This is a genomic window from Njordella calcicola, from assembly GCF_056494125.1.
In genome coordinates, this window is record NZ_CM151396.1 from 6,862,906 (window position 1) to 6,920,576 (window position 57,671).

Genomic DNA, 57,671 nt, shown 5'->3' on the forward strand with positions numbered 1-57,671 from the left:
CCACCAGTTCAGGCACCAACATCAAATCGCCTCGTGTATCAACATTGGCTGGCAAGCCAAAGCCGCTGACAGTATCGATGTATTCGCCGTCGAGATTGAAACGTTGCAGCGTATTGTGAGCTCGATCGGTAACGACGACTACTGGCAAATGAGCATTGCGTCGATCGATCCAAATACCATGTGGCGTATTAAAAGTGCCACCGCCGTCGCCTGGCCCACCGAACTTGCTGACCCACTTTCCATCGGCGTCAAAGCGGTGGATATAGTAAGATCCATAACCATCTGCCAGCAAGAAACCGCCGTCATCCAAGAACGCAAAATTAGTGGGCATGAATCGATCTCGTCCCCATAGCCGCTTGGGGTTTTGGTTTTCGCCCTCTGCGTAAACCGTGCTTTCCATCGGCGCGAAATTCTGCCAAACGGTCTCCCCGTTGAGCGTCAGCTTGGCGAACGACTTCACTTGCTGATATCCACTAACATAGAGAAACTCTTCATTGCCTTCTTTGCGAATCTCCAGTCCGTGGCCGCCGCCTTGAAACTGTTCTCCAAAGGAACGGACCAGGACGCCCTGCTCATCAAAAACGAAGATTGCGGGATGGTCCTTCAGTTCTTCGCGACCTTCATGGATCACGTACAGTTGGTTGGAGGCGTCGACAGCCACGTTGTGAGTTGTCTGCCATTTGAAGTCGGCTGGCAATTGAGGCCAATGGTGCTTGACGCGGTACTTGTAGTCGCCTTGACCGATGATAATTTCGCTAGCAGCGCGTGCTGGTGTGTGAATGGCAGGCGCCAACGAAACTGCTGCTGCTGTCAGAGCGGTAGACTTCAGGAAGCGACGGCGATCGAAACTGGTTTGCGACGATGGAACTGAATCGCTGGGAGAGGATTTGTGTAGGGCCATAATCAAGGTCTCGGCGAGGGGAACTGGGGTCAGGGGAAGGGAGGATTTCGTAACCGACTCCATTCTATAGGAACGAAAAACGCATGAAATGACCCATGGAACCAACGGCTGCATCAAATTGTCGACAGCGACTGCATCGTTTCGAGCACAATGCGTCAGCAACACATCAGCAGGGGCTTCTGGGATCAAATTTTATTAGACACGCAGTTGGCCCTTAAAATCAATGAAATAGCTTGGTTTTTTTTGAAAAACAGGGTGAAGTGTCAAAGAAATTTTGGGCTGTGGTTCTGGATTGCAAATATTTTCGGGAATGGCATCCGGTTTGTGTATGAAAGAGTTGGTTGCGAACCGCGGAATGGTTCGCATAGTTCTCTTTGGATTCTAACTTGATGAGGAAAACGATGAAACGTTTTACTACGCTTTGCTTAGGTGGATTGCTGGTTGCGGTTTCAGGTTCGGCTGCTTTGGCTCATGGTCCCCGTGGTGGCGGACGAGCTTTTTATCAGCCTCAAGTTGTGCGTGTGGTGCCAGCACCGCCCGTTGCATACTACCCGCGCAGCGTGTATCGCCCCGTACAGCCAGTGTACCCCTACAGCTTTTATGGCTCACGACCAGTGGGCATTGGAGTTGGAGGCTTTGGTGGGTCGCCATTTTACCCCTATGGCGGTTATGGATTTGGCTCGCCGCTGTATCGCAACCAACCGGGCTTTTCGCTCTACATTGGGCGCTAAATACGCCGCGTAGGCCGGAACAAGCAAAGCCATCCTGCGCCGGAACATCGGTCGCTTGAAGGTGAGTAACGTGAACGGACTCATCGATGTGTTGCTGATTGGCTTTGCGCAGTTCCGGCATTGGTTGTAGGCCGGTAACAAGCAAAGCTATCCTGAACTGGAACATCGGTCGCTTGAAGGCGAGTAACGTGAACGGACTCATCGATGTGTTGCCGATGGACTTTGCGCAGTTCCGGCAAGGGGCAAATGCGACCTTGTTGCCGGCCTACCACCAAAAGTGTAACGAAGAACGCGTACGCCTACGGCTGACGGTTAAACGAAGCACCGTTCGTAGTCCCGGCTTTAGCCGGAATGGAGTGCAAAGAAGACCGGCTAAAGCCGGGACTACAAACAAATCGCCGACCCTCCCGTTGCGGGAGGGTGAAGAAACCGCGTAGGCCAATATCCGGTTCCACCTCATTTTAACTTGCCGACAAAATCCGCTTCGGGCAACTTCTTGTAATACTCATCCAAGGGATAGCAACCACTGACCAAGCCATGACGCGGAGCGGTGGTGCACTCGCTGAACGTGCGGCAAATCAATTTGCGCTGATAAGTGCTTAGGTTCAAATTGTCTTTGGGCAGCGTCGGATACGAAAGCACCATCCGACCCAAGCCCACTGCGTCAATCATGCCAGCGGCCACGACGGCTTGAGCTACGGGGGGGAGGAAGTCTTGCAGATAGGTATATCCCGAACCAACCATGGGTAGTCCAGGTACCGCTCTTTTGCACTGGTCCGCGACCATGATTTGTCGCGATACACCGACCAGCGGATCTTCCGGAGGTTGATAGCCATCGCTGGGCGGAAATATTGCGGGACGCTGAATGTGCGGATTGTAGTAAGGCGAACCGCACGTAAGATTGACAGCCGCAACACCTAACGACTGCAGTCGTTTCAGCAACCAGATCGGTTCGCTAAGATCGATCTCCAAAGGATTCTTCTCGCTGGCACCAAAAGCGAGCTCATAAGGCATCAACTGGTCATAAGGCATCGGCTGGCCCACTTCGTCGCCCTTTTCATAAGGAGGGCGATCAAAAATGCTGATGCGAACGCCGATCTCCAGCTTGGGTGCAGCCTTTTGTACTGCTTGAATAATCGAGCATAAAAGTCGCGAGCGACCTTCGATATCTCCTCCGTATCGACCAGGGCGCGAGCGAGCCGAAAGGAACTCGTGCAGCAGATAACCGTGGCAAGCTTTGACATCCACGAACTGATAGCCTGCTTCCGCTGCTGCCTTGGCACCATTCACATAGTCCTCGATCAAATCATCTAACTGGTCGTCGGTCCAAACAACGGCTTGATCTGTCGGTTCAATGCCGAATTTCTTATCAAGCAGCGGATGGTGGTAAGCGATGCGTGGTTCCAGCCTCTTGGAGTTTGGTCGCGAGAATCGTCCGCTGTGGGTTAATTGCAAACCGACCACCAAGCCATCGCTGGAGCCCATCGATTCGCGATGAGCGTGCTCTAACGTTTCTCGCAGTTTGGCTAGCGACGCTACATGAGCCAGTGTGGCCATCGTCTGTCGAGGATTGGCACGTCCATCAGCGCGCACTGCCGCTGCTTCACCACCCCAAATCAACTTCGCGCCGCTTTGGCCAAAACGTTCCCAGCGACGCAGCGTCAGAGGCGAGTGCGTGCCATCGGGCTGAGCGTCCCAACCCTCCATCGGATGAATACACCATCGATTGCCGACAGTTAGCCGACCAAATTGCCACGCAGATGCCATAGGGTTATCCGTCGTTTGCAACGGATCGGCAGTCGCGATCGGGATCGTGATGCCTAATTCCTGGCATCGAGCTTGGAATCGTTCGATGGTTTTTAATTGAGCAACTTTGGGATATTGTGCCATGGCGACAGGTGCTGTCCTATAGTTTTGCTGGTTCGGCGGTGACGGTGGCTCCACTGCGGTCCGTTTTCAGAATTAGAATTCTAGGGCAGGGCACGTCGATGCAAAGTAGAGAAACCCTGGCACTTCGGGTAAAAGCGTATGGCATTTCGGGCGTGCTACCGGAGCGATGCATCGGCAGTCGCGGTAGAATGTGGCCTCTTGCCCTGCCGTACGAGTCTATCTGGGATCGCTTCGAATTTTGATTACAATGAAGCGATCCTACCTGCCTCTCCCCCCATGGAAAGTACAATGAAAAGCACTTCTGTATTAAAGCTTTTATGTGGCTTAATGTTTGTTACCGCTTTGTGTTCAATCTCCTATGCTCAGCGGCCAGGCACCGACGAATTCTATAAGCTTGGTCCCGATTCCTTGAAGCAAGAAGGGGTTCCGCAAGGCACAGTCGAAGGCCCATTCACGCTGCCCAGCAAGGTCTTTGAAGGAACTCAGCATACCTATTGGATCTATGTGCCCGCCCAGTACGATCCCGAGAAACCATGCAGCTTGATGATTTTTCAAGATGGCCATGCCTTCTTAAACGAGAATGGAAGTGCTCGTACAACTAATGTCATTGACAACTTGACGTTCCGTCGTGAAATCCCTGTCATGATTACCGTGTTCATCAATCCCGGTCGGCGTCCCGATCAACCAGAGCCCAACGCACGGCAATGGGGCGATGGCACAACCAACCGTGGTGAAGAGTACAATTCATTAGATGATCGCTATGCTCGCGTTATCATCGATGAATTGATGCCAGAGCTGTACGCCAAATACAACATCTCCAAGGAAGCGAAAGATCATGGGATCGGCGGATGCAGTTCCGGTGCTATCGCTGCGTTCACTGTCGCTTGGGAACGTCCAGACCAATTCAGTAAAGTATTGAGCACCGTCGGCAGCTTTACCAATATCCGTGGTGGTCATAAATATCCCGACATTATTCGCGCTAGTGAGAAAAAACCGATTCGTGTCTTTTTTCAAGACGGACGCAATGACAACCGAGGCGAACGTCGTGGCGGCCGTTATGATGAAGAATGGGACTGGTTCAAACAGAACGTCCGCATGGTCGATGCGATGACTGAAAAGGGTTATGATGTAAATTACACTTGGAGCATCGGCAAACATGGTTTGACGCACGGCGGCGCGATCTTACCTGAGATGATGCGCTGGTTATGGCGCGATCATCCGGTGTCTACCGATGTCAACGATAAAGTAGAACGCGCTTTCAACGAGCCTGTTACCAAGTGATCGATTCTCGCAGATCAAATCTATGAAATCCCTTTGGTCCAACAGGTTTCGACCGCTGGACCAAGACCCGTTCAAACTTCCCTCCCACAACTCCCACCCACCATTGCTATATTCTTTATGATCCAATCCAGATTTTTTGCATGCTTTGCTACGTTCTGTATGCTGCTGACTCCTTGGGCGGCTGCGCAGCAAATTCAATTCGGCAATGAAGACACTGTTGTGTTGCTAGGCGACGGCTTGATTGAACAAGAGCAGTACTTTGGCTGGATCGAAGTCGCAATGACCACGGCGATGCCTGACAAGCAACTGCGATTCCGCAATTTGGGGTGGAGTGGCGACACGCCGGCCGGTCAATCGCGTTTCGGATTAAGCCTGCTGCAAGCCGGGCGCGAAGGCGCCGATGAAGGCTGGAAGCAGTTAGTCGCTCAACTGGAATTGACGCAGCCGTCCATAGTCGTCTTTGGCTACGGCATGGCTAGCTCGCTGGAGTTTGGGCAAGGAGGCGTGGATCAGTTCAAAGCAGAGTTTGAACGATTGATTGCAGAAGTGCGACGTATCGATCCTACCGCCAAGTTGATATTCTTGTCGCCCATCTCGCGGGCCGACGATTCGGCGCACACGGAAACTTTGGCCAGCTACCGAGCGGTCATTCAATCGCTGGCACAGCAAAGCGCTGCACCTTACGTTGACTTAAGCCAGATCCCCAGCGAAGGCCAATACCATCAAGACCCCATTCGGCTCAACAACCAAGGCTATCGCAAAGCCGCCAGCCTCATTGCTGAATCGCTCCAATTGCCTAAATCCGATTGGGAAACAAGCTCTAACACCGAATCGCTGCGTAACGTGATCTTGCGCAAAAACCAGTGGTGGTTCCATCGCACTCGACCAGCCAACATGGCCTACGTGTTTGGCTTTCGCAAACATGAACAGGGGCAAAACGCCGTAGAGATTCCTCAGTTCGATGAACTCGTGGCTCAGGAAGAAGCTCGTATTGCGAAACTGGCTGGCTTGACCGCAACTGTCGACGTAGGAGATCCATCGCGTATCGAATCGAAGTATGCCAAGTTCACGCCTCAGCCCACGCCAGAATTTACAGTGGCCGATGGATTTGAAGTGACGTTGTGGGCCGAGAATCCGCAGCTCAATAAACCGATTCACATGAACTTCGATGCAGAAGGTCGTCTCTGGGTCGTAAGTTCGGAAGCTTATCCCATGATCGAAGTAGGCCAAGCAGCGCCCGACAAGGTCGTTGTGCTGGAAGATACCACCGGCAGTGGCAAAGCGGACAAAGCAACGGTCTTTGCCGATGGTTTGCTTATTCCAACTGGTGTTCTGCCTGGCAACGGAGGTGTGTATGTTGCGCAAAGCACCGACCTATTGTTTCTGAAAGATAACGATGGCGACGGCAAAGCGGACCAGCGAACACGAGTGCTGAGCGGTTTCGGTACCGAAGATACGCATCACAACTTACACACTTTGTTGTGGGGACCTGACGGCAGAATGTATCTGAATCAATCTGTCTATACACGGACTGATGCGGAAACTCCACAAGGCGTGACGCGATTAAAGGCTGGTGGCGGCTTCCGTATGAATGCCGCGAACCTGAGAATGGATGTGTTCTTTCGCGGGTTGTGGAATTCATGGGGCCATCAGTTTGATCGCTTCGGCAATTCATTCTTGACCGATGGAGCGGGCTTTGAAGGCATCGCTTACACCTTTCCTGGAGCGATGTTCAATCCGACGCCTAATGCACGTCGGCAATTGGAACTGATCAGCCCAGGACGCTGGCCGAAGTTCGCTTCGGAAGAGATTGTTTACGGCGATTCGTTTCCGCAAAGCTGGCAAGGCTCCATTATTACGTGTGACTTTCGCGCCAATCGTGTGACTCGCTTTAGCGTCAGCGATCGAGGAGCAGGCTTTGTCACACAACAGGAAGAAGACTTGCTGCGGACGGCCGCGACGTCGTTCCGTCCCATCGATGTTAAGCAAGGTCCAGACGGCGCGCTTTACATTGCGGATTGGTCCAATCCCATCATCAATCACGGCGAAGTCGACTTCCGCGATCCACGTCGCGACCGTTGGCACGGTCGTATTTGGCGCGTGGCATATAAAGGCGACGCCGCGACGACTGCAGAAACTCGACGTGTTCGCCAAAGCAAATCTCTTGTGTCGCTGTCCATTCAAGAGCTTTACGCCAACCTTCTGCAGAACGATCGCTATGTTCGCGAACAATCGCGACGGGGCTTGATCGAACGTGGCAGCGAAGCGATACGTGAACTACCCAACTGGATTGCAGCGCAGACCGATGAGTTCGCTTTGCTGCAGGGCTTGTGGATGCACCAAGCGTTTAATATCGCCAATCGAGAATTACTGAGCCAACTGCTCGCAGCCAAGGATCCAAATATTCGGACTGCCAGTGTCCGCGTGCTGAGCGATTGGTCGAGCGCAAGCACCGACGTCGATCAACGCATCAATCCCGACGAGTCGCTGCCGCTATTCTCCGCAGCGATTCAAGACCCGTTTCCGCGAGTTCGTTTGGAAGCTGTCCGCGGGCTGGGCCAGTTGGCTTCCTTTGATGCTGCCAGATTATCGTTGAAGGTTCTGGATCAAGAGATGGACAACTTCTTGGACTACGCTTTATGGTTGACCGTGAATGAATCAGCCGACGATCTTTTGGCGAAACTGGATACCGATGAAGCGATCAACAGCTTTGACGCCAAGCATTTGGAATATGTGATGACGGCCATCGAACCATCGTTGTCGGCCAAGGTACTCAGCGACTATTTGAATACGCACCAGCTAACATCCAGCGGCCAAGGGCCATGGATCGAATTGATTGGGAAAGCAGGGGATGCCAACCAATTGGATCGTTTGTTTGAACAAGCGGTAAGTGGTAAGTTCGATCAAGCCGCTACGGCTCGCGCATTGAACGCAGTCCAGGAAGCGCATCGTGCTCGCAATTTAACAGCACCTCAGCCCCAGCGCGTGCTGGCGCTGCTCAGGTCCGAGAAGCCCATGATCCAGCAAGCGGCCGCCAAACTCGTCGGTCAATGGAAGCTGGCGAGTGCCACCACGACGCTCAGCGAACTTGCCGCCAGCGACAATCAAACTCGACCGGTGCGAACGGCCGCCATTGTCGCTCTTCGTCAAATTCAATCGCCCGCTTCAATCGATGAACTATCCAAGCTGGTGGATCTTATACCCGCAGGAGAGTTGCAAGTGGATCTCATGGCGGCGCTGGCTGCGACCGATTTGGATCGAGCTGCGCCAGCGATTTTCAAAGCAATCTCGCAAACGAGCGACCAACAGCAAGCACAACAGCTATGGCGAGCGGTGCTGAACGCCGGGGATGCCGGCAAACGATTGGCTCCCAAGCTTGCAGACAGCTCACTGACCGAACTAGCAGCGCAAGCAGGCTTGCGAGTGGCGACGGAAGGTCGCCAAGAACAAGAGTTGGTTGCGGCACTGATACCCTTGTCAGGACAGATGATGACCGCAGAGCAATTAACGCCAGACCGCTTGGCAGAATATGCAAGACTAGCAGCAGAGCAGGGCGATCCGCATCGAGGTGAAGATGTTTACCGTCGACATGAGTTAGCTTGTGCAACTTGCCATGCGATCGGTGGCGTGGGTGGCAAAGTCGGTCCCGACATGACCAGCTTGGGTGCCAGCGCTCCGGTAGACTACATCATCGAGTCGCTGTTTATCCCCAACGCGAAGATTAAGGAAGGCTACCATTCGACGATTGTTGCTACGGAAGATGGGCAGGTGATAACCGGCATCGAATTGTCTAGTGATGAAGCGGAAACGGTCCTTCGTACTGCTGCGAATGAAGTGGTACGCATTCCCACTCCAGACATTGTCGGCAAACGCAACGGAATTTCATTGATGCCAAGTGGCATTGTGGATCGACTGCCGATGCAAGATCAGGTTGACTTGATTCGCTTCATTACCGAGCTTGGCAAGCAAGGGGATTTTGATGCGAGCCGAGGCGGTGTCGCTCGCGTCTATGAAGTGTTGGCTGGTACCCATCGCTTGGAACAAGATGGGACAGAGCGGATTATCGACGGCACATTGACCGAAGGTTGGAAGCCCTTTCAAGCTCGCGTCAATGGGCGAGTGGATAAAGCTGCGCTCGAAGCGCTAACGCAAACTCAACTGCATATCTCGCTGGTACACGTTTACTTGCGAACCAAGATTGAAGTTGCCACGGACCGGACGGCGAACTTTCAGTTAAGCAATACCAAAAACGCAGCGGTGTGGATAGACGGCCAGCAGGTGCAAGTACATGCCGATGTGCCCAGCGGCGGACAGGCCTTCCAAGCCAACTTATCTGCCGGAACGCACAGCGTGCTGTTGCGGCTAGACGCTCGCGATCTACCCAACGACTTCGTTTTGCGATCGTCCGATATCGCATTTGTCGAATAATCGCAAGGTTTGTGGAGAAAGATATCGCTGATGCTGCGAAGTGACCTTCCAGCATTCCAAGGAGACTTGTTCTCTTTATGATAAGCTCTAGCCTCCCAACATCAGCCTCTCCTACCCACCTCGATCGTTCCTACCTGACCACTCCCTCAAATGCCCACCCATCGCCCACCCCTCGTGTTGCTCCTTTTGTGCTTGATCGGCCAAATCGCAGCGGCGCAAACAGAACCGTTTTTTTCGGTTGGAGGCCATGACACGCAGCAAGTCAAAGCGTTTAATGCTTTGCAAACAGAGTTTGGCAATTCCTTTACCAACTGCGCTTTGTGGGACGCATGGATTCCCTATTCGACCCTGTGGACTAGCCGCCAGCAGCAGCAGCGTTATCGCGATGTTTACTTGCAGCGACCCATCGATGCAGAAGGCTATGTATCGATGCAGCAACATCGCGGGATGGCTCACAGCGAAGGCTGGCCCTTTCCCGCTTGGCAACAAAGCACCGGACAAGGCTGGCACTTCTCTACCGCTGGCGAAGCTTGGGCGATTCAGAACTTTAATTTGCAGCCCTTGTCTACAACCAAAGGGTGGGCCATCGAAGGCGCTGAAGTTGTGGCCATCGACCCACAGCAGGGATTGCAGTTGAAAGCAACCGCTACCGAAGTCTCTCTCACGACACCGCAGTTTCAATGCGGGACGATTGTGGCGCCCTTCATTCGACTGGAATGGTCCGCAGCGCGTACTGACCGCAGCAAACCATGCACGCTCCGGTGGCTGCTGGATAACGAAGAACAATTTTCGCAAGACAGGTCCGTAGCATTCTCGCCAACCGGTGACGCATCGGTCATGCACTATGATAATGTGCCCGTGTACCGTCATCCGGAGTATGCGGGACTGCTGCGTCGCATCAAGCTGACCATTCCAACGGAGGTAGGAGCGGAGATCTCGCTGAAATCTTTGATTACTGCGATCGATACTCGCCACCCGATTACCAACACTATGTTTGTGACCGGGTCGACAGAGTATTTTATGTGGACAGGTGATGTTGATTTTTTGAAGGCGAACATTCATCGGATGCGCGCCGCAATGCAGTTCGCGGTTCGCGAGTTCCAGGTAGATCAACAGCATCACGTTTTTGTCCCCTGGGTTGGCCACGATGGCCGTAGTGGGCTGGAGGTGGACGCGAGTGGCAAAACGACGATGCGGCCGGGGCTAGGAGTAGGGAACAATTACTGGGACTTATTGCCCTTTGGCGGCCACGATGCTTTGGCAACGATCTATCTGTACGCTGCCATGCTTCAATTAGCTCAGATCGAAGAAGCAATTGATGCGCATCCCGGTTGGCTGATCGATCCCCAGCGGGATTTCGATTCGCACCGCTTAAGGCACCTGGCAAACGATGTTAAAGACAATTTCCAAAGATACTTTTGGAATACCGACGCTCAGCGATTTGTAGGCTGGGTCGATAGCGAGGGTGTTGCTTGGGATTATGGGTTTACGTTCGTCAATTTAGAAGCGATCCATTACGGTTTGGCTAGTGCGGAACAATCTCAAGCAATCTACCAGTGGCTGAACGGGCATCGTATCGTCGCGCAAGATACTTCCACGGGCCCTGACATCTATCATTGGCGCTTTGGTCCGCGAGCGACAACTCGTCGAAATGTGGAGACTTATGTTTGGGCGTGGAACAGTCCCGCTTCCATCGATTGGGGAGGCCAAGTGCAAGATGGCGGAGCAGTGCTCGGCTTCTCCTACTTCGATTTATCATCGCGTCTCAAAGTGTTTGGACCTGATGATGCATGGCAGCGATTACAAACGATCGTGGACTGGAAAGCGGACATCGATAATGCCGGCGGTTACCGGGCTTATTATGCGAGCCACCCCGGCGTTACGTTGCAAGGCTGTGGTACCGCCGGTGGCTTGGGGATCGACTGCGAATTTTTTGAAAGCGTGCTAGTGCCACAGATTATGTTGCGTGGATTCTTAGGGCTGCGTCCAACCGCCAGTGGTTGTGAGATTACGCCGCAACTACCGACGGATTGGCCATCGTTAACGATTTCAAAGATTCACTTGCAGGGGTACGTGCTGAACTGTGAGTCTCGAGCCGATGGAACGGTAATACTGCAAGTGCTGGAACCTGGGGAAGAAGATATAATGGTGAGCGTTCACGGCGTGGAGCAACGGTTGCGTCCTAGCGATAAGCAGCTTAATTTTTCGGCAAGGCCTCGCTAAAGAAGCGTAGCCAATTGCCGTGCATGATCAATTGGATGTCGTCTGCAGGATAACCTCGTTGCGCCTAGAGTTCTGGAATAAGCTGCCGAACAACTTTACTGTTATCGACAACATCGCGCACGCTGCCCAAGTGATCTGTCAGCGGCCAGAGCGTCGTGCCAGCAGTGCTGCTGGCTGATGTGGCACTCAACAGCGGACCATTGTTGGTCAAGAACTGCTCGTCCGCCAATAGCATGTCGACGATATCCGCATACAAATAACGATTCGATAACCTGAGATTTTGCGCACTGCCGACGCCATCAGTATCTCTGAATTGCAGCAGCGCATGACTTTCACTGTAAACCCAAGCCGTCTCCGAATCAATCGTCCCGTTGCCATCCGCATCCAAAAGCTTGCCTGTAGCGTTTGCTCACAACAAGCCTTAGAGTCGCATCCCAGCACGTGCTCTTGCTCCCCTCGCCCCGTTTCGGGGAGAGGGGTTGGGGGTGAGGGGCTTACACTACAGATGCCAGATATGAAACGCAGTCATGCTCGTTCTGAAGAATTGATTCAATTCGCGAAATCTCAGAGGCAAACAGCTAACGAGTTTGCGGATCATGTCTGGCAATGGATTCGCAATCGCCAGTGCTGTAAAGCCAAATTTCGTCGCGAGGTGCCCATACCTCCATACACAGTCGACTTCTGTTGCATAGATTAGAAATTGGTGATCGAGAGAATCCGTGCGATTGTGCATGTCGCGATTGAAAGCAAGAGCACGGCCCCTCAACCCCAGCCCTTCTCCCCTGAAGACAGGGGCGAAGGGAGCTAGGGTCATGGGTGATCGCGCCGCCATCTTATTCGAGGTCTCCCTCGATTCGTTGTACAATCAATCTGAATATCGAATGTCGCCTCGGCAACGTTTCTTCAGGTTCAGTTTAGGAAGTCCAGCTTGACAGCCTTCAGCCACCAGCAAAGCAACCTGCGGCAGATCGCTGACCACGCGACCAAGCTCGACCGCTGCGCTCTGCCTCAGACTTTAGCTGTCTAGAACACCAAAGCGGTGTCCGTCGGGGACAAGCCCCGAACGCACATGCTCGCACGTCATGCTTTAGCGCACCAATCCAATTGCAAAGTCTGGGCAAGAGAATGAGGGCAGGAGAATGGTCATGGAATCTATTCTACTGCCCTGATTCTCCTGCCAAAAGAAATTCGGTCGCTCTTCGCGCACCAATCCTATTGCGAAGACTGGGCACAAGGCACAGATGCGCATCGATGCTTGCAGCGCAGCGCGATCCAAATCCCACTGGCTTGCCCAGTGGATGGTTGGGTTTCTTGCTACACCAAAGAGCCCGCCAGAACGGGAATCCCACCGGCTCGTCCGGTGGATCGTTCGGTTCCTCGCTAGTCAACATCGCTCTTTAGCAAGAAACGGAAACCTCTCCCGGACAAGCCGGGAGCATTAGCTTTAGGATCCAGGGGGGCCGACCCGTGTAGCGAGAAGCGGAAGTATCCCCCGGACAAGCCGGGAGCATTTGAAAGACAGAAGACCAAGGCACATTGTTCTGAGATCGCGCGCTCTGAGCGACCGTTGGGCTTGCCCCAACGTGTCGCAATAGGATTGGTGTGCTAAACATGCTGCCGAACAACTTTACTGTTATCGACAACATCGCGCACGCTTCCTAAGTGGTCTGTCAGCGGCCAAAGCGTCGTGCTAGTAGTACCGCTTGCCGACGTGGCACTCAACAGCGGACCATTGTTGGTCAAGAACTGCTCGTCCGCCAATAGCATGTCAACGATATCCGCATACAAGTAACGATTCGAAAACCTGAGATTTTGCGCACTGCCGGCTCCATCGGTATGTCTGAATTGCAGCAGCGCATGGCCTTCACTGTAAACCCAAACCGTCTCCGAATCAATCGTACGAACACACTTCGAACGCGAGTTCCTAGATGCCGGTGCGATTGGGAGTTGACATGGATATTCAGGATGCAGAGGATTGGAGTGATTTATCCTGATCATCCTGTCTATCGATGTTCATATTCAGCATGCTACCGTTGCAACCGCAAGCAAGAGCACGGCCCCTCATACCCAGCCCTTCTCCCCTGAAGACAGGGGAGAAGGGAGCCAGAGTCATGGGTGATCCGGCCCGCCCATGCTCACTCGATCAGTTACCGACACCAGGCGATTGCGATGATCCCAAGCCATCTCACGGACACTACCATCGGAGATCTTGGTTCGACGAATCGTGTTCCCTTCGTTGTCGGAGATAGTCATAAGTCCCATCGGTGCTCAGCAACCGTCCTTTGTGCCTTAGCGTCTTTGAGTGAGACAAAAGCAAAATTTCACACCAAGGCGCAAAGCTCGTGGAGGAAGACGTCACTGCGTCCATTACTCTAACGACGCGCCCAGTAGCCATTGCGACACCAATTCGGCCCGCCTGAAGCTACGACATCAATTTGACCTATCGCACTTTGAAACTTCAAACTTCTGTTGGTTCTCTAGGCTTCGTGACAATTCGGCCAAAGAAGTCTTTCAAACTTTGAACTTCACAATTCAAACTTCTAATATTCTCTACCGTCTCAATTAGGCCAAAACTTCGATCACAATTCGGCCCGTAACATCTAGTCCCGTCGAAGGCTTACGCGGCTATTGAACTCAAGCGAAACCTAATCAATCAGCTTCTTGATTGCGTCGACAACGGTTATCACCGAGAGATAGCCTCGATTCTCGGTCGTGTAGGTATTACCCAGAATCATTCCGCTGAGCTGAAGTCTACCTTCATGTAAAAAGAAAACGGGAGAGCCACTGCACCCACTCACAACGCCGGGATAACCTAAAAACACCTGATCCATAGAATTGGGCATCGAATGTGATATAGTTTCGGTGGCTTGAGATATTTTGAAAGTATAAAAACTACCATCAAGCATGGAACTAACAAATTGCTCCGAGCAGACTTTGGTAGTCGCACTGTCAATTCCGAAAGATGCGCGCTTTACTAATTCCTTATCTTCGTCTCTGACAAATTGATCAATTTGTAATGTTGCAACATCTGATACATCTGTCTGCCAGTCAGCATTCAATATATCCAATACGCAATCATCAAATATCGAGCCCCCAGATGAATTAAAGCATAACTCAAAACCCGATCCTAGTTGCTTTATAAGATGCTTCGTTGTGACTAAGTAAAGTAACTTGTTTTCGGATTCCACAACGAATGCATTTGCCGTTCTACCAGTAGAGTCTCTGACAAATGATCGCACTTTGGGTGCTGGACTTAATTGACTGGTATCGCCAGTATAGGCACCTGCCGGATGACTAACAATCGCGTTAATGCTTATGCAATTAGAATAAGATGATACAACTGCATGTTGCAATGTTAATGACCCTGGACTTCGCAAGGCCTCTGGCTTATTAAAAACGATTGATTCTAGGCATTTGCGACCTCTTTCGTCGATAGTAAAAATCGGTTGGCCAAAGTAAAGAGGATTCACAGGAGCAGTTACCGTAAACATTTGATAAAACGGATTTCCCAGGGAGTCGTCTAGCGAGCACTCGATGGCAGACCATCCTGTGTTTGCATCGGCACCAATACGTTGACCTAAGTAAAGACTCGAATCCTTTTTCTGATCAAGGTTGACAGATTTTAAAACCATCGCATTCGAAGAAATCATGCCACTAACTCTTGCTGGCAGCTTTCGTGTATCCAAGTGCCCCAACGAGAAGCCAAACTCTGTATGCGTCCAAGAGACTTGATCTATTGCAGCACGCAACTCCGCCTCAGCTTCAAAACTCACAACCGGCAATGCAAACTGCATTTTGCGATTCATGGCAAGACTATCCGTCGGAGCAATAACAGCCATAAATCGATCATCAAGTTGGACGAGGTTGATGAAGCAGCAATCATCATGTGCGAAGTAGTCAGATGTCGATGGCGTTTCAATCGAAGTCTCGTTTGGTACCTGCTGCAGCGTCAGAAGTTTAAATAGCAACTCCTTAGTGGCAACAATTCCGATACGCTTGTTTTGCGCGGATACCAATAATCCCGCAAACGATCGCGAGTTGGACAGCGATGATATTAAGAAAACTGGCGAGCCAATATGCAGCCTTGTTTCAATAACATCCAGTTGGAAAAAAGAAGAGTTGTGACGACCGATATTAAGCGTCTTCACGCACTTGATTGTCAAAGGAATACAAGAATTGCCCATTGGCAAATATGAATGTAGGCTTAACTCACCATCAGTCGTACTATTCTCAAGGTCTGAGGCGGTAAGTAATACAGATTCGTCCTTCAATTCATCGAGCAAGGACTGAGGAAGTAAACTGCTTAAAGTTAACCAATAAACCCCGCTGGCATGTTGCCAATTATCGGCACTCACATGCAATCTGAAAGTTTTTTCCTCGATTGTTGGGATTGTCACAGGAAAGCGAAGTTCCATATTCCCAATAAACGCTTTGCTCCGTGAATCACCAGACATGTAAAAATAGTCATTGTCAGTTGTTCGAACAACTACGCCAGAAATCTGATGCACCCGCTGATCGATATTGTTGTAGGACGCCAATAGAGCACAAACCGGCATCTTCACATCTGCAAACAACAGAATCGGAACGTTGCCAAATACAAATAGCGACAAACATAACAGTGTTCGACGGGTAAAGAAAATCAATACCATGTCTATCTTTCAACACCTCCCATGTGGAGCGTGATAAGCTCATCACCTCTTTGTATTTCTACTCTAAGTGGGTTGTCTCGAATGCACAGAACAGCATGAAGGAAGTTCGTCAAGGCCACGTAGGTCAGCGGTTTTAGTGAAATATTATTAGCAGAAAGTATTTGATCATCTACTTGAAAGCCGCTGTGGTAAGCTACTGAGTCAGGTGCGACTTTAGTAATTTGCAGTGTCGCATTATTAATGTGCGGTTTAGTTATAAACGCAAGTCCGTCGAAGTGGGAGTGGTCAATGTAAGTTTCGATGTTTCTGGGTACCAGAGTTACTTCCCCGGAGGAAAAGTTGATTGTCGATATGAATCGATTAAGAGTTAACACCCCAATTTTGTCTTCTGCACCCGATACTTTGGTGTAAAGGGAATTAAAAACGATGCCGCCAATAGACACGTTCTTCAAAAGAAACGGACGGCGATTTGGATTATCTGACCAAGAGTCACCATACTGAGAGACTAGCACGGATTTATCGATCTCGGATAATAGTGTAGCGGTTTTCAAGGAAAGATTTATTGCTACATCCAGCGACAGGTCGACATTCAGATTAAACGCTTTTCCTGAGACGTTGACAGGAATAGTTGGAGGGTTGTTTATGCTTGCTGAATCGCTGTCACTTGGTTCATGCGAAACCTTCAATTGTTTAGCTGAAGGGTTTAGCTCGACCTTGCAATGGCGTAAGCAATCGCGGTTCAGTGTTGCTGCAAACCTAGACCTTATAAGGTCAAACTCGGGAAGAACAGCAACGCTTGCGGCGTCAATCTTTATAAAAGGAATGTTTGTTCGGATTGGTGCCCTTAAGTGGTTCAAACCTAAAAGCCCTCGACCTAGAAACAATGATTGCGTATCGTGTCCAAGTGATTCAAGTGTTGTTAATTCGACTTCTGAAATTGCGCGACAATTAATCAACGCGTCTACGTTCCGGGGTTTTTCATTGCTATTCGCAGTTATGCGGAGGTGGGGAAATGGAGAATCGACGCAATAGGGCATTATAAAGCTTGTGTCCGGGTTGCTAGACGCAGTTGGATCACCAAGAAGGGCTTCTTCGCCAGCATAAGCTAGAATGCATAATAAAATCCCAACCTGCGACATTAAATAAAGTTTCAAGAAATGCATAGTGAACTAAGACGCCTTTGTATCACGCTCTAAATGAAAAGATTCATGTCGAGGCACTTTTATTGCCGTATCTTCCCAGCTAAACCCATACGAACCAATATGGAAAAGTCGCATGCGGGTGTCTGCGAAAATCGGTATTCCCGAATCTCTCACTCTTTCACAAAATGCATAATCTTCGCACAGATAAACTCCTTGACCAGTTTCTTCAATGACGACCATCGGCAGGTAGTAAGGTATTACTCTAACTTTGGTGTTTGCACCGCAAAGAGGAAGGTGCTGCCTTTCGGCAACTAGTCTATAAACCCAGTTACGAACTAACATCATGCCAGCTCCGGCATTCTTAATCAGCAAAGGCTTACCCAACAATCCAAATTCGATTTCGCTTGTTGATCTGCAAAAATTTGCAGCCAAGTCTGTGGCAGACTTTTTTACATATATACCGCAAAGTACGCCTGGTTTTTCAAACTCTGCTGAAAGAGCAGAAATTGCTTTGAAAGATTGTGGTGTATTCTTTGCCTGGGCAAGACACTCCCATGTTATTTTTCGCAATTCGTCTATTTGATTTGGAAGAAATTCGACGTCACTGTCAATCCAAACAATTTCCTTAAATTGCTTATCCATAGCCCTCGTTGCAAGTAAACTACGAGCGTAGTCAATCGCAGAAATCCCATATTCCCGCCAAACAACATAGCCACGTTTTTCCATTTCCCGCAAACCTCGCTCGACACTTGGTTCTATCCGGTGAGAATACGGTGTAATTATCACACAATCTGAGTTTGCGTCCAAAGATAACCCCTATTTTCAAGCTTTTAATTTAAATGTAAGTCGACACTAGAAGCTAAGCTCGAGCACTCCGCCCACCACTGGGGGACTACCTTCTTTCTTTTCTATGTAACCCTTAAGCACGGTGCCGTAGCCATCAGGTGGCTTGAAACTCCAATCAAATTTTCCATAAGCATCTGACATACGCCAAGTATTTCCATATTCCACGCCAAATTTAACCTCGGGAGTAGGATTATATTCTGACCGATAGACATATTTTCCTTTGCCATAAGGGACATTTGTGTAAGCTGAGGTAGCTCCACTGTAGTTGCCCATTGACCATTTATGCGTTATCTCCAGATCTACACTCGCGTTGTCTTTTCCAGGCGTTGGTGTTACTGTAATATCTGAACTTGTAGAATCCTCAGATGATTGCAGCCCGAGGGGATCAATTCGTTTTAGAATGTTGTTGTGTACGTACCTTCTTACATTCTCATCACCAGCTTCGAAGCTAAGGGGGTCTTCTGAGAGCCATTGGCCGAGGGCGGCGTCGTACCAGCGGTAAAGGTTGTGCTGTAAATGTGTGACTTCATCTAACTGCTTGCCGGTGAAGCCGTAAATCAGATCTAATGCAGCGTTCGTCTCGCTGATCAAGGCGCCAAAGGCGTTGTACTTGCGATGATTGGCAATGGCGGTAATACCGGTGGATTCATCGAAGTCTGCAATGTCGCGGATTGTGCCAAGATGATCGGACAACGCCCATAACACGTTGCCGCCACTGCCAAGACTGGTGACTTGCTCGTCGGCAAGCAATTGGTCCACGCGGTTGCTCCACAAATATCGATGCGCAAGATCGCTGGCCGCACTACCATCAAACTGCAACACGGCATTGATGCCTTCATCGTAAACCCAGTACTGGCTGGTCGGCGAGCCACCGCCAGCGCCGTCGGCATCATACGTTCGCTTGACCAAGCGATTGTAAGCGTCATATTCATAATCCACTTGTTTGGTGATTGAGCCACCGACGGAATTACGGAATTTGACCGATGTCAATCGATTGCGATGATCCCATTCGTAATCCTGCACGTGACCGTTGGAAGTCTGCGTCTTGCGTGTACGATTGCCTTCATCATCGTACGCAAAAGTAAACCCTGGCATCGCCGTCGTGCGATTGTTACTGCTGGTGGTGTAACCAGTCATCGAACGAGAGCCGTTGGCATTGTATGAATAAGTCTCATCGGTCTGCGACGCATGATCGGCGCTTGTCAATTGCCCTTTGGCATCGTAAACGAACTCCGAAAGACCCTCGATTGATGAATCAATACTGGTGAAGCGTGAAAGGCCATCGTAAGTATAACCGTATTCGGCCAGAATGGTACTACCTTGCTTATGCTCCAGATTGCTTAAGCGATTGATCGTATCAAAGGTAAACGTTGTAGTTGCCACGGGATTGGAGGTGCCTGTACTTTGGTAACGCTGGATCGAAGTCTGCTGGCCGAGTCCATTATAGCCGATCGTGACATGTTTTGCCGTCACAGCGTTACCGCCCGACTGGGATTGTTGCACAATATCTACAAGTCGGTTTACTGCATCGAACTGGTAGGTGTTCTTAAAGTCCGCCGTGCTGCCAATCGTCGCGCTCAGTTGCGTGCGATTGTTGGCCGCGTCAAAGACTTGAGCCAACGTCACCACGGGTGATAAACCGGCGATGACATTTTCTATACTGGTCGCGCGGCCGAGGGCATCTCGCGTGTACTCAATCGTGCTGCTAGGATCACTGACACTGACCAGTTCACTGGCAGCGTTGTATTCTTTGGTAATCGTTCGGTTCAGAGTGCCGTTGGAGGCATTGGCAGCATCGCCGAAGATCTGCTCCATCGGTTGGTTGGTGTGCGAGCCCGCGAAGGTGACAGTAAAATTGCCACTGGAACCGGTGACGGTCACCTGATCGATCCCGCTGAGCGATTCTAGGGCCGATTCGACGGCCGCTGCATTGGCATTGTGTGCCAGTGGTGCGGTCACTTCGCCTAGATATACCAATCGCCACGTTCCGCCGCTGGCGTTGCTGAGTGTCAGTTGCTGGACTTCACTAAAGACACCACCGGTCACATCGGTCGCTTGGACTGCTGTGGGCGAAGAATAGTAGCCACCCGTGATGTTGCTGACGTCGATCGTCATCTGGCTGACATTGGTGGCCGCTAAAGCACCTTGAAAAGTAACGCGATAGATGCGATCGCCTGTTCCATAGTCGGCTGGCAACAGTTCTACGGCGACATCGCCGCTGCCGATATTGGAGAGGGCTTCTAAAGCAGTCACCACCTGAGCGGCAGTTGCCGTGGCAGAGATCGCAGACGTTGTTTGGCCGCTGTAGGTCAGCGTAAACGTACCGCTCATCGAATCGCTGGCAGTCGAGCCAACGCGCTGGACTTCATTGAGGCTGCCACCTTGCGTGGTGGTGCTGACAGTCAAGGTCGCATTGGCCGAATTGGTATACCACTTGTCCTCCGGTAGCCGCATAGTGGAAGTTCCGAGTGGGAGAGGTGGATCGGTAACACGCACGTGTGATAGCATTGCGGCGAACTCGATCCCTTAATCGGCATGACGAAGTGAAACGAAGCGTCGTTGACGTTTGGTTCTAAAGGTCGCAAAACCGCGTGTCAACAAAATTCTAGAAAGTTTTCGGTAAATGCACCGGAACTTTCGTAACTGCGTCAACAGTTCATGAAGGGTGAGACTCAAAACTCGCGGTAAGGAAAGCTGGTTACGCACCAGCGATGCGCAGCTTATTTTTCCGGTAACGCCTCGCTGAAGAAGCGTAGCCAGTTGCCGTGCATGATTGATTGTATGTCGTCTGCAGGATAACCTCGTTGTGCCAACAGTTCTGGAATACGGACTTGCAAGTCAGATATGCGATCCAGATCATGCGGCGTTTGTTCATTGCCAAACGCGCCATCTAAATCGCTGCCAATGCCAACATGTTTGGCGTTGCCTGCCATCTGACAGATGATGTCGATGTTCTCGACCGCGCGTTCGATACCGACATCACGCGTGGACTGCCGGCGCACATAACCAGGCTGCAGCATGATAATATCAAACGCAATCCCAATCACTCCATCGCGGTCGATGATCGCTTGATATTGTTCGTCGCTGAATTGTCGCTGCCAATTACAGATGCGGCGCGAGTTCTGATGGCTGGCATGGATACGACCTTGAAACTTTTTTTCTACTTGCCAAAACGCGACATCCGACAGATGGGTCATGTCTACGGTCATCGCCAACCGTTCGATATGTTCAAGCAGTTCGATTGCGTCCAAGGCCAAGCCGACTTCGCTGCGAGTTCCACCGCCATAGCGGTTTGCGCCGTAGTGCGTTAAACCAATCGCTCGTAAGCCATGCTCGTGGAATTCTTCGATGGTGTTGGGGGTAAGAATTGGGTCGGCACCCTCCATCGTGAGAATGAAGCCCAGCGGCGTAGACTGCGGTGATTTTTTATAAGCGTTAACGTGGTCAAGCAGTTGTTCTTTGGTCTTTAGCATTCGCATCCAACCACTTCGCTCCATTGCTCGATAGTAGGCAAGATGAGCGTGCGCCATGGCGTAACAAGCTTCCGGTGTTGTCCAACCAAAATCGTGATTGATTTCGGGCTCTTGGCGAGCCAGCAGTGTCGCCAAACAGACGCCGATCTGTGCCTTACGAAGCTCTGGCAAGCTGACGGTGCAGTTGCCGCGCCCCGGGGAAGTCAATCCGAGGGCCTGTTCTTGAGCGCGCAGATCTTCGATATCCAAACGCAAGTCGCGATTCCAGTCGACCGCGTTGAGAGCGAGATCCAAGTGAGCGTCGAATAACAGCATGATAGGTTCAAGGAAGTTTATGATGGAGATTTGCCAACGGGCCAGCTGCGCGATCCCCCAAGCCGGCTGAATGAGTATACATTACTGAGCATTGTTATGGATTGCCGTCTTCCATTGTACCGATCGGGCTGGTTGTCAAAATGAATTCAAGCTCACTGCAAGCTGGCAAGTCCACGAACGTGCGCTACCAAGTAGTGGGCATCAGCGTCGCGATGGCGTTTATTCTTTATTTGGATCGCATCTGCTTGGGTGAGATTGTCAAAAGCGAATCGTTTCGCGCAGATTTCCCGGTGCCTCAAGAAGCGATCGGTCGAGTGCTGGGCGCGTTCTTCTTTACTTATGCGCTGCTTCAGATTCCAGCCGGTTGGGCCAGCGATCGCTTTGGTGCTCGTAAGATGCTGCCAATTTACATTGTCGTGTGGTCGTTGATGACAGGGCTCACGGGGCTAGCGGGTGGTTTAGGCGTTCTGCTGGTTGCGCGCTTGGCCACCGGTGCCGCTCAAGCGGGAGCTTATCCTACCTCCGGTGGCGTGCTGCGAAAATGGTTCCCGTTGGGAGCACGCACCAAAGCGAGTTCGTGGGTTGCCTTTGGTGGTCGGCTGGGCGGTTCATTGGCTCCGTATCTAACCACTTTGTTGATATTGTATTTGGGTGGCTGGCGAGTTGTGTTGTGGGTTTATTGTGCTGTCGGATTGTTGATCGCGCTGGGATATTGGTTGATCGTCCGCAACACGCCAGCAGAACATCCGAACGTGAATTCGGAGGAACAGCAGTTGATCGGCGCACCGGGGGATTCTCAGCGCACATCGTTGACCGATGTAGTTCCGATGTTGATTGCATGCGGTAAAAGCAGATCCCTGTGGTTGGTTTCGATCGCTCAGTTTTGCGTCAATATAGGCTGGGTATTCCTGGTGACTTGGCTGCCGACGTTTGTGAAAGAAACGGGTCAAGTTAGTGAAGTAATGGGAGCTGCTTTGGTAACAGGCGTACTATCGATGGGGATGTTGGGGCAATTGTTTGGCGGTTGGTTGGGAGATTGGACGGTCTCCAAAGTGGGGTTGCGATGGGGCAGGGTACTTCCAATGGCGGTCCCAGCTCTGCTGGCATCGCTAGCGTATTTGATCTGTCCGATGTTTCAGTCGGTTTGGCTGGTGATTGCATGTTGCGGTGTGGTGTCGCTGATGAATGACGTTGCCAATCCGTCGATATGGGCTTTTGTGCAAGACGTTGGAGGGCGAAACACATCGGGCATCTATGGGTGGATGAACATGTGGGGCAATTTGGGGGCTTCATTGAGTTCGGTCATGGTACCGTATTTGGTTGCCCGAGGGAGTTCTAGCGGGAGTGGGCAGATGTTGGTCTTCGTCGCATGCTCCGCGTCATTTGCGGTCGCCGCGTTGGCTATGCTGGGTATTGATGCGACGCGGCCTGTGCAGCAGCCTCGCGTTTCATAAATCGCTGAGCCGAGGCAGTAAGAACACGAGAGCAACTACAACGATGGGCTTCTTTTTCGTCCTATTGGGCAATTTTCAAACCTGGGTCAACTTGATGGCTTCTGGCAACTTGCCAGCGGGAATGGGTATTCGATGCTCGTGATACAAAGTACTCCCACGATATGATCCCACCGAAAACAAGACGAGAAAATCTTTGCTATCGGTCGTTTCAATTTTCGGCTGGTGACTTTGCGAAGCTCGAGTCACCGCAAAGCATCGATGATTGAAATAGGCATAGTTTCGTCCAATGATGGCATGGGGAGTCATTCGTCCATACCAGACCGCTTGGCTACATTTGAAAATCGTGAATGCCGTACCTAGGCCGATCCCGATTCCCGCGAACCATGGGAGCGATGACAGCGAACCAGCGGTTTCGACGCGAGCTACAGGGTCCATCAATTCGCTTAGCCAGTAAAAGCTCCACAATATTCCTGCAACAGACGGCCAAATTAGCAGAGGGATCGGCGCTCTTCGCATTTGTCGCCACGCCAACTGTCGCAGTAAACTCCGATCAAATTCCCAATGAAACAAGTAATCGCCTGCCTGCATCCGCTCGACTTGTTGCCGTTCCGACGGCAGACTTACGACTAAAAGTAAAATCCCTGCTAGCATCAACCCGCAACTGAGTACGAAAGCTGCATACTTTAACACGATGGGCGCTTCCCAATTGACTGCGATCATCACCATCATTGGGAAGAGTAAGACTACTCCTACAGTCACAAAGCCAATGCCCGTCCATTCGATTCGTAGTGGCAGTTGGCAGGCAATCGGTGGCTGGAGTTCATTTCCTGTCGACTGAGCTTTAACGAGCGCTCGCGTCTCTTTTGGCATCACATCAACCCTGTCTTTGCGAAGCTATTTATACATTCGGCGCGAAAAGTTCGAGAAAGCGAATTCATCGCAGGCAACATTGACATTCAATGAAAACGGTTGCTAAGTTGAACTCCTATGTCGTACCGCAGAGGTTCGTTCGATCGAATAATAGCAAAAACCGCGTGACGCGGGTAGGGAAATCACATTCGGAAGTTCTCAACGATGCAGCCTTCCCTACGACGACTGAAAGCCTGCCTTAGGGCTCCCTTGCTGTGGCGTGCGCATTGGCGTGAACGTCGCTATGGCGAAAGCGCTCGGCACGAACTGGCCATTTGTGCCATCTTTCGAGATGAAGCTCCCTTTCTCGATGAATGGATTGAGTTTCATGTCGGCATCGGAGTCACTCAATTCTATCTCTACAACAATTTCTCAACTGATAACTACCTGCAGGTCCTCGCGCCCTGGATTGGACGCGGGCTGGTGACACTGAAGGATTGGCCGTATCCCGTCGGGCAAGTGGCCGCGTATCGCGATTGTTGTCGTCGGCATTGGAAATCCAGTCGCTGGATTGCACTGATTGACCTAGACGAGTTTTTGTTCTCACCCACGCAAGTCAACGTGCCGTCGGTCTTGAAAGAGTTCGTCGATTTGCCGGCGGTTGAAGTATGGCAAGCGTTTTTTGGGGCGAATGGGCATCAACAGCGCCCCGCACAGAGAGTTACTCAAGCTTACTTGCGTCGGGCCGGGTTTCATCAAACCACAGTCAAGTCGATCGTTAATCCTCGCTATGTCTACAAGCCCGGTGTCCATCAATCGAAGTATTGGGTCGGAGTCGGCCTAGATTGCCTACGCCGCCCAGTTTCCAAAGGCGTCGAGCCAACCTTTGAAAAGCTGCGCATCCATCATTATTGGTCCAGGTCGATCGAGGATTTGCATACGAAGGTCGCCCGAGGAGATGCATCGACTTCTGCACAACGGCAATTGCAGTGGCATCTCGATTTCGAAGCGAAGCTAAACGAGGTTTACGACGACAGCATTCTGCCGACGGTCTGGCAGATTATCGGGAATGTGGATAGCGGCGACCCAAGATGAATTTTCCAAGAGTACCGGTGTTTTGCATTGCGACCGATATGCGAATTTGCTAATACGCTGTGGCACCGAAGGGAATTTCGCTTGATTAGGATGGCAGGATGGAGCCGACAGTTTGGATTGATGTCACCACGCTAAAGCGGCTTAGGAGCTACACACCAGTCGGCTTAACTCGCGTGGAAGCCAATGTAGTGAAGTCGGCCGTCGAAAGGATATCTCCTGAGCAGATTCGGTTCTGTGCCTTCAACCGCTACACCTCCTGCATGCAAGCAGAACCACGAGACAGTGTGGAGCAGTTGTTGGCCGAGTATGGTCGCAGTGGAATTACGGCTCGTGGCCCTAGGCGGAAACCGCCTAGTCTGTTGCGTACGTTGGGTAAAACCTTCGAGCGCAATCTGCGTCAATGGACAAGGCGACTTAAAGCAAGCCTCCCCCGGACTTCAACCGCTTGTGCAGAAGTCCCTTGGCAACGCGATGATATCTTGGTGCTCAGTGGCAGCACTTGGGATATGATCTCGCCGGTCGCCTTGCAAGATACGATTCATCAGCATGGCGTGCGGCTGGTAACGATTGTGTCTGATCTGATACCGATCTTGTATCCCCACCAGTTTGCGGACCAAACAGCGGTCGAAAGCTTTCGCAGGTTTCTTGAAGTCGTCATTGGCGATGGTACGTTGGCTTTATCCATTTCGCATTCAACGCAGCGAGATTTACTGCGTTTCGCTGCCCAGCAACAGATTACTCCCTGCAAGTCGGCCGTCATCCACCTGGGAGCCGATATGACCGTTGGCACTCCGGTGCGTCCCGTCGCCCTGGCAGCGGATTTCGCTGCTGAGCCATTTGCGTTGGCTGTTGGGACCATTCAAGTTCGCAAGAACCATCAGTTGTTGTATCAAGTCTGGCGGCGCTATGCGGAAGAGGCATCGTTGGCGTTGGGTCGCAAGGTGCCTCGACTGGTGATTGTGGGTTCTCGCGGTTGGTTGACAGGAGATTTGCTTGCGCAGCTAGAGCATGATCCTTTGACGAGGGATTCGATTACTATCTTGAATTCCGTCAGTGATGATGAGCTTAGCTGGCTGTATCAGCATTGTGCTTTCACCTTATATCCTGCAATTTACGAAGGTTGGGGCTTACCAATTGTGGAAAGCCTCTCGTATGGCAAGCCTTGCATTGCTTCCAGCAGTTCTTCGATGCCCGAGGCTAGTCAAGGCCTTGCCCATCATCTTGATCCAATGGATTTTAGGGCCTGGCACTCTACCATTGGCCATTGGTTTGACGACCCATCGATTTGTCAACAAGCGACCGAGCATATTCAGAATAAATACGTGCGCCGAAGTTGGGATGACTTTGCTGTAGACTTTACCGCCCACATGGAGTCGTTACTTCGAAGCTCGACCGCTTCACCGTCCGCTCAGTCATCGAGGGCCGCCTGATGCCGCAACTGAGTGTGGTCATGCCGGTCTTCAACGCAGCGCAGTATTTGCGGGAAGCGATTGAATCGATTCGCTGCCAAACGTTCTGTGACTGGGAGTTGTTGTGTATTGACGATGGTTCAACGGATGAATCCTTAGAGCTGCTGCGACGTTGGAAGGAGACTGATGGCCGAATTCGATTCTTCCGTCGGTCTCACACAGGGATTGTGGCTAGTTTGAACTTTGGGATTTCTCAATGCCATAGTCCGTTGATCGCGAGAATGGACGCCGACGATATTGCTTTGCCTCAAAGGTTTGCAGCGCAGCTTGATTACCTCAAACTTCATCCCACAGTGAGCTTTTTGGGGTCTGCGTACAACTTAATTGATAATGCCGGTCGAGTAATCAAAGCAGTGCGGATGCCGATGGCTTACACCGAGGTGGTCGAGGCCTTGAAAAAGTCCAACTGCATTGCGCATCCGACCATGATGATGCGGGCCAATGCCTTAAGGCAACTGCCCGGCCCATATCGAGAAGCGTTTTTATTTGCAGAAGATTACGACTTGTGGCTGCGAGCAGCAGAACGATTCGTGATCGTTAATCATCCGGAGATTCTTCTGCACTATCGTCGCGACCTAAGCCAAATCAATCCACGGCGCGTGGAATGTCAGAGTCTATCTACTTTAGGCGCGCAGGCCTCGCGCAACTTGCGGTTGCGTGGCTTAGAGGACCCGGCGACGAGTTGGCAACAGCAGGAAATGGAAACATCTCAGTGTGACGGGATGGATCACGAGTCGTATCGGCAACATTTTTGCATCACAAAGTTCCAGCACCATGAGCTTGTTCGGCGAACGTTTCTTTCAGATGCACGAGAAGCAAAAAAGCAGGGGCTTTGTGAAGCGGCAGATGCGCTTCGCAATCAGGCCATGCAGTTCGCACCTAGGGCGATCGCTTGGAAGTCTTCCTTCGGATTCTACTGGCGTTTACTTAAGCTTCGAATGACTCGACAAGTTCCGCGAAACCAGCAAACTTCGCCCGTATACTGTGATGGAGGGAGTTTATGAGAATAGCGATTGTCGTGAATCGATTGACGGCCTCGCGGGGCGGAGCGGAAGGCTGGACCTCGGGCTTTATCGAGTGGTTGATTTCCCGAGGTCATCGAATCGTATTGATTCTTTCGCGGCGCGCTGCCGACTGGGATGGAAATCCAAGTGTACAGCAAGTGGTACTCACATGTCGTAATCGCTTTGAATTTGCAAGGTTAGCCGCAAACTACACCGGGTCAGAGCAGTTTGATGTCGTGCATGATATGGGCTTTGGCTTCCATAGTGACATTTTTCATCCGCATACAGGGAGCCCTAATGTTATCGAACGAGCGAAAGCGAAGCGTTTTCAGGGTATTCAGCGAAGACTGTATCAGCTCTTAAAGTCATGTTCGGTCCGGCACCGTCAGTTGGTGCGTTTAGCGCGAAAGCAGTACGCTCAAACAGAAACCACATACTTAGCGGTCTCACAAATGGTCGCTGGCCATATGATGTTGTTTCATGACGTGCCTGCATCCAAGATCCGTGTCATCCGCAACGGCGTCGACATACGTCGTTTTAGTCATGAAGCGGTACAGGATTTTCGCGTTGCCGCGCGTCAGAAACTCTATGTCAGCGATGAGGAGATCGCAGTCTTAACCGTCGCTCATCATCATTCCCTCAAAGGCGTTCCGCTGTTGTTGCGTATGCTGTCCGACAAAGCGATCGTCAAGCATCATTTGATCGTAGTGGGAGGGCATCGCCAACGCGCTGCGGGCTATGAGGTTGGCAACAACCGAGTGACCTTTACTGGCCCTTGCAACAATGTCGAACAGTATTACGGTGCTGCGGATATCTTTGCTTTACCGACGTTTTATGACGCATGCAGCTTGACGGTACTAGAGGCGATGGCTTGCGAGTTGCCGGTGATTACCTCGACTTGCAATGGGGCTGCGGAATTCATTGAGCATGGCACTAGTGGATTGATTCTTCGGACGCCTCAAGATTTGTCGGGATTGGTCCGAGCGGTGCAGGATTGTGGCAATCTTTTTACACGGCGCAGATTAGGTCGACGAGCTCGCAGGGCAATGGAAGCGTATACCATTCAAGACAACTATCAAGCAATTGAGTCGCTTTACGAAAATATCGCCGGTCGACACTTTCATCGATTTAGGAAGTCTGCTTAAAACTCCTTAGGCAGTTCCATTGGAGCTGGCAAACCATGCGAACTCTTCAAGAATATCATGTTGGCGATTGGTTGCGTTTACGACCGTTGACGCATGCTTTGAAGACCTTGCGTTACCAGCGGATCGATCGGCAAGGGCTTAAAGCCTCGCCTCGCCAAGCGGATGATGTGCCAGCGATTGTTGACCGATTGCGAGCCGCTCCCAAAGTGCTTGTCACCATCGCGTTCAATGATTCACAATTGATTTCCCTGCAGACGCAACTGGTGCAGCGATATATCTCGGATGTACGCCATTTGGTGGTGGATAACTCAAGTCATCCGGATGCCCAATTGCGTATTCAAGCGATTTGCGAGCAGCAGGGAATTGCTTATGCCGCCGTTCCACAAAATCCTTGGAACGGCCGAAACTTCAGTCGATCGCATGGCTTCGCCATGAACTGGACGTGGAAGTGGATCTTGCAACCAGCTAGGCCGCGACAATTTGGTTTTTTGGACCATGACTTAATGCCGACGCAACCAACCGACCCGTTTGTTGAGCTAGGGGAGTTGGCGTTTTATGGCGATAAGCGATGGGCTGGGCCGCGATGGTTTCTGTGGGCAGGCTACTGCTTTTTCAACCTTGAGAAGTTGTCCAGTGTGGACTTGGATTTTGGTTTGGACTGGTTCAAGGGTTTGGACACTGGTGGCGCGAATTGGAATCGACTTTATAGCAAAGTGGATCCTGCTCAACTGCGTGATCGGCATATTCAGCAAGTGGCGGTTTGGCCCGGGACGTCGTTGCGAGACGCGTATTTTGAATGGCGGGATCACTGGCTGCACGAAGTGGGGCTAGACGGCAGGCCAGAGTTACGAACAGCCAAGCGCGAGCGTCTACTAGAAGTGTTGCAAGTTTCGCTGTAGGCAGGGACATTGAGACGTTCTTTAAATGCTATTGCACTTACATCACGATGAACCTGCCATGCATTGTCCTTACTTCAGGAAATCCTCCGCTAGCCTAAGACTAGTTTGATCGGCCGTCGGAAAATCTGGTGATAGTTGGTAGGTCACTTGGCCCGTGGCCAACCATTCAGTTGCACGGATGACGGTAGTTTGAAATCCAACGCATCGATACGCAGGTGGATAACTTTCGCCATGCCATAGATGTCCCATGCTTGAATTGTAGACGCGTCCCTTACCATAGCTGACTACCCATTCGACAGGCCAGGAACGCTTAGTTGCCGTCTCGTCATAGGCATAGCTCAAGACGGTTAGATTCTCGGCCGGACCGCGCGGGAAACCATAGACCTCCGTATTGGCGGTCTTCCATGCTTTTGGATAACCTTCGTTAATGGGATGTACATTCAGTAGCTGGATGACTGCATCAAAACGTTCGCCGTGGCCGGTTCCCGAGCCTTCACCAGGAGGTATGCGAGTGATCTGTTGATTGGGCCCAATTTCCAGTGCATATCCTGATGCGCGTGATCGCCAGCCTAAACCGATCATTTGGTCGTACTCCTTCCAGTGCGGAAAAGCGTTGTTTGCTGAGTGCAAGACGTACAAGCCTCCGCCGCCGCTGACATAGGTTTCAAGTGCCTTTTCGGCTTGCTCTGGCCAGCGGTTCTTTTGCGATTGGATGTTGTTGGTGTTTTGGATGACGACTAAGAATTTACTAAACTCTGGAAGCCATTCGGTTCGCTGCTCCGCATCGGTTGGGATGGTAGAGATCTCCACGTCAAACAGACCGCTCTTTTCCAATATCCATTTGGTTACCGCTGTCGTCTGCCGCCAATCGTGGTTATTAAAGCCATCCACAATCAAAACGGGAATCTTTGGAGATTCTTGAGCGGTAGCGAAGTTACAAAGATTGAAGATGAGCAAAGTCAGAACGAAGGAAATGAGACGGATCATGGTCGAAGGTGCTCCAAGGTGCTTTGAGGTGAGTTGAGCGTGATTATAGGCCAATGGTGGCTCGAGCGGGTGCTGCCCGCGGGCTGCGAATCCCACACTCGGTCTATCTTCTCAGAAGGCGCTGGAGCTTACTTCGACTGACTCCGGTAGGAGTTCGCCGCCGCATATACACATATGGACGTTCCCAATCCAATAGAAACAATCGCTGTCATGACGCTATATGAGGAATAGGATACTTCTTCAAACATACGAAAGAGGCGTGCAAAGCTCGAGACGAGCACCAATGTTCCAAGAATAGACATCAGTACGTAAGTCAATGTTTCACGCATGTCGTTCAAACTTTTAAAGCGTCGTCAAATCAGCGGGTTAGCGTGGCAGGAGTGGGCCTGGGGGGATTGGAATTCAGTAGGGCAGTACCATCATTGTACTCTCTTCCATGTCGGTGCGCTGAGTTATCCGCGTCGGTTGGCGCATTCGAGACCAGGGCAACTACTCAAAAAGCCTTGGTTTGATTAAGCTGGACGCATTCATGTTTTCCAACTTGACAGCAGTACAGGTCCATCGGTTTGGCTCGTATTGCAACAGCAAGTGTTTGATTGATATTCGACATGCAGATTTGGCCCGCGATTGATCTTTTGGGTGGACAGTGCGTTCGCCTGCAACAAGGTGATTACGAACGAAACACGGTCTTCAGCCCCGAGCCTGCTGCCACAGCGCGCCGCTGGTTCGACCAAGGTGCTCAATATTTGCATGTCGTCGATTTGGATGGCGCAAAATCAGGCAGCATCATCAACGAAGATGCCATTCGCGGGATCTTAGAGGTCGCGGAAGGTCGTCCAGTTCAGCTAGGTGGCGGCATTCGTAACGAAGCAACGATCGAACGTTTATTAAGACTAGGATTAAGTCGGTTGGTCGCGGGAACGGCAGCGCTCAAAGATCCTGATTGGTTTGCGGAGATGTGTCGGAAATATCCATCGCATATGGTCTTGGGTTTGGATGCTCGCGATGGGTTCGTGTCGACTGCGGGTTGGCTCGAAACGAGTCAAACTTCGGCAGAAACCCTCATTCAACAAATCGCCGATCGGACCAGCGACTGTGTAGCTGTGGTCTATACCGATATCGCGATGGATGGGATGATGGCCGGACCGAATTTTGAATCGCTGGCGGTCATGCAAAAGGCAAGCCCGTTTCCTGTGGTAGCCAGCGGCGGTGTTACTACGTTACAAGATATTAAACGCCTGCGATCGATGAATACGGCCGCCTGTATCGTGGGGCGAACTCTGTACGAAGGCCACATTCAACTGGCCGACGCATTGCAAATAGCTTCAGGATCCTAAAACCCTATGTCGCATGAAATGAACGAACAGAATCGAGATCCTGCCACGCTGCGATCCAGTCGTTGGTTTGGTCCAGATGACTTGCGAAGCTTTGGCCATCGCTCACGACTCAAAGGCATGGGCTTTGATGACTACGATTATGTAAATCGGCCGGTAGTTGCACTGCTCAATACGTGGAGCGACATGAATACATGCCATTCGCATTTTCGCGAAAGGGCTGCGGAAATCAAACGCGGAGTGCTGCAAGCGGGCGGATTCCCAGTCGAGATTCCGGTCATGAGTCTTGGCGAGATGATGATGAAGCCAACGACGATGCTCTATCGCAACATGCTGGCGATGGAGGTGGAAGAGGTGTTGCGATGCCACCCGGTCGACGCGGCGGTCTTGATGGGCGGGTGTGACAAGACAGTTCCTGCGATGTTGATGGGAGCGATCTCCGCCAACATCCCATCGGTCTTCTTCCCGGCGGGCCCTATGTTGAAGGCCTATTGGAAAGACCAAACGTTAGGCAGCGGTTCGGACGCTTGGAAATACTGGAATGAACGTTGTGCAGGGAATTTTTGTGACGCCGATTGGAAGGGTATCGAAAACTGCATCGCTCGATCGGCTGGGACTTGTATGACGATGGGCACGGCATCGACCATGGCTTGCATCGCGGAAGCTCTTGGTTTTGCGTTGCCTAAGTCCAGCAGTATCCCTTCGGTGGTTTCCGAGCACAGTCGGTTGGCGGCTCGATGTGGTCGATTGGCAGTCGATTTGGCATGGAACCAGCGCACGCCGCAGAAGCTGCTGAGCCGCGGATCATTCCAGAATGCGATTGTAACTTGGCTGGCGATCGGAGGATCGACAAACGCGATCGTACATGTGCTGGCGATGGCCGGTCGAGCGGGTATACCGCTGAGCGTGGATGACTTTGATGAACTGTCGCGACGGGTTCCGATGCTGGCGAACATTCGTCCCAGCGGCGAATACTTGATGGAGGATTTCGATCGCGCGGGGGGGCTTCCTGCATTGCTAAAGCAACTGACGGATTTGCTGGATACAGAAGCTCAATGCATTGAAGGAAGCGTGCTGGCGGATCGTTTAAAGGACGCTGAGATTATCGACGAAGAGATCATTCGTCTGCGTAGTAAAGCTCTGTTTGAAAATGGCGGTTTGTGTGTTTTGCGAGGCAATCTCGCTCCGAAAGGTTGTGTTCTAAAAGTCTCGGCGGCCGACCCAAGGTTGCTGCAGCATAAAGGGCCAGCGCTGGTCTTTGACAACTATCCGCAATTGAAAGCTCGGCTAAATTCAGACGATTTGCCTGTTACCAAAGACAGCGTATTGGTCTTACGCAATGCTGGTCCGCAGGGCGCTCCTGGGTTTCCCGAGTGGGGCATGTTGCCGATTCCACAGAAACTCCTTAAGCAAGGCGTGAGAGATATGGTTCGATTGTCCGATGCAAGGATGAGTGGTACCAGTTATGGAACCTGTATCTTGCATATCTCACCCGAGTCGCACGCTGGCGGTCCGCTGGCCATTGTGCAAGACGGTGACATGATCGAACTGGATGTTGCCAATCGACGCCTGCACTTAGATCTACCCGAGGCCGAAATTGCGCGGCGATTGGCTGCGCTGCCGCCTCCGCCAGCACGTTTCGCGCGAGGGTACACTAAGCTGTATGTCGAGAATGTAACACAAGCCGACGCCGGTTGTGATTTTGACTTCTTGGCTGGCTCCGAGAATCGCGAGCCTGATATTTTTTAACTTCGAACTGCCCGCGAAGCTGACTAAAGTAGATTAACGATCCCCACCTCAAGCATCCCTCCTTAACGATAGGAAAACCATATATGGATACAGCAACGATTACTCCCAAGAGACTCGCGTCTAGCGTGATCGCCGTTCCCCCTCTGGCACGCAATGCACAAGGGGCAGTATGTAAAACAGAGAATGCCAAGCTAGTGAAGCACATTGAGCAGGGGGGCGTCAACACATTGCTGTACGGTGGTAACGCGTTGTTTTATCATTTGCGGCCTAGTGAATTTGCGTCGACGCTTCAGCTTTTAGAACAAATCGTTGCACCGGAAACATTAATTGTGCCCGCGGTCGGGCCCAGCTATGGCGTGATGATGGATCAAGCCTCTGTCTTGAAAGAGATGGCATTCCCGACTGCAATGGTTTTGCCGTCGACCGAGATCAATACAGCCAAGGGCTTATGTTCCGGCATACGTCATTTTGCGGAAGCATTTGGCAAACCGATTGTGCTGTATCTCAAGCATAACCGCTGGCTTCCGGCCGGCGAAGTTGATGCGATGGTAAAAGATGGATTGATCTCCTGGGTCAAGTATGCGGTCGTGCTGCCCGATCCAGCGAACGATCCTTATCTGGACGAGATCTCGGCCGTGGTCCCTGCGGAGATTATGGTTAGTGGAATGGGCGAGCAGCCAGCGATTTGCCATTTGACCAAATTTAAAATGCAAGGCTTCACCAGCGGTTGTGTGTGCGTTGCGCCGACTTGGTCAGACCGCATGCTCAAAGCGTTGCAAGCGGGCGATGTCGCGACGGCAGAGGGGATTAAAAAGCAGTTCAACGTGCTAGAGTATCTTCGCGATAACATCAATCCGATTCGAGTGTTGCATCACGCAGTGGAAGCTGCTGGAATATGCAAGACAGGACCGATTTCCCCATTGATGAGCAGTATCGAGGGCGATCAGGCAAGCGAGATCGAGACTGCTGCCAAAACGCTGCTGGCCTGGGAGAATTCCGTGGGCTAGGCCTTGGCCAGGCAGGTTCGCAAGCCAAAGGTTACTACCACCAATCGATTTTGAGGTCGGCGACTTTGCCCGCTCGGTATATTTTGCCAGGTCTGCCTGATCGGACTGGCTGATATTCGTTGAATAAGTCTTGCGAATTAAACCGAACAGATACGGTAGATCAACTGAGATTCACAAATCTTAACCTGTTGGTCGGTAATGCAAGCTTTCGTTACGAGAGACTTGCGAGGCGTAGTCTGCTAATTGCAACCGAGAAGGGGTAACCAAGTGCCTCGGCTTTCTGTAATTGTACCGCACATCAGCACTGATGCTGCTTTAGAAAAAACCCTGCTCTCGTTGCTTGAGCATCGAGCCCAGGACTGTGAAGTCATTGTCGCCCATGGCGGCAGCTACACAGACCCTTACCGCTTAGACGGCGACGAAGTGTTGTTGGTCAAAGCGGCATCGGGTTCGTCAACAGAATTAATCAACGAAGCGGTCGGAGCTGCGATTGCTCCTGTCGTTCAAGTCATATTGCCGGGCACTACCGTCGACGATATCTGGTACGAAGCGGTACTGGAAGCGTTCGAGGACTATCGCTTGGGAGCGGTTGCAGCGAGCATCCACAGCGCTGCGATCAAAACGAATGTGGTCGGATTGAGAGCGGCCCAGTTGCCTCGTCACCAACTTGTAAGTGACCGGGAGACAGCGGAGCTTGCTTACCCGCTGCTCAACGGCGGATACTTTCGTCGCAAGTTGCTGCAAAGCTTGGACGGCGTATTGAGCGTAGATAGTTTGGCAGCGGCAGAAGTGGAGCTAGCGGCAGCGTTACAAGCGTTGGACGTGGCCAGCGCGAGATATGATGCGGTGGCGATGAGTTGCGAAGCGTTGAATCCCGCGGTCGAAGGTGGGTATGCCGAAGGGCAACAGATGGCTCGTATTGCGCGGGGTTATGCGGCGCTATCGCAATCGCCGATCCACGTGGACAGTGTGCCCGTTCGGATGGGCAAGCTGGCGGCCAGTTTACTCAATCCGATAGCGATTTCGCATCGATTAGGTTGGACGTTAGGGTTGCAAGACTCGTCGCTTGTTAGCCACATCCGTCGGCGGATTGAACACGCGACGGCGGCTTGGCAAACCTATCTTCGCGACAGCGAGCTTCACCAGCACGCCCCCCTTCGCCGCGCCGCTTAAGGCCATAGCAGTCGCGTTCTGCTTTATTGAACGCGATTGCGATTGAGCAGAAGTGTGCAGTCAAATGCAACAGTTGGCTTCTGAGTAAGTTTAAAAGAACGCGTGCTTACACGCGTTGGAAGCCAAGGTGGATTTTCCAGTGCTGGTCATCTACTTTCGGATAGTCGGTCCTAAAGTGCACGCCTCGGGATTCCTTCCGCTCGTGGGCTGCAACGGCCATCATCAATGCGACCGTTAACTGGTTCTGCAACTCCCAGCCCTCAATACTTGAAAAAGCTTGTGGAAGTACATAGTGCGTGTACTGCGATATGCTTTGGATCGCGTCATCTAACTGATGCTCGCTGCGTCTGACCCCAACATAACGCCCCATCAATGACCTAAGTGAGTTTCGAATGTCGGCGATGTCAATCTGCTGATTGGGAGCTAGGCTGCTGTCCTCCAGCGGCAAAGCCTTCAGGTCACTTTTGCCTGCCAATGCTAATCTGCTCGCGGCTGCTCCAGCCGACGCACCGAATACCAGCCCTTCCAGCAAACTGTTGGAGGCCAGCCGATTAGCACCATGCAGCCCGCTGCTGGTTACTTCTCCCGCGGCCCACAGTCCTGGCAAGGTCGTTTGACCATCGGCATCAATCGCTAGGCCACCAATCATGTAATGCGCTCCTGGGCGAACAGGAATGGCATCGGTCGCAATGTCCAATCCGAACCCTTCGCAAACTTTTGCAATGCCCGGAAAGCGGCTGCGCACATGCTCGGCTGGCAAATGCTTCATCGTCAAATACACACAAGGGCTTTGCGTCTTAGCCATCTGGCTCACGATGGATTGCGAGACAATATCGCGAGGTGCTAGCTCCAGGCGAGCGTCATAGTCTTGCATGAAGCGATAGCCATTGGAGTCAATGAGGTAAGCTCCTTCTCCGCGAATCGCTTCGGTTATCAACGTGCGCGAGGAACCTGCGATGTAGAGCACTGTCGGATGGAATTGCATGAACTCCATGTCTCGCAGTTTAGCACCAGCGCGAAAGGCAATCGCGTGCCCGTCACCTGTAGCGACTCGTGGGTTGGTCGATTCACGATAGACTTGTCCACAGCCTCCGGTGCACAGTATGGTTTGATTGGCCCATACCAGGACCGGTTGCGAGCTGCCGCTGCGAGCGATGGCAGCGCCGCGACATTGCCCCTCGCTGGTTAGCAGGTCGAGTGTAAAGGCGGACTCCCAAACTTCGCAATGGTTGCTTTCGCGAGTCTTGGCGATGATGGCTCGCATGATCTCTTTGCCTGTTGCATCGCCCAGCGCATGCAGGATGCGTTGATGCGAGTGTCCGCCTTCGCGACCTAGTAGAATTGCGCCGTCGCGCTGATCGAATTGGGTTCCCCAATGGATGAGTTCGGCGATGCGCCGCGGTGCTTCTTGAACGACTCGCTCAACTACTTCAGGATCGCAAAGTGCTCCGCCAGCGGTCAAAGTATCGGCAACGTGATTATCGATATGGTCTTCGGGGTCCCAAACGCTGGCGATGCCGCCTTGAGCATACGCGCTGTTGGATTCGTTGATCCGATCTTTGGTCACGATCAGGACATTGAGCGATGGATCGACCTCTTGAGCGGCTCGCAGCCCCGCAAGTCCTCCACCGATGATCAAGACATCGGTGAAGTAATGCATCATCCGCTTAGGATTTAGCGGCATTAAGTAACGAGGGCTGGCGGCGATTCGGTTGAGATCGACAACGCGAGTGGGAGTGGTCATTCAGTTGCCGGTTCCCACTGGGTAGTCGACGGGTCCGCTTCCGCATCGGGCATTTCAAAATTTGGCTTTTCAAACTCAGGGAAGGTAAGTGGAATCACGCGACCATCTGAGGTGGTGAGCACTGCTTTAGGCGGGGCATTCTTGTCTGCGCTCTCTTCTATTGTGACCCGTCCTGAGCCCAAAGAACCTTTGACATCGAAGACCGCCTTTTTCTGTTTTTGTGTTTCCGAGATGTTCATTGACGCGCTTTCAATCTCCCCGAGTTCCGCTTCCAATTCCGGGGACGTCTTGGCCACTTCCATGGCGGCAGCGCCAACCAGTCCCGTGAATGCTTTCGCACCGAAATAACCCGCAGCCGTAAAACCACCGCAACACAGCAACAACACGCCACCGACAACGCCCAAGATGATCCAAAGCGTTTTATTGCTTTTTGGGGGTGGTGTGTACTGATTTTGGTTTGGATTGAACGTATTAAAATCTTGCGGCATGTTTGACATAGTCTTCAGCTTCCTTCGTGTCCGTGGGCGTCATTGTTCTTGCTGAGGTTTTCCTGTTCCAGCCGTTCGACATACTGTTTCACGACGCTCCGGTCGGTTAATTTCGCATGCACGTGTGGCCGTTTGACCAGGAGCAGGGCCTGAGCTTGGAGGATCGTCATTCTACGATGTTTTACCAACCAGCACAGTACAACCGTAGCGCTTCTGGCACGGCCCGCTTTGCAATGGACGTAGACCTTGTCTCCGCGCTCGACTACTTGTTGAATGAAGTCAACGCCGTGGGTCACATGTTCCAAGCTTGGAGGCTGGAAGTCGATCGTGGGTAGCCATAATTGCTGGATGCCCAGCTTCTTGTACTCTTCAACCGGACCAGGGAATTCCTGGCACATGTTGATGACCGCTCGAACCCCCTCTTTATAGAGATTCGTCAAGTCGCGTGTCATGGGGCGAGCCCCTAAGATCACTCCATCATCGACATAGTCCCACCAGCGGCGGTGTTTGAGCACGCGTCCCAGTAGAATGTTCCATAGATAAGTTGGCCAGAAAAGTAATTTTGCGATGAAAGAGTTCACGGGCGATTCGATGTGGCAGGTTCTTATGCGTTTGTCATCATGGCTAGACGCTGGAGGATGCTGCTGGCCGTTCCATTGTCGATCGCGTGTTCGCAGCGGCGTCGAGCGGAGATTAGGTCGGGCTCCAAGCCCACCAACCAAACTCCAGACGCCGCGTTAGCGACTACGATATCACGAGCGGGACTGTGCGCACCCGATAAAACCAACCGGATGATTTCAGCGCTTTCCGTTGCATTATCGACCAGCAGGTCTTCGGTGGAGATCGGGTGTAAACCAAAACTAGCTGGCGACCAAGTAATCTGTGTGATGCCGGCAGGCTCGATCAGCAAGACTTGAGTGTCGGCCGAAAGGGAGACTTCGTCGAGGCCATCTTCGCCGCGAACGACAATGGCGCGGAAGGCTTGCAGTTGATGCAAGGCGCTGGCCATCTTCATTGCGAAACCCTCTTTCCCCACCCCTAGCACTTGGTAGGGGGCACCTGCTGGATTGCAAAGCGGTCCTAGATAGTTGAACAAAGTCGGGCTTTGGATCGAGCGTCGCACGGCCGAAACGTGCTTCATTGCTGGATGGAGCAAAGGGGCAAAACAAAAGCCGATCCCCAGTTCATCAATGCAGTTTTCGACCACTTCGCGGGGAGCTTCGATGCGAATTCCTAGTTCCGCCAGCACATCGGCAGAACCGGTTAAACTGGTCACTTTGCGGTTGCCATGTTTGGCGACGGCCGCGCCAGCGGCGGCGGCCACAAAGGCGGCGGCCGTGGAAATATTGAATGTTTTTGAACCGTCGCCACCGGTGCCGCAGGTGTCCAGCAAGTTGGTTCGACGGGTTCGAATCGGAGTCATCGCGGCACGCAAAGCTTCGGCCGCCCCGACCATTTCGCCGACCGCTTCCCCTTTTGTGTGCAAGGCGATCAATAATTGACGCATCGAGGGATCGTCAATTGTTCCCTGCAGCATTGCTGTTACGATATCGTTCATGGTTTGACGAGTCAGATCGCGCCCAGCTTCAGCTTGGGCAATCGCGTCGTCAATCATCGTTGTTGCTTCGCTCATAACGAGAATGGTACACTATCAGACGCTGCGAAATAGCCCCTCACTGCCATAGGCTTTGGCCAAGAACGGATTGGAACGAAGGCCGGTGATGGGAAAAACTCGATTTTATCAGATTTCATTTCGTTTGCTCCCTGGATAACACCTGTTTCTGTCACTTTTGCTCGAAACCGCTTATGTCTAAACGCATTATTATCGATTGTGATCCGGGGATCGACGACGCGATCGCGATGACCATCGCGCTCTTCGATCCGCGCCTGGAGGTCATGGCGGTGACGGCTACGGCTGGTTCGGTCGATGCGGCGCGTACCACGCGGAACGTGTTGTCGCTGATCGAACAAACGGATCCTCCACGTCATCCTCGAGTGGGGGCAGCTTGTGATCCCGATGATGCGCCGGTAGGGGACGCGGCTGATTTGCACGGCAAGGATGGATTAGGGCTTTGGAACGTAGCGCCGGCCACAAGGCAGCATTTGATCGCCAGTGACAAACTGATGGCCGATGAGATTCGCGCCAACGCGGGCAAAATCTCGCTATTGTGCATGGGGCCACTGACCAACGTAGCCAAGATGTTTAATCGTGACCCAAACTTGGTTTCTTCTATCGACCGGATCATCATGGTGGGGGGGGCGGTCGATTGCAATGGTGACGTCACGGCTGCGGCAGAATTCAACATGCACTTTGACCCCAACAGTGCGGACCAAGTGTTTCGATCGCCGACAACCAAGACGTTGATTCCACTGGATGTTTCCAATCAGTTGACCTTTGGTTTGGACCTGCTGGATCTGTTACCCGCCGAGCATTGCCGCGTGGGCAAGTTGCTGCGGGAAATGTTGCCTTACTATTTCCGTTCGATGCGGCACTACTATGGGCGAGAGACTATTGCGTTGCAAGCCATCGCTGGTTGGCTGATGCTGACCGAGCCGCAGTTGTTTACGACGCAAGAAGAGTATGTCTGCGTGGAAACCGGTGGCAAGTTAACTCGCGGGGCGTTGGTGGCTGATCGCAGACCATTTGCAAATAACCAGCCCAACATGGAAGTTGCCACCGCAATCGATCTAGAGGGAGCTTACGTTGCCGTGCACCGTGCCTTGAAGTTCGCTGGCCAACATTCCGAAGATTGATTGCTGCGGTTGGTATTCTCTAAATGTATTGAAGTTCAACCATGGTTCGCTCACGAATAGGCCCTCTTGCACTCGAAAGCCCGCTTGGTCCTCGCGGTTCTTCGATCTATCGAGCGATTCATGTGCAGCAGCGCAGCCAAATTGCGTTACAACTATTAAGCGTGCCTTTAGGTCTGACGGCAGAAGCCAAAAAGCGATTCATGGAGGAAGTGGAGCGGCTCAAGAGCTTGCGTCATGACCATATCGCGCGTTGCTTTGGAGGTGGTGTCGATGGCAACGACCTCTATATCGTCTATGAGTTGCTCAGCGGCGAATCGCTCAGCCAACGGATCGCAAGAACCGAGCGTTTGTCGTGGGAAGTGGTATTGCAGTTCGGCTTGCAAATCTGCGATGCACTGCAGCATGCTCACAATTGCGGCTGGTTGCATTCCGCTTTGACGCCGGATCGTGTGATGTGCGAGCCCGACGGAGAAACCATCAAGTTGATTGGCTTTCGAGGTGAGATTGTCCGACAGCTTTGCAATCGTCCCAAGTCACCGGAAGAACTGGTGTATCAACCCCCCGAGCAGTTCCTGCCACCGGTGACACCGCATCCGGCGATCGACCTTTATTCGTTGGGCGCGGTAATGTATCACAGCTTGACTGGCCAGCCGCCATTCGCTGCAGAATCATTAGAGCAACTGCGTGGCCAAGTGACTCAGGAAGAGCCCGCATCGGTAGCAACGCTCGTCTATGACTGCCCGGTTTGGCTCAGCAAAATCATCGAGCAACTGCTCAGCAAAAACCCCGTCCAGCGTCCCTTCACCGCGGCGGCTGTCGCGATGGCATTGCGAGAAGCGGAAAAGCGAGCGATGAGTGGCGCCAGTGTGGTGGAATACGCGGCAGGCGGCTTTTCTCCATTGCAAATGAATTTGAATAAGGAGGAGGCCCAGCGAGCTTTGGGGGTAAAGCCAAAAAAGAAGAAATCTTCGAAGGCATCTGACCAGCCGTTGCACGAACGCCCTTTGTTTATTGTGGCCGCCTTGCTGGTGGTGGTAGGACTGATCGCCTACTTCATGCAGCCACTTAGCGAGAAAGCGATGTTCGAGCGAGCTGCCAAACTGATGGCTCAAAAAGATCGTTTATCGTATATCAATGCTCGGGACTGGTATCTTGTGCCAATGTTGTCGCGTTATCCAGATGGCGAGCACAGTCAGTGGGCCAAGGATCAGATGGACTTGATCGAAATGGAAAACGCCGAAGCGTTGATGGAACGTCACAATCGCTTTAATCAGGATCCGACCAGCGAAGGTGAAAGACGATATGGCGAAGCAAGACGCTATGAGCGATTTGGCGACCGAATTACGGCGTTGGATCGGTATCGAGCAATTGTGGAACTGTATCGCGACAACCCTGACGAGCGTCCGTTTGTAAATCTTTCATTGCGACAAATCAGGGAAATCGAGGCTCAACCACCCGATAAAGCGGAATTAATCGCTTTTTTGAATTCTAAACTCGACGAGGCCGATAGAGTCTATGATTCCGGGGACGTCGTCGCAGCCAAGAAAATTTGGGATAGTATTCTCAGTTTGTATAATGGGAATGCGGAAATGTTGCCCGTCGTGTCCCGCGCGCAGGGACGAATCGATAAAATGCGTGAAAGCTCGAAACCCGAGAGCTTCTAATAATCCTCTCTCCCAAACGCGTAGGCGGCAATGAAGTTCACAAATGGTACCGTAGTCGGTAAACGGATCTGGTCTGATGGCTTATTCACCCTGCAAGTCGAAGCTCCCGGTGTTGAACCCTTTGAGCCAGGGCAGTACTTGCAATTAGGAGTACCGCGTCCCGATAAACACTTGCATCGACCCTATTCGGTTGCATCACCGCACGGGCGCATCTTGGAGTTCTTCATCGTGCGTGTCGATGAAGGACGATTGACACCGACGCTTTGGTCTATGACCGTCGGTGATCAGGTCGACGTGTCGACCAAAGGGATCGGAAGTTTTTCGCTGAGCCATGTCAAAGATCGCGAAGACCTGTGGATGATCGGTACCGGCACTGGCTTGGCTCCTTACATAGCCATGCTGCGAGCGGATGACGTCTGGAATCGCTTCCGCAATATTCGTCTAATCCATGGCGTGAGATTCGCAAGAGATATCGCTTATCAAGAAGAGATGCAAAGCTTGATGGCCAAACACGCTGGCCGATTTGCATGGCTGCCAGTCATTTCACGCGAGCAGCATGAGGGTACATTGTTTGGCAGAACGACGCAGGCTCTAGCAAACGGGCAGTTGGAGGAGGCGTGCAAGCTGACCATCGCGCCCGGGAAATCAGCGGTGATGCTGTGCGGGAACCCCGACATGTTGAACGAGATGGAAGCGATGCTGATTGAACGTGGTCTGAAGCGTCACAGTCATAAAGAGCCCGGAGATATTGTGGTTGAACGCTATTGGTGATGGCGTAATTGCGATGCTGTTCAATCGCTGATATTGGGGGCTGTTACGCCTGCCTCGAAGCCACTGGAATCTACACAACAAGTATGGGGGATGCTGCAGTTGTCGTCTGCCTATTTTGCCGGTTGAAACATCCGGGTTTCGTTTAACCGGGTTGGGCATCGCCCCGCATTTGTTGTGCACTGCGGTAGCACCACGGTCCGCTGGGCACGCGGTGAAACGACGTTTACCACGTTTCGTATGCAGATCGAACGTAATATTAATAGATTGAATTTGTCATCAAGGCTTTAGACTTCCAAAATGTCCCACGTCAGTTCCGCTTTCCATATCCAGCTTTACTGCACCGAAGCAAATTCAAATCCGGACAGCTCTGCCGCAGGTTCGTTGGATTACAACGGTTTTCCGCTTCTGCGAGCCGTCCCGCCCACAAAAATGTCTTTTTTTGGCAGCAGTTTTGAGCAGGTCTTGGAGCGACTTCTGAAGATTCCCGGTGTTTACGCTGAAGGGGATGGCTCTTGGAGCTGGACGGCCGAGGCCAAAAACGAACGCAATCAACCTGCTTGGCGTATCGAAGGAATGATCTACGACCGAGACGGCCGGGTATTCTACGTCGATATGCAAGGACAATGTACCCGCCAGCAGTGGGTGACTATGATTGAGGCCTTGCAGATCCCGGCCAACCATCAATTGGTCGTGTGTCTCGCTCAGCTTGGCGTGTGGGTCGCCCCCGCTAGTTTTGAAGAGTGGCTAGAGTCCACCCATTTGTAGGAATAATCATGTTGCCAATTCGAAATCGAAATCAAACTGCGAACGCTGGACCGCGAGCGGCAAGCGGTCTTTGTCACGCAGTTCGCTCATGGTGGCGGCCGATCTTGGCTTGGTGTGTTTGTAGCTTGGTCGTGATTGTCGCGCAGACGTCGCTGTTCGCGGCAGGAGACCAATGGCCAGTGGAACGCGGTAGTGCTGGTGCGCAGGGCGTTTCCGAATCCAAAATGCCGGACATGCTAGAGGAGCTTTGGAGCTACAGTGTTGAGGGGGGGGCGTTCGATGCTACGCCGATTATTGCCAATGACCGCGTGTTCGCTTGTGATGCCGATGGCGCTATACATTGTCTAAGCTTGAAAGATGGCTCGCTGATTTGGAAAACGGAAAGTGAAACGGGCTATCTAGGCGCAGCGGCTTATCAGGACAATAAGCTTATCGCTGTCGACTACGATGGCTTTGTGACTTGTTACGACGCTCAGGAGGGCAAAGAGCTTTGGAAGTTTGAGACAGAAGCTCAGATTGATGCTGGTGCTAACTTTTATCACGATCTCGTATTGGTCACCAGCGAAGATGGCAACTTGTATGCGTTGAATTTGAGCGATGGTGTATTGAAGTGGAAGTATGAAACCGGGGACCAGTTGCGTTGCAGCCCGACGATAGCGGGTAATTTAACGTTTTTAGGCGGCTGCGATGGTGTCTTGCATGTCGTCGACTTGGATAAAGGCGAATCGATCGGCAAAACAATGTCGTTAGAAGGTCCGACGGGGTCGACTCCGGCGGTGCTGGACAATGTTGCTATCGTGCCAACGCACAGCGGAGCGGTATTTGCTTTTGACTGGCAAAAAGCAGAAGGACTGTGGCGATTCAACGATACGGATTTAACGCAGGAGATTCGAACTTCACCTGCCATTTTTGGCGATCAAGTTTTTATCACGCCACGAAATAAGCGGGTCATGGCGTTCCATAAGCTTACCGGCGCTGTGTTGTGGGAGCAGGTGTTGCGGAAGCGAAGCGATAGCTCGCCGGTGTTTGCCGATGGTCGTGTTTGGGTGACGGCGACCGATGGGCAGGTGATGGCTTTGAACGCCACCAACGGAGAAGTGGTTTGGAGTCAGCAACGAACGGGAGCGTTTCTTGCTTCGCCAGCCATTGCTCAGGAGCGTTTGGTTGTGGCCAGTGACAAGGGGGTGGTCTATTGTTTCGGCGCCAAGCAGTAGGCAAAATTCTCGTAGCGACGGTTTGGACTTGTTCCTGCTTGCCTGGGCGTTGAAGATTCCCGATTCTATACGCTTGGTTGAATGGTATGGCTGTTAAGCTAGAATCAAGGACGCTACGCAACGGTATGAGGCTTGGGTAATAACGAGGCAATGGTTTCGCTGTTGGGATGTTCACGACGGTGAGATGATTACCAATTTGAATCACTGAAAGGTTCGCATGTCGACCGATACAGCCAAAACAGAAGTCGGTAGTTACTTTATTTCCAACTACCCGCCCTATTCACAATGGTCCGAAGATCAATTGCCAGCGATTCGTCAAGCGCTTGCGAGTCCGCCAGTTCCTGACACGCCGCTGGGGCTGTATTTGCACATTCCGTTCTGTCGGAAACGTTGCAAGTTCTGTTATTTCAAGGTCTTTACGGGCGTCAATGCGGAAGAGATCGAGCGGTACGTGTCAGCGCTTTGTCGTGAAATCGAACTGGTGTCGCAGCAGCCAATCATGGGCGGTCGACCTTTTCGTTTCGTTTATTTTGGAGGTGGGACGCCCAGTTTCTTATCACCCAAGCAACTCAATAGTCTCGCGGATCGCTTGCGAGCGAATATCTCATGGGACAAAGCGGAGGAAGTCACCTTCGAATGCGAACCGGGTACGCTCAGCGAAACCAAGATCAAAACGCTGCGCGAAATCGGTGTGACTCGATTGAGTTTGGGTGTCGAGAATTTCAGCGATCAGTTGTTAGAAGAGAACGGTCGAGCACACTTATCGAAAGAGATTGACCGAGCGTGGCAATGGATTCGTGACGCAGGCTTTCCCAACGTGAACATCGACCTTATTTCAGGGATGGTTGGTGAGACGTGGGACAATTGGAAGATGAATATTCGCCGTGCGTTGGAGCTATCTCCGGAGAGTGTCACGATCTACCAAATGGAATTGCCGTTCAATACGGTTTACTCCAAAGATTTGATCGGGACCGATAAAGAATCGCCGGTTGCCGATTGGGCGACCAAGCGAGCTTGGGTCGAATATGCATTTGATGAGTTTCAAGCGGCTGGATATAAGGTTAGCAGTGCCTATACCGTCGTGAAAGAAGAGCCCAAAGTGAGCTTCAGCTATCGCGATAATCTGTGGATGGGTTCTGATCTGTTGGCCACGGGCATCGCGAGCTTTGGACATGCCAGCGGCGTGCATTATCAGAATCGTCCAGAGATGCCGGAGTACCTTGCCTCCTTGCTAGAACGTGGCGAACTGCCTTTGGGGCGGGCGTACGTGCCGACCAGTCATCAACGATTGATTCGCGAGATGATTTTGCAATTGAAGCGAGGGTTTGTTGAAAGAGAATACTTTGAGCAAAAATTCAACGTCAATATCCTGGAGCAGTGGGCGGATGTATGGAAGCAACATGCCGACGACGGACTGTTGACGTTTAGCGAAGATCGCGTTGATTTGACAGTCGCCGGAATGTTGCGAGCAGATTCGTTGTTGCCAGCGTTCTTCGAAGAGCAGTTCCGCGGAGTTCGATATACATGACCACTGCGCTCACCTTCATGATGGGCGAGTTTGCCGCCGAGATTGCTGCCGATCGTCAGTATATTCGCAACCATATGTGGGCCATGCGTCAATCGGAAACGACGCTGCGATTTGGCTTAAGTGCTTATGCGGTTCGGCTATTGCAGGATGTCTACTTCATCGAATTCAATGTCGAGCCTGGCGATGAGATCAAGTCTCGCCAAGAGATTGGCATGATTGAAAGCAAGAAGGCCGAAAGCGGGATCTATGCGCCGTGTGCTGGGAAGTTCGAGCAGATCAATCCGCGAGTCTTGGCGGACCCTTCCGTGATCAACGTTGACAAGTACGGTGAAGGTTGGCTATTCGAGATCGCTCCGATGGATGTTGAATTGTTGACTCCCGAAGCATACTTGAAGCATTTAGATTCAGCCTGGGATGTCGCTCAACGGACGATCAAAGGGCAAGCCAATTCCGAATGACACGGGGCTTGAACCGCATGCTTGAAACTACTGCATACAAAAACGGCGATTGGTTACCACTGCGACAGTTAAGCTGGTCGCCGCTTGACCTTGGGCCAGCGATGGGGGCCATTGCGGTCGAACGATTGCGGACCTTTCACGGAAGGCCGCACGCGGTTGACTTGTACCTGCGGCGATTGTATACGACAGCCGCAGGAATTCGGTGCAGCCATTTGTTACCTGATATAAACTGGCAGGCGGTGGTTGAAGAATTGTTGCATCGCAACGCCACCGAACTAGCCGATGAACCAGACGTCTCGATTGTCATTTTGGTCTCGCCGGGAATGCCAGAACAAGCAGACCAAGCCACTGTGATGATGTATTTGGATCGACTGCCGTGGAGTGTCCTTGCTGATCGCTATCGCGATGGTGTCGCTGTGGCGCTGACTGCGGTGCAGAATGTTCCCAATGCTTGTTGGTCGGCACAATGGAAGGTGCGAAGCCGATTGCAGTATTACTTAGCCGACTTTCAAGCTCGCGAAGTCCATCCGGGGGCGATTGCTTTGCTCCCGGACCAGGATCAGCGTGTGACTGATACAGCGATCGCTTATCCAATTTTTTGCGTGGCAGGCCGCTGGATTAGCCCGGCTCTCGATCAAGTATTGCCCAGTGTGACTGCGGAGTACTTTGGACCAGAATTAGATCGAATGTTGCAGTTAAATCGCAGCGGGGTCCGGGTAGATCAATTGGCCCATGCCAGCGAAATGCTGTTACTTGGCTCCACCGGGCAACTTCACGCAGTTCGCTGCATCGACCTCTCGTTATACGGAGGCGGTCTCCATGCTTTGCCGGGCGTCAGTGGAGCCGGCTACTGTCAACTGCGAGACGCGATGGAAGCGAAGTTGGGCTGCCATTTCTCGAAGCAACCTAGCGCAAGGCTGCTGGCATGCGCTCCGAAAGCCTAAATGCGGTTCGCCTATTGCTTCACCGTGGCCGCATGATTTTCTGTAGTAGGGTGCTCGCAAATTGATATTGCGTTCCGCAAAGGGCTGTTTTTGCTGATTAAACCGATTGTGACAGGCCGTATCCAGCTAGGATGGGAAGGGATTCTGCCTGGCGGACTTTGCTGGTTTAAAAGGCTGTGCGGGTAGCGTAGAATGGTGGGGCGGGTGCGTGCGTAGCCAGGTTGGTCCCAGTGAGCTCTCGCTTCAGCGTTTTTGATTGGTGGCACTTCAAATTGTTCGAAGTGCGAAGGAATTCCTCTCGTCTCGTACGTGGCGACATTGTGATTTGATGATATCGAAGCCGTTCGTCACTATTTCGAAGATTTCGCTAGCCGCGTTGCTGTGGACAATATGGATCGCCACAGCCGCTCTGAGCATTGCGCAGGAGCCCAGCTTAGAGGGGCAAGCGCCCACGTTGCAGCCGCCAGCGGATATTCTGCCCGAAATCGAAGACGACGATGCGGCCGTCTTTTTGCGCGACGCAGACGGGCAACCGATCGCGGTCCCGCGGTTGCAGTATCAGCAGTTTTACGAGTTTCTTCAGCGGCAGTTTGATGCGACGCAAAAAGGGACCGACGAAGTGGTCTTGCGATCACTGGAAATTCAGGGAGAAGTGGACGGAGCTTTTGCCAGCGTGGTCGTCTCGATTAAAGCGGACGTGCGACAGGAGTTGCTTGGTCCTAAACGCGTTCAGCTTGGTTTGCCAAACTTCATTGTCCAGCAAGTCGAACCTGCAGGGGCATATGTCTCTCGACTAATTCCCAGCGACACCCCCAGCGATGGAGCCGCACCGCCGATACTGAACACAGGGGCGGGCGAGTCGGCCAGCGAGGATCCGGCGAAACCCAGACAGTTGGTCTGGGAAATCCTATCGACTAGTAGCAATCTAACTAGCAGCAATCTAACGGGTGGCAATCTTGATGCCGCCGCCAAAGAAGCTCGCAGTGGACTCAAGGAGTGTAGCATTGTAATCCGAGGCTACTTGCCAGTCGTTGATGGTGTCAAGCAACAGTTGGTACTGGACCTTCCGCCGGTGGCCAGCGAGTTGCAGTTCAAGCTTCCCAAGAAGTCTCGCGAGATAACGTGGGGGCCCGACGCTAATGCCAAAGTGACTACTACCGAACTTTCCGACTCGCTCCAGATTCAACGCATTGGCATTGGCGATAACAGCGTGTTGAGTTGGAGTAATTCCGGCGATCTGGAAAGCGTCACGGCCACAGAAGTTGCAAGTAGTACTCGCTTTATCGGCAATCTCGAAGGTCGACCGTGGACGGCGACGACCAAACTGAACTTAAAGCTAGGCTCTATTCCCAAGGCTCGGAATTTTACGATTCAATTGCCCCCCAACAGCACTTGGAATCCCGCGATTGAATCTACGGTGCGAGCTGGTTGGACATTAACTCGTTTATCGTCTCGGACTGAAGTGACTGGAGGCGATGCGGGAGCAACAGCTCTGAACGAACCGGTGCGATTGCTGTTGCGAGCATCGGCCGAAGAACTCAGTCGCAGTAGCACTTCGATCGAGATTCGTTGGTCATGGCAGCCACCGGCCAAACTTGATCAAGACTTTAGCTTGCCGACCATCACGATCGAAGATGCGCAGCGACATGAAGGGACTATTGAAGTTCTCTTGTCACCCCAAGTGCAGTTTGCTTGGAAGTCTGGGCGAAACAGCGTACTGTCGAAACGTTTAATCGAACCGGGCAGTCCAGAGCTGTTCAATTACGCGTTCAGCTTTTCCAAAACTCCTGTGGATATCACTTGCAGCCTCCGCGAGTTGGGATATCGCTTGCAGTATCGTCCAGAGTTTCATGCGGAGCTGAATGACGAAGCGATTGAGCTCACCGGATTGTTGAATTTTGCAGTCGACCCGTCATTGATGGTTGGGCTGGAGATTAACTTGGGGCCTTGGGCCGTCAAGGAGGTGTTGTGGGCGCAAAGCGGTCAGCCAATCGAGTTTCGGCAATCGGAAGAAGGGGTCGTTCGGTTTGATCCGGCAGGCTTGTATCGTCGCAGTGAAACAGCAACTTCTACTGTTGCCAACGCGACTGGTAGGACCATGCAGGTAACTTTTCTGCGTCCATTGAGCTACGATTCGCCAACGCAACAGCCTCAAGCGGAACTTGAACTGCCCACGGTCACTTGGCTGAACGAGCAAGGTCAATCCATTACGGAGTTGGGGAACGGCTGGTTAACGGTCTCTACCAATACATGGTCCATTGTGAAGCCGTCGATTCAAATGGACAAGTTGGCTCCGGTCAGCGAGCTGCCCTCGGGAATCGATGCGTTGCTGAAGTCGAAGGGGCTGACGCCATATCAAACTTATTTGTTCTCCGAGCAGCGACCGTTGCCGCGCTGGACTGCGACTTTGAAACGTAAGCCGAATTTGGCGACACAGTTCGTTGATACGGATCTGTCGATTGGCGAATCGAGCTACCAAATTCGCAAGACTTGGAAGATTGAGCAGAACAAGTGGAAGGATCTCAGCTTTGCCTTTTACGTGCCACAGATTATCGCAAATGATTTGCTGAGCGATAATCCATCGATTCCATCGGATCGTCGTAGCGTATTTAAAATTGATGGGAAACGAGTTCAATTTCAGAAGGTAGCAGACGAAGCAAGTTCATCGGTGGATGATGCAGATGTACTTGAAAGCGCAGCGGCCGATGAATCCGATGGCGTCGCATCCGAAAATGCAACCGAATTGAAGCGACGGCAGTTGCCGGTAGCTCCCGAAGGTTGGGTAATGATCGAGCCGGTGTTCGACGAGTTGCCCGCGCAATTTGAATTGGAGTTGCAAGCAAGTTTGCCTTTGCTGGTGACCAATCCAGAAACCAACGAATTGCTAAGCAAAGTGAGCGTAGATATCGAAGTGCCCTTCTTGATCGCCAGTAGTCCGCTTATGACGATCGACCGTCATTTCGAAGTTGGAGTGGAGAGCACTTGGAAAGCCACCTTGCCGGTGAAGGAAGACGCGTTGATGGTGCTGCCTGGCCAGTCGATAGCACCCCGTAAGTTGATCGATATGAATCCTAGGATGAAAGCCGAATTGGAGCGGTTGTCCGTGGTCGAGCGATCGACGGTCCGCATTCACCATGTGTGGTTGCAAACGGCACTGAACTGGCTGGATCGGCGCGACCGCTGTGTCCTGGATCTGTCGACAGCAGCCGACCAAATTGAGCTGGAGCTTGCCTCCAGTGAGGTAAATGATTTGACGGTCTTGATCAATGGTCAACGAGTGGATCCGCGTCGTGTAGAAGGCACGTCATCTCTGATACTGATGCTGCCTCGCAACGACAATGTGGCTGTCGGGACCAGCGGCGGAAATCGAAGTGGTTCGGTAGCTCAGCCCTTAGCGGATTCTACCACTGCCATACGTGGCGGCAGTGGTACGACAAAGACGATGAAGCGGTATACGATTGAGCTCTGGATATGGTCCACGGTTTCGCAACAATTGATTTACCGCGTCGCTGAAAATTTACCCAGTATCGTCAATGCGACGGAACCGGCTCCGCGGTATTGGCAAATCATTGTGCCACAGCATGATCATTTATGGACGGCCTCCAGCGCGCTCTTGCCAGAATACCGTTGGGCTTGGTCGGGCCTTTCCCTGAAGCGGACGGCCAACATGCATCAGGCGGAGTTGGAACAACTGACTGGGGCCACCGAGCAAGCGGCTTTCGGGTCCGATGCGAATCGCTATTTGTTTTCCTCGCTGGCCACAATGCTCGACAAGAATAATCGATCGTCGGCTCAGTATGTATACGTGGTACCGCGCTACGTGCTTTTCGCTCCCATCGGTTCCCTGTGCATCGCAGTGGCTTGTTTATTGGTCTATGTGCCTTGGTTGAGAAGTGTATGGATGTTGGCGGTGGTTGGCTTGGCTACGATTGGTGTGGCTGCGATGTCGACCGATATGGCGTTGATGCTGGCTCAATCGGTGGTAGGCGCGTCGGTGCTGGTGGGAGTTCTGTTGCTTGTGCGCTGGAGTATAAGCCGTCGAGTAGATCAGCGAAGTGTATTTGCCAATCGCAGTCGCGTTACTGCTTCCACGGTGATGCCTGTGGAACCGGTGGACTTCGGCAGTGAAGAGTTTTCTCAATCTGGAAATCTTGAGCAAAACGGAGCAGGGCACAATAAGAAGTCGCATAGTACTTTGGGTACTACGCGTTCGTTACAGAATCATCAGACGCCAGAGTCAGACGTTACTTTGGATCGAGCTATCATTGATTCGCGGCCGCGCGAGGCCACTGAGGGAGCGACACAGTGATCTTCGTCATGCCCAAGCTTCGCATTTTTGACTGGCTGCAGCTTTGCACTACAGTCTTGTGCCGACGGTTTTCACCATCGCGAGTGTTGGCTTGGAGCACGCTGGGCTGGCTGCTTTGTATTGCCCTCCATGCTCAAGAGAATGATAGTGGAAATCTCAATTCTCGGGAGTTGGCCGCAGACCAACGCGGTTTGACAACTGAAGCGAAGATCGAGTTTCGAAACCAGTTCGATCCGCGACTTAACGCTCTGAAGGGTTACCAGCAAATTCCCTTGGCTCGCTTGCAGAAAATCTTTCATGACCAGTTGCAGCAAGAACAAGTCGGCCCTATTCCATTGGCCATGCACAGTCGTGTTCGTTGGCATGGCAACAAGCTGATAGGGGTTAGTCAGTTTGATTTTCCGCCCCAAGGTGACCGGGCCCTGTTCACGCTAGCTCCGTTCTCGGCAGCCGTGCTCAGTGATGCGGCTTGGTCGCAGATGACGCGTGCAACACCGACGGTATCGCTGACTTCGCCGTCGTACTATGACGCGTTGGGGCAAGCTGTTTATGAGCTAGTCGAAAACAAGCCTGTGGAAGTGGCTTGGCAGCAGGAAGTGGTGCCCGCGGCTGCAACGCCTTCCAGTTATCCGCTGGAATTGGTGTTCCCGTGGACAACGACCGCAACGTTTCAACTGGCTTTAGATCCGAATATGGAGGTCGTTCAATGCAACGTACCGGTACTGGATCTTGGGCTTGCAAACGATGCATCGCAGTTTCCCAATCCAAACGCGCAGCAGGTAGGAACTGCGGCCATTGTTCCGTCCGTACATGTGTGGGAGTTTCATTGCGGATCTGCCGAAAAGCTTAGTTTTTTAATCCGGCGTCGAACGACGGAAGGGCCAACAACGCAGTATGTTTTTCATTCCGAGCAGATGGACTGGATCGTGCAAAGCGCTGGCTTGGAGTTGAATGCGAGCTTCCTGATCGATTCAACAACGACGCCAAAGCAAATGCAGTTGCTCGTCGATCCTGGCATCCATATTCGTAGCCTGACGTGGGATCAACAGCCAGTCGATTGGAATTTCGATGCAACAAAGCGAGCTGTGATTTTTGCATTGCCGGAAAGCGAAGGTATGTTCGCAGGCACTCAACATCGACTGGTGCTCAACGGTGTTTCGCGTTGGCCGCTGGATGAGGGTGTTTCAAGTGCTGACGCACATCAACTGCCCCGAGTACGGCTTGCGCGAGCTCTCGCAGTGGACGGTCGAGGCTCGATCAGCTTACATTCGGACTGGGAGCTTGTGGACTTTGACGCCGCTGGTGCAACACTGGTATCGCGAAGTGGTACAACCACGCGTGGTGGTATTAGTCGACTAGACTTCAACTGGCGTTTAGCCAGCCCAAGTTTGCGAGCGAAGCTTATAAGACGCCATCGTCTACCAAAGGCTAGTGGAGTTGTCTCCATCACCAACGATCGTGACCACGTTGTTGCAGTCGCCAAGATTCGTTTGTTGGCGATTCCAGAAGTTTGGAACACTCTGCCAATAACCCTATCTCCGGAATGGAAGCTGGAGTCGAAGCAAGCGCAAGTAGCGGTAGGTAGTACAACAGCCGTGAACTTAAGTCACGACGATAGCGGTAAGACTACCTTGTTGTTTGCACCTCCTATCGAGAATCAACCGGTCGAATTGTCGCTGCGCCTGCGTTCGGTGGCACCCATTGAACGGGGACGCAACGTAGATGGCTCGCAGTTCATCCGGATGCCTACATCTGTACCGCTGCGGTTGGATTCCTTTGATGCCGATTTGGTTTATGAGTACGCGCCCGCTTCCGGTTTTGTCGTCGAACGAACAGCGACGCTAGTACACAATACGCTGAACCCAAGCGAATTAGATCTCTGGCAGCAAACACAGTTGCAGCGACGCAATCAAGCGCTCCATACGCGTTGGACAGGTTCGCAGTTACCTCCTGTACGGTTCTTGCGTCAACGCCCAGATTTTGCAATCAAGTCTGTGCTGCAACTAGGTCGCTCCACACACTGGGGACACACAGGTTTCATGGTGGAGTTTAATCCGGATCAAGCTGGAGTGTCGAAGCTAGATCTCGCGGTGCCTGCGCAAGCTCAGCATTTTATATGGCGAGTCGTCGGGAAGGACTTGCAAACGGTTCAAGAGTGGCAGACGGCAGCGGTTCCGATTCCCGTGAATCGCGACGACGCCTCAAGCTCCAATGCAGATGACTCGGCAGCAGAACAAAAGTTACCGCTGTTGACCGAACTGACTTTGCGCTTTGATCGAGCTCTGGTCGAACCGTTTATTTTGGAGTGTCGATATCGGCTTGATCCAGAGATCGCCACGTTTCCGTTGCCGGAAGTTAAGGACTACTTCTACCGTGATCGTTTCATCATGGTGGATTCCGATTGGGATGTTTACGCCAATGGAACAGAGGCGGTAGAACGTATTTATGATACGCAAGCCAATGCCATTTCCGATGACAGACGACAGTCGATTGGCAGTTTATTGGCTCTCATCAGCAAAACATCAACGCACAGTAATCTCTATTTGGGTGACGCTCAATATCATTCCATTGAGTTGCGAGGGCGCCAGCAAAGCACACAGAAGCTGACAATCGAGCAGACTCAATCCAGACTATACTGTCAAGCAGACGGAAGAATGGTTTACGATCTTGAATTGCGGTTTCGAGGTGCCAGTCAAAGGTCATTGATCTTAAATTTGCCGCGGCCTTGGTCTTTGGCCGCTGTGACTAGCAACCTCGGCGAAGTCCGCTATGTGCTTCGTGAACATGCCGATCGTGTGGAGTGCGAGATAGGGAGTCTGGCATCAAGTGATAGTGCTTACCAAGTGCTTCATTTGCAATGGCTTGGTCCAACTCTTTCTCAGCGATATGGTTATGCCGAAGTTGCCGAGCCACAAGTTCAAGGGAACTTTGAGTCGATCACGCATCATTCCAGCGTGCATTTGGCTACCGACTATGTCGCGATACCGTCGCCTCGGGGAACGCAAATCGTTATCACCGATAATCTGCGAGTGCTCAGTCGACCTTGGTCGTGGCAGGCCCTGCTGGATGCTCATGCGCCAGCGAAAACGACCATCGCCTCGCCCGCCGATATGCAGACTGCCAACCAAACACAGATCGATTTTTTAGAGGTGGAGGCTTTGCGACGGACCCGGAATTTTCACGACTTCGCTAATTTAAGCACTGCTGCGGGCCATGGATCGTTCTGGATTGCCGATATTCGCGCTGTATATTTGCAGCGCTGGTTGCTAGTGCTCTTCAGTTGCGTTGCAAGCTGGCTATGCATGCGATACCTATCCTGGCTGACGCCGGCGGTTATCATTGCCTCAGCGTGCGCCGCACTATGGTTGCCAAGGACCGATCTGGCGGTGTCTGTCGTTATCGGAGTCATCGTTGCCACGGTGATCCATACCATGCTGGCGGTAATCGCTAGCGCCTTGCGGGTTCGAGAGGCCGCTTCCAGTGCCAGAGCAACGCGAATTTTGGAACATTCAAGCCTTGCTAGGATCTCTCGAGTAGGTCCCATTGGGCTTTGGATCACCTTGGCTGTCTGGATGACTTTCTTCACTGTCGACAGTGCGTTGCAAGCTCAGGAAGGTATTCTCGCTTCAGATGCAGCGAAGCTAAACGATGCAAGGACGGCGGGACAAAATCAGCCGGATATCATTGTCCCTATCGACGCAAACTCTTTACGCATAGCACCGTTTGCTTACGTTGATTCGGCTCAGTTGCAGTCTATTGATCAAGGTGCCGCTCCCGAAAACACGCCAGCGAACATCTTGATCGCGGCCGAGCACCAGATTCTTTGCAAAGAAAACCAGTCCGTGTTGGCATCCCACAGCGCGTCGACTCTGAGCACTTATCGGTTTCGTATCACGGCTCCGCAAGAGCCGATTGAGTTTCCATGGAATTATCAAGCAATTTTCGATCAGTTCCTAGTCGACCAACGTCCCCAAGCCTTGGGGCAAAACCTTCGCTTCGCTGAATCGAAGCTGTTATGGATCCCCAACCGCGAGGGAGAAGTCGTTGTTCAACTGAAATCTCAGCTTCGCTCGCGTAACGTGGCAGGCTATCAGGTTGCTGTGGCAGGCATCGTGCCTTGTGCCACTGCCAGTGTGATGTTGGACACGGATCTGGTCGATGTCAAATTGTTAGCCGACGATAGGTTGCGAACCGTGCCCAAGACTGGGGAAGTCGCTTACTTTGGCGCGGTCAGATCGCTCGAGCTTCGGTGGCGAACTGACACCAAACCGATCATGTCCTACGATCGCCTGCAGTATGATGCAGAGACGCAACTGTTCCTCAATCACTCCCAACCGCTAGCGGTAACCAGAATTCGAATTGGAGGGATCACTCAGCAGTCTCGATTGAGTTTAGAGTGGAACATCAATTGGCAACCAATTGGTCAGCATTTTCGCGATGCAACCTATGTGGAAGGGTTGGGGCGAGTTCAATCGCTTGGTCGAGAGGGATGCGTCTTGGCCTTGGAACCGATGGCAGTAAGCGCAGGTGCGATTGATCTTGAGATCTATTGGCAACCCGACACGGACGGGATGAATAACATCGGACTGCCGGACCCTAAAATCATCGAAGCCATGCCCAACGTTCGAACTTTGCGCTATACCAATAGCCCTGTGTCACAATGGTTGGTCAGCGGCGTAGAGTCTTGGTCAGCAGAAATTGGAACAACCAACAGTACGTTGTTTGGTTCTAGTGGAGCCATGGCCAATGTCGTCACGCTGCGTGTACCGGATTCGGCTGGCAGTGCCTCGATTCGAAATTCACTTTCATCACGAGAGTTGCCTGACGCACGGGTGAATACTCGATATTTGTTGGATAGCGTAAAGTCAAGATTGCAGTGGCAAGGCATCTTGGTGCAACCTCTGCCGCAAGCGCGCGTGTTGACTTGGCTGGTCGATCGACGTCTGAACATCGAATCGATCAAGGTCAATGATCGAGAGGCTTTGTTT

The 57,671-nt window shown here is 52.1% G+C and carries 41 protein-coding genes (2 of these 41 only partly in view); 25 read left to right on the plus strand and 16 right to left on the minus strand.

Going from position 1 to position 57,671, the window contains the following annotated elements; genetic code table 11:
* Positions 1 to 901, minus strand: partial view of a 6-bladed beta-propeller gene (locus tag SH302x_RS26485; RefSeq protein ID WP_479366095.1) — the 5' portion only. It extends 227 nt beyond the left edge of the window; 901 of the gene's 1,128 nt are visible here — the first part of the coding sequence; its start codon is at positions 899 to 901; the stop codon falls past the left edge of the window.
* A 401-nt stretch (positions 902 to 1,302) separates the two neighbouring features.
* Between SH302x_RS26485 and SH302x_RS26490 the strand changes: the two genes are divergently transcribed.
* Positions 1,303 to 1,632 (plus strand): hypothetical protein, encoded by a 330-nt coding sequence (locus tag SH302x_RS26490; protein ID WP_479366097.1) that lies wholly within the window; start codon positions 1,303 to 1,305, stop codon positions 1,630 to 1,632.
* Between the two features lie 456 nt (positions 1,633 to 2,088).
* Here the strand turns inward: SH302x_RS26490 and SH302x_RS26495 are convergent, their stop codons facing one another.
* Positions 2,089 to 3,522 carry an oxidoreductase gene (locus SH302x_RS26495; RefSeq protein WP_479366099.1) on the minus strand — a complete coding sequence of 478 codons (1,434 nt, stop codon included), beginning with the start codon at positions 3,520 to 3,522 and terminating at the stop codon, positions 2,089 to 2,091.
* Between the two features lie 288 nt (positions 3,523 to 3,810).
* Here SH302x_RS26495 and SH302x_RS26500 point away from each other — a divergent pair, with 288 nt between their 5' ends.
* The 3 genes from SH302x_RS26500 (at position 3,811) to SH302x_RS26510 (ending at position 11,454) form a co-directional block, all read left to right on the plus strand.
* On the plus strand, positions 3,811 to 4,803 hold the full coding sequence (locus SH302x_RS26500; RefSeq protein WP_479366101.1) for an alpha/beta hydrolase: 993 nt from the start codon (positions 3,811 to 3,813) through the stop codon (positions 4,801 to 4,803).
* 117 nt (positions 4,804 to 4,920) lie between these two features.
* Complete coding sequence (locus SH302x_RS26505) at positions 4,921 to 9,231, plus strand: PVC-type heme-binding CxxCH protein (RefSeq protein WP_479366102.1); 4,311 nt, start codon at positions 4,921 to 4,923, stop codon at positions 9,229 to 9,231.
* 150 nt (positions 9,232 to 9,381) lie between these two features.
* Entirely contained in the window at positions 9,382 to 11,454 is a 2,073-nt protein-coding gene (locus tag SH302x_RS26510; RefSeq protein WP_479366104.1) for a glucosidase family protein, read from the plus strand.
* 64 nt (positions 11,455 to 11,518) lie between these two features.
* Here SH302x_RS26510 and SH302x_RS26515 read toward each other — a convergent pair whose 3' ends face one another.
* Positions 11,519 to 11,842, minus strand: a complete 324-nt coding sequence (locus SH302x_RS26515; RefSeq protein WP_479366105.1) for a hypothetical protein — start codon at positions 11,840 to 11,842, stop codon at positions 11,519 to 11,521.
* Between the two features lie 126 nt (positions 11,843 to 11,968).
* Between SH302x_RS26515 and SH302x_RS26520 the strand changes: the two genes are divergently transcribed.
* Entirely contained in the window at positions 11,969 to 12,151 is a 183-nt protein-coding gene (locus SH302x_RS26520; protein ID WP_479366107.1) for a DUF559 domain-containing protein, read from the plus strand.
* Positions 12,152 to 13,059: 908 nt separating this feature from the next.
* On the opposite strand, the gene SH302x_RS26525 is transcribed toward SH302x_RS26520, so the two are convergent.
* From SH302x_RS26525 to SH302x_RS26555, 7 genes are all read right to left on the minus strand, one after another.
* Complete coding sequence (locus tag SH302x_RS26525; protein WP_479366108.1) at positions 13,060 to 13,452, minus strand: hypothetical protein; 393 nt, start codon at positions 13,450 to 13,452, stop codon at positions 13,060 to 13,062.
* Positions 13,453 to 13,563: 111 nt separating this feature from the next.
* Positions 13,564 to 13,707: a hypothetical protein gene (locus SH302x_RS26530; protein ID WP_479366110.1), complete on the minus strand. Its 144-nt coding sequence runs from the start codon at positions 13,705 to 13,707 to the stop codon at positions 13,564 to 13,566.
* A gap of 392 nt (positions 13,708 to 14,099) precedes the next feature.
* Positions 14,100 to 16,103, minus strand: a complete 2,004-nt coding sequence (locus SH302x_RS26535; RefSeq protein WP_479366111.1) for a hypothetical protein — start codon at positions 16,101 to 16,103, stop codon at positions 14,100 to 14,102.
* A gap of 2 nt (positions 16,104 to 16,105) precedes the next feature.
* A complete protein-coding gene (locus SH302x_RS26540) occupies positions 16,106 to 17,266 on the minus strand; it encodes a PDZ domain-containing protein (protein ID WP_479366113.1) in 1,161 nt (386 codons plus the stop codon).
* 6 nt (positions 17,267 to 17,272) lie between these two features.
* Positions 17,273 to 17,971 (minus strand): hypothetical protein, encoded by a 699-nt coding sequence (locus tag SH302x_RS26545; protein WP_479366115.1) that lies wholly within the window; start codon positions 17,969 to 17,971, stop codon positions 17,273 to 17,275.
* A 126-nt stretch (positions 17,972 to 18,097) separates the two neighbouring features.
* Positions 18,098 to 20,545 carry an RHS repeat-associated core domain-containing protein gene (locus SH302x_RS26550; protein WP_479366116.1) on the minus strand — a complete coding sequence of 816 codons (2,448 nt, stop codon included), beginning with the start codon at positions 20,543 to 20,545 and terminating at the stop codon, positions 18,098 to 18,100.
* A gap of 266 nt (positions 20,546 to 20,811) precedes the next feature.
* Positions 20,812 to 21,879 carry a dipeptidase gene (locus tag SH302x_RS26555; RefSeq protein WP_479366118.1) on the minus strand — a complete coding sequence of 356 codons (1,068 nt, stop codon included), beginning with the start codon at positions 21,877 to 21,879 and terminating at the stop codon, positions 20,812 to 20,814.
* Between the two features lie 140 nt (positions 21,880 to 22,019).
* On the opposite strand from SH302x_RS26555, the gene SH302x_RS26560 reads away from it, so the two are divergent.
* Complete coding sequence (locus SH302x_RS26560; protein ID WP_479366120.1) at positions 22,020 to 23,333, plus strand: MFS transporter; 1,314 nt, start codon at positions 22,020 to 22,022, stop codon at positions 23,331 to 23,333.
* Positions 23,334 to 23,408: 75 nt separating this feature from the next.
* Here SH302x_RS26560 and SH302x_RS26565 read toward each other — a convergent pair whose 3' ends face one another.
* Positions 23,409 to 24,203, minus strand: a complete 795-nt coding sequence (locus SH302x_RS26565; RefSeq protein WP_479366121.1) for a hypothetical protein — start codon at positions 24,201 to 24,203, stop codon at positions 23,409 to 23,411.
* Positions 24,204 to 24,407: 204 nt separating this feature from the next.
* Here SH302x_RS26565 and SH302x_RS26570 point away from each other — a divergent pair, with 204 nt between their 5' ends.
* The 5 genes from SH302x_RS26570 to SH302x_RS26590 all read left to right on the plus strand — a co-directional run bounded on the left by SH302x_RS26570 (position 24,408) and on the right by SH302x_RS26590 (position 29,794).
* Complete coding sequence (locus tag SH302x_RS26570; RefSeq protein WP_479366123.1) at positions 24,408 to 25,277, plus strand: glycosyltransferase family 92 protein; 870 nt, start codon at positions 24,408 to 24,410, stop codon at positions 25,275 to 25,277.
* A gap of 98 nt (positions 25,278 to 25,375) precedes the next feature.
* A complete protein-coding gene (locus SH302x_RS26575; RefSeq protein WP_479366125.1) occupies positions 25,376 to 26,707 on the plus strand; it encodes a glycosyltransferase family 4 protein in 1,332 nt (443 codons plus the stop codon).
* Positions 26,707 to 27,750: a glycosyltransferase family 2 protein gene (locus tag SH302x_RS26580; protein WP_479366126.1), complete on the plus strand. Its 1,044-nt coding sequence runs from the start codon at positions 26,707 to 26,709 to the stop codon at positions 27,748 to 27,750. Before SH302x_RS26575 ends, SH302x_RS26580 begins: the two co-directional genes overlap by 1 nt.
* Positions 27,747 to 28,895 (plus strand): glycosyltransferase family 4 protein, encoded by a 1,149-nt coding sequence (locus SH302x_RS26585; RefSeq protein WP_479366128.1) that lies wholly within the window; start codon positions 27,747 to 27,749, stop codon positions 28,893 to 28,895. Before SH302x_RS26580 ends, SH302x_RS26585 begins: the two co-directional genes overlap by 4 nt.
* Positions 28,896 to 28,930: 35 nt before the next feature.
* Positions 28,931 to 29,794 (plus strand): hypothetical protein, encoded by an 864-nt coding sequence (locus tag SH302x_RS26590; RefSeq protein ID WP_479366130.1) that lies wholly within the window; start codon positions 28,931 to 28,933, stop codon positions 29,792 to 29,794.
* A 69-nt stretch (positions 29,795 to 29,863) separates the two neighbouring features.
* Here SH302x_RS26590 and SH302x_RS26595 read toward each other — a convergent pair whose 3' ends face one another.
* Entirely contained in the window at positions 29,864 to 30,781 is a 918-nt protein-coding gene (locus SH302x_RS26595) for a ThuA domain-containing protein (protein ID WP_479366132.1), read from the minus strand.
* Between the two features lie 608 nt (positions 30,782 to 31,389).
* Here SH302x_RS26595 and hisA point away from each other — a divergent pair.
* The 4 genes from hisA to SH302x_RS26615 all read left to right on the plus strand — a co-directional run bounded on the left by hisA (position 31,390) and on the right by SH302x_RS26615 (position 36,044).
* Complete coding sequence (gene hisA, locus SH302x_RS26600) at positions 31,390 to 32,118, plus strand: 1-(5-phosphoribosyl)-5-[(5-phosphoribosylamino)methylideneamino]imidazole-4-carboxamide isomerase (protein WP_479366134.1); 729 nt, start codon at positions 31,390 to 31,392, stop codon at positions 32,116 to 32,118.
* Positions 32,119 to 32,136: 18 nt separating this feature from the next.
* Complete coding sequence (gene araD, locus SH302x_RS26605) at positions 32,137 to 33,864, plus strand: L-arabinonate dehydratase (protein WP_479366135.1); 1,728 nt, start codon at positions 32,137 to 32,139, stop codon at positions 33,862 to 33,864.
* 83 nt (positions 33,865 to 33,947) lie between these two features.
* Complete coding sequence (locus tag SH302x_RS26610; RefSeq protein ID WP_479366136.1) at positions 33,948 to 34,871, plus strand: dihydrodipicolinate synthase family protein; 924 nt, start codon at positions 33,948 to 33,950, stop codon at positions 34,869 to 34,871.
* Between the two features lie 267 nt (positions 34,872 to 35,138).
* Positions 35,139 to 36,044, plus strand: a complete 906-nt coding sequence (locus SH302x_RS26615) for a glycosyltransferase family 2 protein (protein ID WP_479366137.1) — start codon at positions 35,139 to 35,141, stop codon at positions 36,042 to 36,044.
* Positions 36,045 to 36,150: 106 nt separating this feature from the next.
* Here SH302x_RS26615 and nadB read toward each other — a convergent pair whose 3' ends face one another.
* From nadB to trpD, 4 genes are read right to left on the minus strand one after another with little or no spacing between them, the layout of a single operon-like run.
* A complete protein-coding gene (gene nadB, locus SH302x_RS26620; protein ID WP_479366138.1) occupies positions 36,151 to 37,788 on the minus strand; it encodes an L-aspartate oxidase in 1,638 nt (545 codons plus the stop codon).
* Positions 37,785 to 38,285 carry a hypothetical protein gene (locus tag SH302x_RS26625; protein WP_479366140.1) on the minus strand — a complete coding sequence of 167 codons (501 nt, stop codon included), beginning with the start codon at positions 38,283 to 38,285 and terminating at the stop codon, positions 37,785 to 37,787. Before SH302x_RS26625 ends, nadB begins: the two co-directional genes overlap by 4 nt.
* A gap of 5 nt (positions 38,286 to 38,290) precedes the next feature.
* Positions 38,291 to 38,857 carry a dual specificity protein phosphatase family protein gene (locus SH302x_RS26630; RefSeq protein ID WP_479366141.1) on the minus strand — a complete coding sequence of 189 codons (567 nt, stop codon included), beginning with the start codon at positions 38,855 to 38,857 and terminating at the stop codon, positions 38,291 to 38,293.
* Positions 38,858 to 38,880: 23 nt separating this feature from the next.
* Positions 38,881 to 39,909, minus strand: a complete 1,029-nt coding sequence (trpD, locus tag SH302x_RS26635; protein ID WP_479366143.1) for an anthranilate phosphoribosyltransferase — start codon at positions 39,907 to 39,909, stop codon at positions 38,881 to 38,883.
* Positions 39,910 to 40,082: 173 nt separating this feature from the next.
* On the opposite strand from trpD, the gene SH302x_RS26640 reads away from it, so the two are divergent.
* The 10 genes from SH302x_RS26640 to SH302x_RS26685 form a co-directional block, all read left to right on the plus strand.
* Positions 40,083 to 41,030 (plus strand): nucleoside hydrolase, encoded by a 948-nt coding sequence (locus tag SH302x_RS26640; RefSeq protein ID WP_479366144.1) that lies wholly within the window; start codon positions 40,083 to 40,085, stop codon positions 41,028 to 41,030.
* A 41-nt stretch (positions 41,031 to 41,071) separates the two neighbouring features.
* Positions 41,072 to 42,694 carry a serine/threonine protein kinase gene (locus SH302x_RS26645; protein ID WP_479366145.1) on the plus strand — a complete coding sequence of 541 codons (1,623 nt, stop codon included), beginning with the start codon at positions 41,072 to 41,074 and terminating at the stop codon, positions 42,692 to 42,694.
* Positions 42,695 to 42,724: 30 nt separating this feature from the next.
* Positions 42,725 to 43,465 carry a ferredoxin--NADP reductase gene (locus tag SH302x_RS26650; RefSeq protein ID WP_479366146.1) on the plus strand — a complete coding sequence of 247 codons (741 nt, stop codon included), beginning with the start codon at positions 42,725 to 42,727 and terminating at the stop codon, positions 43,463 to 43,465.
* A 297-nt stretch (positions 43,466 to 43,762) separates the two neighbouring features.
* The gene (locus tag SH302x_RS26655; RefSeq protein ID WP_479366147.1) at positions 43,763 to 44,230 is read left to right on the plus strand and encodes a hypothetical protein; all 468 of its coding nucleotides are present in this window, start codon (positions 43,763 to 43,765) and stop codon (positions 44,228 to 44,230) included.
* An 8-nt stretch (positions 44,231 to 44,238) separates the two neighbouring features.
* The gene (locus SH302x_RS26660) at positions 44,239 to 45,444 is read left to right on the plus strand and encodes an outer membrane protein assembly factor BamB family protein (protein WP_479366149.1); all 1,206 of its coding nucleotides are present in this window, start codon (positions 44,239 to 44,241) and stop codon (positions 45,442 to 45,444) included.
* Positions 45,445 to 45,661: 217 nt separating this feature from the next.
* On the plus strand, positions 45,662 to 46,972 hold the full coding sequence (locus SH302x_RS26665; RefSeq protein ID WP_479366150.1) for a coproporphyrinogen-III oxidase family protein: 1,311 nt from the start codon (positions 45,662 to 45,664) through the stop codon (positions 46,970 to 46,972).
* Positions 46,969 to 47,430, plus strand: coding sequence for a glycine cleavage system protein H (locus SH302x_RS26670; protein WP_479366151.1), 462 nt, complete (start codon positions 46,969 to 46,971; stop codon positions 47,428 to 47,430). The genes SH302x_RS26665 and SH302x_RS26670 overlap by 4 nt, the downstream gene beginning before the upstream one ends.
* 17 nt (positions 47,431 to 47,447) lie before the next feature.
* Positions 47,448 to 48,374 carry an aminotransferase class IV gene (locus SH302x_RS26675; protein WP_479366152.1) on the plus strand — a complete coding sequence of 309 codons (927 nt, stop codon included), beginning with the start codon at positions 47,448 to 47,450 and terminating at the stop codon, positions 48,372 to 48,374.
* A 328-nt stretch (positions 48,375 to 48,702) separates the two neighbouring features.
* Positions 48,703 to 52,683: a hypothetical protein gene (locus SH302x_RS26680; RefSeq protein ID WP_479366154.1), complete on the plus strand. Its 3,981-nt coding sequence runs from the start codon at positions 48,703 to 48,705 to the stop codon at positions 52,681 to 52,683.
* Positions 52,680 to 57,671, plus strand: partial view of a hypothetical protein gene (locus SH302x_RS26685; RefSeq protein ID WP_479366155.1) — the 5' portion only. The gene runs 1,989 nt beyond the window's last position; 4,992 of the gene's 6,981 nt are visible here — the first part of the coding sequence; it begins with the start codon at positions 52,680 to 52,682; the stop codon falls past the right edge of the window. Before SH302x_RS26680 ends, SH302x_RS26685 begins: the two co-directional genes overlap by 4 nt.

What these genes read in the sequence shown, in the direction of transcription:
- SH302x_RS26525 (WP_479366108.1), bottom strand. Translation starts at nt 13,452, where the DNA reads ATGATCAGGATAAATCACTCCAATCCTCTGCATCCTGAATATCCATGT.
- SH302x_RS26495 (WP_479366099.1), bottom strand. Translation starts at nt 3,522, where the DNA reads ATGGCACAATATCCCAAAGTTGCTCAATTAAAAACCATCGAACGATTC.
- SH302x_RS26660 (WP_479366149.1), top strand. Translation starts at nt 44,239, where the DNA reads ATGTTGCCAATTCGAAATCGAAATCAAACTGCGAACGCTGGACCGCGA.
- SH302x_RS26680 (WP_479366154.1), top strand. Translation starts at nt 48,703, where the DNA reads ATGATATCGAAGCCGTTCGTCACTATTTCGAAGATTTCGCTAGCCGCG.
- SH302x_RS26625 (WP_479366140.1), bottom strand. Translation starts at nt 38,285, where the DNA reads ATGTCAAACATGCCGCAAGATTTTAATACGTTCAATCCAAACCAAAAT.
- SH302x_RS26580 (WP_479366126.1), top strand. Translation starts at nt 26,707, where the DNA reads ATGCCGCAACTGAGTGTGGTCATGCCGGTCTTCAACGCAGCGCAGTAT.
- SH302x_RS26570 (WP_479366123.1), top strand. Translation starts at nt 24,408, where the DNA reads ATGCAGCCTTCCCTACGACGACTGAAAGCCTGCCTTAGGGCTCCCTTG.
- SH302x_RS26645 (WP_479366145.1), top strand. Translation starts at nt 41,072, where the DNA reads ATGGTTCGCTCACGAATAGGCCCTCTTGCACTCGAAAGCCCGCTTGGT.
- SH302x_RS26540 (WP_479366113.1), bottom strand. Translation starts at nt 17,266, where the DNA reads ATGCATTTCTTGAAACTTTATTTAATGTCGCAGGTTGGGATTTTATTA.
- SH302x_RS26535 (WP_479366111.1), bottom strand. Translation starts at nt 16,103, where the DNA reads ATGGTATTGATTTTCTTTACCCGTCGAACACTGTTATGTTTGTCGCTA.
- SH302x_RS26530 (WP_479366110.1), bottom strand. Translation starts at nt 13,707, where the DNA reads ATGACTATCTCCGACAACGAAGGGAACACGATTCGTCGAACCAAGATC.
- nadB (WP_479366138.1), bottom strand. Translation starts at nt 37,788, where the DNA reads ATGACCACTCCCACTCGCGTTGTCGATCTCAACCGAATCGCCGCCAGC.
- SH302x_RS26505 (WP_479366102.1), top strand. Translation starts at nt 4,921, where the DNA reads ATGATCCAATCCAGATTTTTTGCATGCTTTGCTACGTTCTGTATGCTG.
- SH302x_RS26610 (WP_479366136.1), top strand. Translation starts at nt 33,948, where the DNA reads ATGGATACAGCAACGATTACTCCCAAGAGACTCGCGTCTAGCGTGATC.
- SH302x_RS26575 (WP_479366125.1), top strand. Translation starts at nt 25,376, where the DNA reads ATGGAGCCGACAGTTTGGATTGATGTCACCACGCTAAAGCGGCTTAGG.
- SH302x_RS26510 (WP_479366104.1), top strand. Translation starts at nt 9,382, where the DNA reads ATGCCCACCCATCGCCCACCCCTCGTGTTGCTCCTTTTGTGCTTGATC.
- SH302x_RS26675 (WP_479366152.1), top strand. Translation starts at nt 47,448, where the DNA reads ATGCTTGAAACTACTGCATACAAAAACGGCGATTGGTTACCACTGCGA.
- SH302x_RS26595 (WP_479366132.1), bottom strand. Translation starts at nt 30,781, where the DNA reads ATGATCCGTCTCATTTCCTTCGTTCTGACTTTGCTCATCTTCAATCTT.
- SH302x_RS26560 (WP_479366120.1), top strand. Translation starts at nt 22,020, where the DNA reads ATGAATTCAAGCTCACTGCAAGCTGGCAAGTCCACGAACGTGCGCTAC.
- SH302x_RS26665 (WP_479366150.1), top strand. Translation starts at nt 45,662, where the DNA reads ATGTCGACCGATACAGCCAAAACAGAAGTCGGTAGTTACTTTATTTCC.
- SH302x_RS26670 (WP_479366151.1), top strand. Translation starts at nt 46,969, where the DNA reads ATGACCACTGCGCTCACCTTCATGATGGGCGAGTTTGCCGCCGAGATT.
- SH302x_RS26545 (WP_479366115.1), bottom strand. Translation starts at nt 17,971, where the DNA reads ATGGAAAAACGTGGCTATGTTGTTTGGCGGGAATATGGGATTTCTGCG.
- SH302x_RS26650 (WP_479366146.1), top strand. Translation starts at nt 42,725, where the DNA reads ATGAAGTTCACAAATGGTACCGTAGTCGGTAAACGGATCTGGTCTGAT.
- SH302x_RS26565 (WP_479366121.1), bottom strand. Translation starts at nt 24,203, where the DNA reads ATGCCAAAAGAGACGCGAGCGCTCGTTAAAGCTCAGTCGACAGGAAAT.
- SH302x_RS26490 (WP_479366097.1), top strand. Translation starts at nt 1,303, where the DNA reads ATGAAACGTTTTACTACGCTTTGCTTAGGTGGATTGCTGGTTGCGGTT.
- SH302x_RS26655 (WP_479366147.1), top strand. Translation starts at nt 43,763, where the DNA reads ATGTCCCACGTCAGTTCCGCTTTCCATATCCAGCTTTACTGCACCGAA.
- SH302x_RS26555 (WP_479366118.1), bottom strand. Translation starts at nt 21,879, where the DNA reads ATGCTGTTATTCGACGCTCACTTGGATCTCGCTCTCAACGCGGTCGAC.
- SH302x_RS26585 (WP_479366128.1), top strand. Translation starts at nt 27,747, where the DNA reads ATGAGAATAGCGATTGTCGTGAATCGATTGACGGCCTCGCGGGGCGGA.
- hisA (WP_479366134.1), top strand. Translation starts at nt 31,390, where the DNA reads ATGCAGATTTGGCCCGCGATTGATCTTTTGGGTGGACAGTGCGTTCGC.
- trpD (WP_479366143.1), bottom strand. Translation starts at nt 39,909, where the DNA reads ATGAGCGAAGCAACAACGATGATTGACGACGCGATTGCCCAAGCTGAA.
- SH302x_RS26520 (WP_479366107.1), top strand. Translation starts at nt 11,969, where the DNA reads ATGAAACGCAGTCATGCTCGTTCTGAAGAATTGATTCAATTCGCGAAA.
- SH302x_RS26500 (WP_479366101.1), top strand. Translation starts at nt 3,811, where the DNA reads ATGAAAAGCACTTCTGTATTAAAGCTTTTATGTGGCTTAATGTTTGTT.
- SH302x_RS26550 (WP_479366116.1), bottom strand. Translation starts at nt 20,545, where the DNA reads ATGCGGCTACCGGAGGACAAGTGGTATACCAATTCGGCCAATGCGACC.
- araD (WP_479366135.1), top strand. Translation starts at nt 32,137, where the DNA reads ATGAACGAACAGAATCGAGATCCTGCCACGCTGCGATCCAGTCGTTGG.
- SH302x_RS26590 (WP_479366130.1), top strand. Translation starts at nt 28,931, where the DNA reads ATGCGAACTCTTCAAGAATATCATGTTGGCGATTGGTTGCGTTTACGA.
- SH302x_RS26640 (WP_479366144.1), top strand. Translation starts at nt 40,083, where the DNA reads ATGTCTAAACGCATTATTATCGATTGTGATCCGGGGATCGACGACGCG.